The organism is Legionella worsleiensis (genome assembly GCF_001467535.1).
GTDB lineage: Bacteria > Pseudomonadota > Gammaproteobacteria > Legionellales > Legionellaceae > Legionella > Legionella worsleiensis.
Window position 1 is genome coordinate 1 of record NZ_LNZC01000001.1, and the last position, 57,671, is coordinate 57,671.

The following is a 57,671-nucleotide window of genomic DNA, read 5'->3' on the forward strand; positions in this document are numbered from 1 at the left end:
AGAATGAAGTCCTGGTTGCAAGCAACCAGGCTACATGCTAAAGGGATTAATCTTCAAAGAATTCGTCACAGGGTGTTGCGGTGGCAGCAGAACAACAACAGGAAGTACAACAGCTGCAACAGCAGGAACTCAGTGATGAGTCAACCACTATTCCTGTATCAAATAAAATTTCAAAACCCAGATTTTGGCTGCTTGTAATTTCACTAGACATATTATCTCCTTATAATTTTTAACAGTTAAAATATAACCCTTTTTTAATTGTGTTCTATCCGATACACCACTAGCATTATTTAGCCTTAGTACACCGTGATTTGCAAGCAAGCGACATGGAATTGGGCTAAAAAATCTGTTTATCGATGCGCTGATGAAAAACTCATCTTAGGTACAAAACCCTGTTAACTCGTCCTTTACAGGGATATACAAATCCTTGTTACGAACAATCATGCGTCCTTTTTTAAAAAATAGTACTGATAATAATCTGTCATATAGGTACTTCTAACCTCTATCCCTCCTTGTCGTGATTAAAAAATGTGTTTTATGTATCAAAAGTGATTGAAAAAAACATTTTTTTGTATATGATCACATGCTTTTAATGGATGTGTTACAAAAAATCAGCATAAATTTTTCTTATTAAACCACATGGTGAATACGTTATCATGTGATGTGCCGCCCTGTATTTAAAGGAAATCAGACCATGGATAACAGCAAGTCCAATACACCTAAAATAATCAGTAAAATATATGAGCAACAAAGAACAATAATAATTGCTGCGATTACCAATTATCTTGCCTGGCGCAACAATAAAAGCGCTCCAGATAATAGGGGGTATATTGTGACCTTCTTTACTTATCTCAGACATTTTACCCCTTTTGGCGAAAATAGAGCCACTCAGTTGCACTCCTTCCTTTCTGACAATCCATTGATTAATCCTATGAGCGTATTGCGCACTCATTTAATGCAAAACTCAAGATTGATGAATCATTCTTTAGATACTTATATTCTGGAAGCTCTAATAGAGCATAGAGAATTGTTCCTTATAAACGAAGAGATAACTGAATTACGTTCTTATGCAGCACGAGCCGATTTAAGACAACTCATCCTGTTACACAAAACAAGAGTTCCTCATGCAGAATATGCGTTTAATATTGGCTTACAATACGAGCGTAGTGGATCCGATGACGCACTGCAAAAAGCGTGTTATTTTTACGCTTTGGCCATGCAATTAAATCACCCACGAGCCACAAAGGCATTAAAGCAATTAGCTGACCATGGCAACAGTGATGCCCAATACTCTCTGGGCTGCAAATTTTATCACCCCAGAGGAGCCTTTTCACAGGCAATTCATTATTGCCTGCGGGCAGCGGAACAACACCATTTAAAAGCAACTGCATATTTAAATAATGCCAATTTTGATGAACAGCATTACCTTCATCTTGCTCATCATTACGAGCAAAAAAATAACATTCCTTGTGCTATTTCTTTTTATGAAAAGGCCTTGGCTCTTGAAAGTCAGAATGCGGCTTTACGTCTTGGCGAATTGCATGATCCCTTTTATGGCTGTACATTAAGTGCCAGTTCCAGTCAGGTTATTGCTCATGAGCGAAACGCATTAAAGGCATTTCATTATTTTAAAGCCGCAGCCGAACAACTGAATGAAAGGGGATTATCTTCTATGGTTTCGCTTGCTAAACAATTAAACGATGATGATTTGTACTGGCAAACCGGTTTAATTTATTTTCATCCATTCGGCAGCCTTCGTGATGCCTGTTTGATTTTTAAATACCTCATAGATAAAAATGCAGAATCGACAATTGAACAGATTAATACCCTGTTAGCTCATCATGCTGATTTGGCGTATACAATGGGTAAGTTATATGAGCGCAATATTGATGTGAGTCATCATTTAGAAAAAGCTTTGGAGTATTATGTTGTTGCGATGAAATCAGGGCATGCCAAAGCACAAATAATCGTGGAGTATTGTGCAACAAAAGGGGTGAGTCATGCGCAATATTTGCTGGGTGTTGCCTATCATCATCCGCTAAGACAATTTTCGGAAGCAATAGAGTATTGTCTTGCTGCTGCCGAACAACACCACGTCCAGGCAATCGCCTATTTAAATAACACGTCGTTTGACGAACAACACTACCTGACACTGGCACAACACTTTGAACGCAAACAGGATATGCGCTCTGCCTTGTCTTTTTATGAAAAAGCACTGCTCACTTATAATGCAGATGCCGCTTTTAGATTGGGGGAATTGTACGACCCATTTATGGTGTCCGGGTCTTTGGAAAAAGATGCGAGTAAATCATTTAACTACTACAGGATTGCTGCAAAAAAGAAACATGAAAAGGCATTTTTCAACTTACAAAGACTGGCAAACGAATTGGATGATGATCTTTTTCATTACAGCATCGCCCAGTTATACCTTGATGAATATGAAGATTTGAATCAGGCTTTGGCGTGTTTTATTCGCCTTGCTGAAAAAAATGTGGGTATTGCCATTGATAAATTAAGAGAACTGACCCTTGGCAGCCCATTATACGCCCATAGAGTTGGTCGTTTATATGAGGATAATACGGTCATTGAACATCACATGCAAAAAGCCGGATTTTATTATTTATTAGCGAGCCAACAGAATAATGAACTCTATAACCATTTCTTTTACTCCTTTATTGATACGGACAAAGTAAGTTCAGAGGAGTTAAATAATCTGGCATTACTGTGTGTGAATGGCTCTGAGCATATTCAACCTGACCCAAACCTGGCGTATCAATGTTTTGAAAAAATAATTCAAAGACAACAGTCAAATGATTCACAGAGCAAAGCTTTAGCTCATTACCATCTGGGACTGCTTCTGCTTGGTCATTCTGGGGCGCCAGCTGATTTGGTCCATGCTGCAAAACACTTTATTCTTGCTGAGGCTCAAGGGGCGCAGGAGGCTACAGTGCAACTAGAGACGCTCATAAGTTCCACTCGGTTAAATGCGCAGCACTTTATGGACATAGCCAATCTGTATTTTGGTGAATTGCACGAGATGAAAACCAACTGGCCAAGGGTTGTTCGTTGCTATAAACATGCCAGTGCAAAGGGTGATCACAGTGCCAAGCGGTGGTTGGCGCAAGCGTATCAGGTCGATCATGTTGACGTTCCCAGGAACGATAGAAAATCATTTAAATTCTATTTTCAACTCGCATCATCAGGGGATAGAGATGCTTTTCCACCTTTAGAGCGTTTAGGAGGGGAGCTTGACTCCCGGGAACAAAAATTATTGAGCCAGTTATTTAAAAATGTATCCAATAACGAAAAAGCAGTTTATTGGCAGGAACGAGCGGAAGAAGCAGAAGGAATAACGCTTATCCTATCAACAGGGTTGTAAGGAGTTAAATGAGATGAGCGATTATTACAAAATACTGGGTATATCCCGTAATGTGACCACCAGAGAAATAAAAACAGCCTACAGGCAAAAGGCTGTTTCTTTACATCCTGATAAAGGCGGAGATGAACAGCAATTCAAGCAACTTGCTGAAGCATACGCCGTATTAAGCGACCCAATAAAACGGCAGCACTATGACATGACTTACGAAGTGCTGCAGGACGTTGATTGTGCTCAAAGCAGTTCGATCAGAGATGATGGACTGTTGATGCCTGGAAAGATGAAACCGTATTCATTTACTTACCGACAAGAGCACCTTGCCTTGGTCAATCAATATAAAAGTGCACCAGTGTTTTTTAATACGCCTTATTTACATCGTGAACATTTTAAATCAGAACTGTATGTTTTGCGTTATGGCGAGAGAGAAGAACGGTATCACGATATTTATTCTTTTATTAACCGAAAACAGCAACTTTGGCAGTGCCTATCCCTGCCTTCTTTGGAAGCATTGCAATTATCGGCACGTAATGCTCTTAAAATACTGCGGAATTTTTTAAATGGAGACTACTTTGGTGAGACTTTGAGCCATTTAATCCATTGCTTTGGCAATTCGCTGCGCTCCAATAAATCATCTCCTGAAGCGCTTCTTTATGAGGCTGTTTATGAGATTTTAGTGATGTCAGAACGTTCAGAAAGCGCTCATTATTTGCTGATCAATGCTCTTATTAAAATCACTGATTATGCTAAAAATAGTGATGATGAGTCTTTAAAATTTATTGCGCCACTGTTTTACAACAAACAGTTCCGAAATTTATATGCCTATGCTCTTCATCTGGATTGGGATAATCGTAACGATCTTTTTAATCCTCAATATTTATCGTTGTTTGATGGTATAGAACCTATACAAAATCAGATTCATCAATTGCAAGCTCATTTGTATTCCAGCCAGAATAATCACGATGTCATCAAAGTCATTCGCTATTTAAAATTGCTGTACTCCTTTGATAAAGAGATGAAAAGAGAATTATTCTTTGCGTCCAGCGCAGAACAACTTCGAGAAAAAGCCTTTCGTTTACTCGATTGGCTTCCTTTTCTTATGGAGACCAGCAGCGAAGAACTATTAATCAATACGTTATTACAAATTGGTCTGAGTTTTCAGCGAGCCGGCTTGCAAGAGCCTAATCCCATCATCCAAATGGCTGATGAAACAACCGCACTAAAAATTTATACTCAAGCCATGAGTTTAGCGCACCACGCCACCCCGTTCACTGAACTGTATGCAAACACCAAAATTATCAAATTCATTTCAGCATTTGGTTTTGAGATTCCTAAGGCAAATGAAATAATGCTCGCTTTTAAAAAGAGTTGCCTAACGGTTGCTGATGTGTTTCCGTTTTTAGATATTCAGCAATCCAACTTTGATTTTTTCGAGCAAAAGAATAAAACACGTGCATTGATGCGCCGTTATCTTAATCTGTTAATGGCTGTTTATGAGTACAATAAAAATCATGAAGACACTATTGTCGTACCTCATGCCAACTCCACCATTCTTTATCATGCTTATGAAGCCTGTTTGAAAAACTGGTATCAGGAACAACATGATCCTGATTTAGAACAAAAAATCCGGCTGGATTTAATGGATGAATTATTATTTGCAAAAGGATGGACTTTTTTTGATGTAGAACAGCGAGTCAGTTCCGAATGGATTATGGCAAATCGAGATGCATCGGGTTGGTTGAATCCTTCACGCTCCTTGCCATTTCCCGAGTCACCGCAATTAATGACTTATCGCAGGATCAATGGCGTTGAAGTGAATAAAAAAACAGGTGAACTCTCTTTTTTCATGGCGCCATGGTCGCCTGATTATCCTCCATCAGAGCAACTGTTTACCTTTTTCGATCTGGAGCAATTGCTGCGGAAAAAAATTACGCACGGTATTTTTAGTCTTGATCCCATTGATTCGGATAAACCCTATCACCCATTTAACTTGATGCGCTTTGCTCCTGGAAAACTGGGTAATAGCGAATTGTTAAATACCATGTTAATGACTGATTATTTATTAAAATTTTTAACAACAAATCAGGAAGTCCAGGGGCAATACCCCTTTGAGCAGCGTTCAGTGGATCAGATGATAGAGCATCTTCCCGATTATTTGAAAAAAATAATTTATGATTATCACAAAAAACAGCATTCCGGGGCGCTACACCGATTTTGGATAGAAGCCGAAGAACAACAAATCGTGACGGATGAACAGAGTGATGCAGACAGCATCCGCATCGAAGTAGGCTCTCTAAAAATGGTGTTAAAAAAACATCGTATGGAACGAGATATTCATGGTGAACTTAAAGATGTGGGTAATGAAGATGAGGGATGGCCTGTTTATGTCCTGACTCAGTCAGAATACAGCGATTTGTTAAGTGGGCGCAGAGTGATAAGCGGCCATGCCATGATATTTATTTACCCCGAAACAAAAGTAATGTACTGGGAATATAACGAGATTGTTCATGGTCATCTTATTGCGGGATGCAATGAAAAACTGATTCGTTTGTATCGTCAGCCCAAAAACAGCGCTGGTCAGATTGTTCCCAAAACACAAAACATGCACCTTTTGTATCAGTTAACGAATGAATTATCCCGTCAGACGGGTATTTCCACTCGCTATTCGCCAGAGTTCGTTTTTGCTCATGAATTTACCGTGCATTATGATGAGTTTGCTCAGTATTTCCCTGAGTTTGGGCGTTTGAGGGAGCTTTGTAAAATAACCTCATTAGTGAATTTTTTAAGTGGGATGCATAATAAGAATACTATGGAGTTAAGTGCCATACGAGGATTATTAAATCGTGACGCCTCGTCATCCGCTGCTACTGAACCATCGGTAGACCCTTTAATCAATTTATATTATAAAAATGCCTTTGAACAAATGCGTCAAAACATTATTAATCAATTTGATGCTTTAGTAACTGAATTAGCTACCTCGGTATTAAATAAAAAATGGTCGGAACAGCTAACGAATATTACCCGACAAATTGGCAGTCTGGAAATAAGTCCTTATTCTAAAGAAGTGAATGAACTGTGCAGACAGTACTCGCAACAACTGGCTAAAGATAATCCAGGAGCCCCTTCATCGCTTATCCATGCTGAAGTCGAGCGTCAACGCAATGATCTTGCCAGGACTATGTCGCAAAGAAAGCAATCGTCAATAAAACAAGAACTAAAGACTCTTTTTTCTGCAAGTTTGTCAGGAGTTAGTTCGTCGCAACTGGAGCATGTGATTCATTTATTCATGCGAGGCACTCCTCAACCTCTTAGAGATCTTTTAGTTGCAACTGAACGTTCAAAGGTATTGGCTGTGATTAAGCCACGATTCGCTCATTGCAGCGCAACGCTTGTTGCCAAAGCCCTCGATGATTACGGTCGAGATGCGGCTGCAGAAATTGGCCTATTTGAGGCACGTCGTCAGTTGAACGAAATCATGTTGATTAAAGAACGATTAAAATCCGGGTTTGAGGAAATTCATCTTGGAGAAGAAGAGAGCTCTGATGATGACCTTGATGAGCAATGTTATTGGGTACCTGCAAGTGTCCGGCACGATGTGGATAAAAGAAGCAATCGCTATTCCTTTTTTGTGTACGGTGGAGTCAGCTTGTTGCCACAAACCAGAGTCACATCCGGTATCACGGCATTAAGTGGTTCCATGATCAGTGGCCAAAGCTTTAGGCACATCATTACCCAGGGGTTTCAAAGCCATCACATTATAAGCCCAACAAACCATGCTACTAAGGATCATGAATTATTAAGTTTAGCTGGATTTAATAACAAACGAGATATTAATTCACAGGTTAATCGAATTTATTTACCTGATGGAAAGCGGTCATTTCACCCAACTCGTTCAGTTCATTCAGGCCGACATACCCAGTTTGCGATGGATGATATTGGTAAACGGATGGATGTTGTTGTTGAAAAAGGAAAAAGTAATAACTGGAGTCAAAGCCAATACCGTACTTCGCTAAGAGAATTAATCTCGGAGATGAGGCAAGAGCTTCGGGGAGGGAGGATGGATTTATATGCTAAAATGAAACCATCATCCTTTTAATTAAAGATAAAGACAGGAAATTCAGATGATTTATTTATGGGAAAAACCAAGAAATTGTCCAAACAAACTGATTGCTGAATACGATAGAGCACTGTCTCCAGATAGATTTTTATTTCGCAGAGGTACCTTCATTGCTCAGGATCAACTGGCGCAAAAGGCTATTTTTCATCATGATATGTCTGTGGTTAAACTTGAAGGCTTTGATTGCATTCCGAATAATTCAGCATCTCCTTTGGTGAATGAACGAATTGTAGACATTCTTAAAGAGTTATGCCCCAAGGATATTCAGTTGATTGATGCTGAGGTTCACTGTAAAGACGGTATATTAACCAACTACAAACTTTTAAATATCACAACAACTGTAGTTGGGTTGGATCATGATAAATCCGTATATAAAACAGATGGTACTGCTATTAGCTCTATTTCGTATGGAACTTATAAAATGGGTTGTATGGATGAGCACCATATTGCTCGAGATGAAGAATGGAAAGGCAATATATTAGTAACGGAATCAATAAAGTCAGCTTTTGAACAAAAAAAAATAAAGGGTCATGAATTTGTGACCCCTGAGGATTATTATACTTCTATTTATGGACATCCGTAGTTTTTTACTTAACATCTCAGGTGCTTAATTAAGCGTATTGTTTTTCTTCTTCTCTCTGCTCACAGCGTAGGAGAAGAGGGAGAATTAAATAATCGATCTCATTAAGAATGATTTGAGGTTAATCAGTTTTGCCTTGATTTATCCCCTTCTCCCCTAGGGGAGAAGGGAGTGATTTTCGTGCAAATTGATTTTTTTTGATTATTACTCTGTTTTCTCACCATTCATTAGGGCGTGATGGATAGTGTGCTAAATGAACTTGAGATTGTTCTGGAAGTCTCCCCCTCATCCCCTAGGGGAGCAGGGAGAATTTGAGTACAAATTTTTTTATGATCATTACCTTGCTTTATCACTATCCATCAGTTTTCCTGTAAAATACTCCCTTCTCCCTTGAGGGAGAAGGGTTGGGGATGAGGGTGTGGTACGCACGTGAATCACGAGATTGACAAAGGATAAACAATAAGATTATCTGCGTGTTTTTATTAGTTAATCGAATGGATACAGAAGAATTGAACACAGGATGTAACCTGTTCATTTGAGTTTTAAGTGATCTATCTGTAGCGCTATTTAAATTGTATCCACTATTTTATTGCATCAAAATTTTTAGACAGAGCATGAACAATCGAGCAAAAGCATTAAGGCAAACTATGACGGATGCGGAAAACCGCATGTGGTATTATTTGCGTAACAGGCGATTAAGTGGGTATAAATTTATTCGACAGCACGTTATTGGCAATTATATTGTTGATTTTGTGTGTCGTGAAAAAAAACTGATCGTTGAAATTGATGGCAGTCAACATATGGATGCAGTTGATTATGATTTACGGCGTTCTCAATATTTGGAACGCCGTGGCTACAGAGTGGTGCGCATATGGAACCATGATGTATTTAAAAATATTCAAGGCGTGATGGATAGTGTGCTGAATGAACTTGAGACCGTACCGCAAGCCTCCCCTCATCCCCAACCCTTCTCCCCAGAGGGAGAAGGGAGTGAGTTAAGTGCAAATTGATTTTTTTTGATCATTACTCCGCTTTCTCACCATCAATCAGTTTTCCTATAAAATACTCTCTTCTCCCCCAAGGGAGAAGGGAGTGAGTTGAGTACATACAACCATGATACCAATCCTGCAACCTCATAATGCTCATGAAGCTTAGGGATTTATCTATTCTTTGCAAAGAAATGTGCTGATTCGTTAATTTTGCATTCAAAGGTAATTTTGTCTGATAAGGGAGTGTAATTGGTTGCATTTAAGGGGGTGAAACTCACCGCAACAGTGCCATTACTTGCAATAGTATATCGGTTAAATTCATACACTGCCTGACCAGGAAATTGAGGGTGATTCAGCGTAAAATGCAGCATGGAGGCAGCAATATATCCCGCATCATTATTTACAGCGATTTCATTAGGCGTATAGGCTGAATTGTAGTGAGCCATTTTGTAGTTTTTATTAGTCCCTGTACATTTGGCATAATCGACAACAATACGAACTAATCGTCCCTTTGTAATGGCGTTGTTGATTTTTTCATAAGAATCCAATTGATTTGCATAAGTATTTAATGCAGAACACATCAGGGTCAAGGTAATGAGTTTTTTCATGGAACATCCTTTTTTTGAGAGTTATTAAATCCATAAGCGAGCAGAAAAGTGCTGGCTCAATGACGATTAATGTACAAGACAAGTAATTTATTATCAACAGAACAAAACAGAATTTATCTTTGCGGCTTTTTCATCAAAGATAGTGACGTGATCTATACTCAATGGGTGCTCAGTAGCAAAACCATGAGTAACTGCCTCGCTTAATGTGTTGCATCAACCGATTCTGATTACTGGAGCATCAATAGGGAATCTGGAGTGACAATATGGATACGTATGCTGATAGAAGAGACGCAGGAAAAGTTTTGGTTCCTTACCTTCAATCTTATGCCCATCAACCAAATGTGATTATTTTGGCGTTGCCTCGAGGGGGTGTTCCTGTCGCTATTGAGTTAGCAGACTCTCTTGGTTTACCGCTCGAGGTATTTGTTGTGAGAAAATTAGGTGTTCCGGGCCAGGAAGAGCTGGCTATGGGCGCAATAGCGTCGGGAGGCATCATTCTTTTTAATGAATCCTTAATAGCACAGTTGGATTTGGATGCATCTTTAATTCAAACCGTTATTGAGCGAGAAAAAAAGGAGTTAGAACGCAGGGAGTTTTTATATCGCAGAAATCGTCTACCTCTTCAACTCAATGGAAAAACCGTCATTTTGGTTGATGATGGAATAGCCACTGGATTTACCATGCGTGCGGCTGTTTTGGCAATTCGTAAGCAAACCCCCAAGCATCTGGTTATTGCCGTACCGGTTGCGGAACCGGCGATATGCAAGAACATGGAAGCAATCGTTGATCACATAGTATGTCCTTTAAAACCTGCTCATTTTAATGCAGTTGGACAATGGTATGACCATTTTTCGCAAGTGTCTGATGACGAAGTGATTCAGATGTTAAGTCATAGGCAAGATAAAATTTAAAATTACTCCATAAGTCCCTTTGAGCCAGTTATGACAAAAATAATGTTGTATCGTTTATTAAGACGGGGAGTGATATTGCCCCCCGGGGAAGCCAGGGGAGCATGAATACATCCCTGCTGATTTAGTTCTGTGTTGGATAAATAGTACGGGTTATATCGTGTTCCGCATCTTCCACAACCTGAACTGTTTGGGGCTTTTTCAGAGTAAAAAACGAATTAGAGCCATAAACAGGTATAATGGAAAAAAGGATATTGGCTATAGTTTTTAAAAAATTTGCCAATTTATCTTGCCAGTCTAAATTGTTTAACAGCCCCAATTTTGCTTCATTAATCGCTTCTGAGCATGATTCATAAAAGATTTTCTTTGATTCTTGCCATGAAGATTTAGAGCAATTCAGTGTTTTGTAGGCAGTATTGAGTTTATGAATCAAGTAGAGTGCTACGTTATCATTTGCTTCGAGTTTCGGTCGATTCGCTTGAGCAAGATCTGATACAAGGCAATCCAGTTTGGTTCTTAATACCATCATTAAGACAGGATCAAAGCTATTAAACTCAGTATTATCTTTGATTACTCGCTTTTTACAAAGATGAAGCACGGTTTCTGAGCCTAGCTGGATGTTTGCATCTCTGGCGTTGCCATTTTGGGCTGCAAGGCGCATGTGTTCTTTAAACGTTAATTGGTCTTGCCACTCCAGGCCACAAAAAATAATTCCAATAGTCGCTCGGTCTATGCGGTGTTGCGCTTCAATTAACTGTTTTAATTCGCTGCAGGTGGTATTGGCGTTTTCTACGTCAATTATCAGTTCTTTTCCTTCAACAGGCAGGATACGGATTTGCATAGATGCTCTACAATATATTGGTGTTTATATATTATAATACTTGCGCTCTTATCAATCAATTGTTTTCTTGTAACTCACCTTGATTTCAGGATTAAAGCTCAGTGTTTTTGCTCTTTGCATACAAATCTACAGTTTTGCGTTGACGGGTTACTGTTTCTATGTCAACTTGAACATGAAGGCCGCTTTTTCAATTCATAAAAAATCTAAGGAAGGATATTATGTCTCATAAGAAAAACCGCAGTCTTAAATTTGCCCAGGGAACAGGTTATGCTGTTTTATCAGGAGTTGCCGCAGTAGGTACGGTAGTTCTTGCAACTGCAACAGTGGGTTTGGCCATGTCCGTTGTGGGTATTCCTCTTGCTTTTGTCACTGGTGTGGGTACCGCAGGATGTGCTGCTGGTACGGTGTATTGTGGTTATAAAGCCGGCCATAAATTCTCCCATGCTTTTGAATCTTCTCACCACGAGAATCACCATCATCATTATCTTGACAAGGCTGATACACGAGATGGAGATGAAGGCGGGGCGCAAACTTTAGCTCAAGTGAGTGAGCCTGATTTATCTCATCAGGTGAATTTTGTTGGATCATCAAAGCCATTCTTTGCTTCACCATCCAGACAAAAGGGTTTAAAAAATTCTGTGATGGATAGCGTTGTAAGCAGCGTTGTCGAAGATGCTCCGGAAGTTGCAAAAGCCGCATTGTGATGGATTCTTGGACCGGGAGCTTCGTCAGGAGCTCCTTCTTGAAATAAGTCTTATACAAAATTTTAATAATCTGTATTCACATTTTAAATGAACAATTAATGATCAGTTAATCCATTCAATTATATGATGACTAATCCGACTACCAAGGAGTATATCATCATGCCAGACAACCCAAGCAGCAGCAGTTCTGAAACCGCACCGGATTTTTCTCAGGATATTGAGCTTGCTGACCACTATGCTGAGCCAGAATACTCTTCTGTGTTGTCGGCAATGCAACAACTAGGCGTTCAGGGTGCGCAGCGGTATCTGAAGCCTTTTGGTTCAGGATTTCTTGCGGCTAATGCCATGTATGGACTGTTAACTACTGTACTGGAAGGTTATCCAAATCTGGTGCCACAAATGCGGCGCATTTTGGCAGAGTATCAAATCCCGGCAATAGCAGCTACGTATGTCACTCTCGGTGCTTTAAACGCAGTAGAAGTAAAAGAAGTTAAAGAAGCAAACAGAGTTGCTTTGTCTTTGATGGATGGTTTGGGTGCTACAGCATTTAGCCTTCCCATGACCATGGAAATAGTGACACGATTTGTGCAGTTAATTGAAGCGGAACCCCGCAGTTCTGATGTACAAATTCCCAATTGGGCTGCGGGTATTATTGTTACTTTTTGTGGCGTATTGGGGGTTATTCAATCCTTACAGACGGATTATCTGAAAACAAATGCAGCAGATCCTGAACGTGAACAATCAATCATTAACCGAATAGTAACCCATCCTTCGATGTTAACCGCTGCGGCTGTGATGAAGTCAGCGGCAAGCATTCATGGCGTCACCATGGCGTTTATGGATATTGCGCAGGTAAATACTCAGGCAAATTTAGAATACTACCTGCGCTGGGGCATTACTTTGGCCGCTGGTGTGATTGGCGGTTATGTGCTGGGTAGACCCAATCCAGAAGAGCGTTATGATGCGATTATCATGAATCGCACATTAACCGCAGCTCAGTTGTTTACTCTTTGTCTGGCTTTTGTTGGAACCTTTTATTTATCTCCAGATGCTGAAAAAGTCTATGGCGATGTCATTCAGGAGCAAACCGTTTTGTGGGCTGCTATTATTCCTGTACTGGTTACTGCGATTAATTTATTTCACTATCTGTGGGTAGCCAGTCCAGATTTGATCGCCAAATTCTCTGTTATTTTACCTGATTCACCATCGTCAATCGATGAAGAGCGTGCGCTCAATGTACAGAGCGACATCTGCTATGGAACCACCACTTTTGTCAGTGACTCCAGCGATTCTGAACCCTACTCATCGTTGTCCGATATCGAGTTTAGTTTAAGCAGTGCCAGTGATTCTGATGGTTCAACCAGAGAGAGTTCTTGCGAACAAAACGAAAGTTCATCAGATGATGTATCCTCTCAATTCGGCGAAGAAGAGTCTAGCTATAACTATGAGCAAGCGGGTAGTGCGCTTAAAGATGATGAAAAGTGTGCTAGCATAAGTTATGCACGACTGATTGACGCATCCAGCCCAATCTTTAGGGCAACTGCTTCTATGGCTCCACTTGAAGAGGTCATTTATCGAAACAGATTTTATACACAATAAGTCACAGGAGAATTCCAATGAATAAAGTCGCAATTGCCTTTTTTGCTCTGTTTACCGTGCTTTTATCTTCCTTGGCTCAAGCCAAGTCCCCTATGACACAGGCTCATAAGACTAAACTCAATTATATGTTTGTTCAGGTAGGTCAATCCGGTTCTTTAACGCCAATTAAAGGTAAAGAAGGTTTTTATCAGTTAAAATTGAAGCATACAGGTGAATACGTTCATTATTTTTCTGATCGCCCTAATCGAATAACAGGAGTCTATCCTACCGCAAAATTCGTCACGCAGTGGCTGGCAAATAATACCCCTGATGGCTTTAAAAAAATGGCGCCCAATGCTGCATTAAGTGCGCTGAATGTGCATTTATTGAAAAAAAATCAGGTCAATTTTATAGTGCAGCTCTCTGAACCTGCTTATAACGCAAAAACTCAAACCATGACATATGTTGCCCAGGTCTTACCTGGTGAACAGAATGTAATGCCCATGAAACATCTTAAACAGGTTGCTTTATTTATTGATAGTTATTGCGCCAGTTGTGTTGGTCAAGGGTTTTAATTAATACTGACGATTATTTGATTACCCATAAGCAAACTGCGCTGTTTGTTTATGGGTTGCCAAGCCAAATTGTTATTGATTAGGTTAGATTTTAATCAGTGACACAAATTGGTTTAACTCACATTCCATGCTGTCACATCCTGGAATAAACACCGGTTCATTATTGTAAGTGACCTTTACTGTGTAATAGTTGGTGCCTTTTTCATAAAGTGAAAAATTGAGATTGGCTGCGTAAGGTGGTGGAGTGTTCAAAGGGGCGCCCAAAAAGCTTAATGCTCCAGCAACAGTAGTGTCATGGGCAGACAACAAGACGTATTTCAATCGGGTATTTTGTTTACTGCCTTTTTCAAGAAAGTTGGCTATGTTGGTCATCATTTTAGTGCTGTACGCATTAGCTATCTCTTTGGGCTTTAATTGAGCCGTAAATACCCAGTTACTGGTTGCAATAATCGTTTGAATGTCTGTTGCACTTAATCCTGCAGGCATGGGTGCTTGATGAATTTGATGGATGTATAAGGTATCTCCAAGCGGTTGTAAATCTTCCAGAGCATGAATGGTGACACCAGTTAGTTGGCTCCAGAGTGGGTATTTATTTTTTAGCGCATTGTTCTTTTCCTGCCACTCCTGAGTTGAATAGACATGGTTTTGCATTAAAGTTTCGTATTCCTCTTTACTTAAATGCGGCAGAATCATTTCATCATATTGGGATGGCGCACTGAAAATGGGCAGGGGTTGGAATGCATGAGGTAATGCAGGAGATGTAGACCCTGATGTTCTGGGTCCTGTTCCTTGAGGGTACAGACCTAGCAGGAACGATTGGGCGCTCATCAGGGTGCGCTCATAATCGGTAGAACGAACGAACAAGGTTCCGTACTCATAATGTTCTGGTAACAAGTGTGTTTGTTCAATATATTTTTTTCTCAATGCTTCCCCAAGATTGTATTCCTGTTTCATTCCTTCTGCGGTGAGTTGGCCTGGGCCTTCTGGCCAGGAATAAGTAACGGCAGGTAGTGAGTAAATTGGTGTTCTGTCACCGTGGCGAATGATGTCTATTGCAAAAACAAGCCTGTCTGCTGCAAATAAAACGGATGGTGCGCTAAATAATACGCTGCATAAAAATCGGATGATGTTGTCCATAGAATAGGTATTCCTTAATCTAAAAAAAAGCGGTATTTTGAGTTATTGGTAGCCATGGTCTTATTGATTCTGTCCAGGCCACTGGCACTATGACGAGAATTGAACCGAAAATCAAGAACTGTAGTTGGTCAAATAAATGTCAGGGCTTTACCAATAAATACAATGTTATTATTCTGTGTAATAGGAATACTTACAAGGAGTTATTATGAGCTACGATGATGCTATGGATAATCACGCTACTGTGGAAAAGGAATGTATTGGTAAAGGAGCGCATGCGGTGGTTCGTTTGAGCCATGCAACCCTGTCAAGACCTGTTCCCCCTCACCGACCTCCAAGCCGTTCTGGAAGCCAATTTTTTATGAATCAATCCAAAATTGAGACCAGTGACGAGTATTTAGATTTCAGTCAAAGTGGTATAGATCTCATTAAAAAAACTTTGGAAAAAGCAATACAACATTATGATGCCCACATTACCAATGGGGAATATCCTCGCCATAAATCAGGTTGGTTTACTGGCTGGCGGCATGATTCAGAAGGAGTAGAAAAAGCTAAAAATTTGATTGAACAAATAAAACCACTTGATTCTTATGAACTAATTTTTGTTTATTTGTCTCATTTTTTTTTGGATGAAAAAACCCGTTACAACAATCACTCTTTTTCCTGTTATTTACTGGATGAACTGAATCGTCTCCTGAAACATAAGCCTGCAGGTACTGCTTCTTATGATAAATTTTCCTGGGGCAATATTGCTGGAGAATTGAAAAAATTATGTTTTGACACGCCAAGACCAAGCAGTTCCGTTTCTGCGTTATCACCTGCTGAATTGATTTAGGTTACGAATTGCAGAAAGTGGTGTTAAATCGACTTTAACGCTTATTCTCCTGCCTCGATGCATTGATTGTCAGCATTTTGCTGACAGGCATCCGAGCAGGCAATATCATTGGATTTTTCGCACTGGTTCATACAGGCTTGCATTGTTTGTTGCACGCAAAGCTCCTGATCTTCCAGTTGCGAAGCAACAGCAGCCTGGGTCGTTATAAAACTTAACAGCACAAGTATCCCAATACAGTGTTTTGCCATGATCAAATTTTCCTTGCGAAGTATACTTTAAATTTAGCACATAAAATAAACAACAGAATTAGTTGCGGCTTTGTTACTTTGCTAAAGTGTTATTTTAAGTCTAATATTAAGTCATATTGGTGGATTTATAGCATGGAGGTTGGTGATGCGATTCTTTTTTTGTGGCATTGTGTCACTGTTTTTAGTATTTGTTTCCCCAACTTACGCAATACTCTTGTCACATCCATCCTCTCCAGTGCCTGAGTGTAATCAAAGTTACGAAAATGCTCATGAACCTAAAGTGTTATCTCAGATCTTTTCTGAACTGTATGATATTTGTGTAAGAAAAGGAGGGATTCGAGTAAATACCCAATACATTCGTTCGGGAAACTCCAGTGAACCTTATGATGTCATTTTAAATTGCATAGGCGAGAAGCCCTCTGACTACGTGCTGTTTACTTGTACCTACGGTACATTTAAAGATTGATGGAGATAGGGTAATGGGCGTCATCTTACAGATTGTGTTCAGTTTAATTTTATTCCTGGGTAGTCTTTCTGCTTTTGCTCTTTCCCCTGTTCATGCCCATAAAATAGAGGTTACAGGTTATCCCATACACTTGGAAAACCCCCGATCTACTTATCTTGTTCCGAATTATTTTGAGACCGGTAATGGCGCTAATTTTGTTACTTTAGATAATCAAAAACATGTGTGTTATCTTAAACCACAACCAGAATTGAGCGCTTTAGATAATAAAATTATTGCTGTTGAGGTTAAAGGGTCACTGCTCTACTGGACTTGTTATGAATTTGATACCAATTATTTTATCATTAAACCATAATCCCCTAATGCAATAACATCATCAATGTGACTCTCCTGGAGCAAAGATTAGCATTAATGCGCTAAGCCTCTTGGAGGGATTTGCCAGCAATACTTTTAATCTGATTGTAGATTGCAGGTAATACAAAGAGAGTAAAAATGGTGCCAAGACACAAACCACCGATCAACACAGTACCTATAGCATGACGTGATTCAGCTCCGGCATCGTGGGACAATACCAGAGGTATTGCTCCAAAAACCATGGCTCCTGTGGTCATTAAAATAGGTCTTAATCGTAATACCGCTGCTGTTTGAATGGCCTTCGCAAATGACAGTCCCTCTTGTTGTAGGGTATTGGCAAATTCCACCATTAAAATTCCGTGTTTGCTGATTAAGCCGATAAGGGTAATCAAGCCTACCTGGGTATAGATATTTAATGATTGACCAGATAAATAGGTGCAAAGCAATGCGCCTGAACAGGCCAAAGGCACGGTAACCAAGATAATCAAAGGATCGGTAAAATTTTGAAATTGCGTTGCTAATATGGCGTAAATAAATGCCAAGGATAAACATAACAAAAACAACATGGCATGAGAGGACTCAGAAAAGGCTTTAGCTGCCTCAGTCCAGGTGAGTTTGTAATGTTGTGGCAGTTGATTTTTTACTATGTCCCATAACTGATGCATGTTTTTTTCCATTGAATCTTTTTTAGTTAATCCTACCCTTAAGGTTGTTGAACGCATTTGTTGATAATGTTCCAGTGATGCGGGTTGCGCTTTGGCGTTCATTTGCGTAATTGCCCCAAGAGAAATACGTTTACCTTCAGGGTTTGTGACATAAAGTTCATTAAGCGTCCATGGAGACCTACTGCCTTGAATGGTCAGATTATAGAGCACCCCGTTTTTCTCAAAATTGAGTGATTTGTCGCCACTAAAAAAGATTTCAATTGTTTTGGCAATCTGACTCGGCGTCAGCCCCAGCTTGGCGATTTGATTGTGATTCAGTTCAATAGAATAACCTAAGGTGTCCAAACGCAGATTATAACTGGTGTTCTCAAAAAGTTGGCTAGCGTCTAAAGTTGCTTTAAGCTTTTCCATGTGTTCAAAAAGTTCTTTGTAGCTGTCTGTACTGGAAATGACCAAGCTCAATTGTGTGCCTTTTCCTGCATTATCAATACCGGGCAACCCCGTATCCCAGCTCCATACGTGTGGATCTGTGGAGGGGAAACGATTAAAAGAAGGCTTAAGTGCCTCTACAATTTGAGCATCGGAGCGTTTTCTTTGCGCATGAGGTTTTAAAGGAAGAATAACCGTAGCTCCCCAGCTTCCCATAAAAGTCAGTTTGTTATCTGATTCGGGAAGTTCATTGATGGTTTGTTCAATTTTAGTTATTTTTTCATCCAGTTGATCAATGTTTTCACCAGGAACAAAAGGCGTATAAACACCAATCAAGCCACGATCTTCTTTAGGTGCTGTTTCATGACCAATAAGCTGATACATGATGACACTGGTCAATAAGGATAATAAAGCAAATAAAAGAGTCAGTTTTTGATGTTTGAAAACACAGTTCAAGCTTTGGGCGTAATAGTGTGTCAGGCGTTCCAGCGCATGATCTACCTGCGGAAACCAGTTACTGGAATCACTCTTTAAAAAATGAGCGCACATTAAAGGGGAGAGGGTCAACGCAACGATTCCTGAAATGAACACGCTGCCTGCTAATGCAACTGCAAATTCAATAAAGAGTTGCCCTAACATACCTTCCATAAACGCAACAGGCAGATACACACTTGCAAGAGTAAAGGTCATTGCAACTATTGCAAATCCTATCTCTTTTGCGCCTTTTAAAGCAGCGGCACCGGGCGATAATCCCTGCTCAATATGCCGCCAGATATTTTCCAGTACGATAATGGCATCATCCACGACTAATCCAATAGCCAGTACCATGGCCAGCAGGGTCATTAAATTTAAAGAAAAGCCAAATAATTTGAGGAATAATAAAGAACCAAGGAGTGAAATAGGGATAGTTACTAAAGGAATAATCGTTGCCCTGATGTTTCTTAAAAATAAAAAAACTATGACTAAAACCAAAAAAACGGCTTCTGTGATGGACGAATGGATGTTTTTTATTGATGCATTAATGAAATCGGATTGATCAATAATCACTTGTGCTTTGATGTCATCAGGTAATGTCTTCTGTAATGCAGCAAGGGATAAACGAACGTGTTTGGAAACTTCAACCGGGTTTGCATCATTTGCTCTGTCAATGGCCAATATCAAACCAGCATGTCCATTCACTCTAACACGTGTCTGCGTTTTATCCGTTTCCAGTGCAACCCGAGCAATAGATTTTAAAAAAACGGGATGATGATTTGTTGTTTTGATGAGCAGATTTTCATAGTCTTCTTTGCTTTTGAGCTCTGACTCTAGGGTGCTGGGTATTTTATTTTGATAATTTCCTGCAGGCAGTGAAATGCGGCTTTTGGCCAAGGCATTAACGACTTCGTCGGCATTAACACCAAAGGAGAAAAGCTTATCGGGTTCAAGGCTTATGGTGTAGGTGTAGGGTTGACCATAAACATCTACCGATGCTACTCCTGGCACGCTACGAAAGGCATTTTTCAGATTAAGATTGGCATAATGGGTCAACTCCCCAAAATCACGAAAAGAAGATTCCAGAGCTACGCCTATAAAAGGAAGTCCTGAGGATTTTATTTTGCGTTCTACATATGGAGATTTTACTTCTACGGGTAAAAATGATTTGACCTGATTGACGACATCTTGGGTGGCGCTCAAGGCTTTATCCATTGCCGTTCCTGCACGAAACAGCAACGTAATCTGGGCGTTGCCCGCTGAAGATTGTGATGTGATGGCGTCCAGGCCCTCAATGCCAGCCAGTTTGTCTTCAAGGATATTGGTTACCGAAGTTTCTATTAAATCGGGGCTAGCATTAGGATATGACGCATAAACGTTAATGGTTGGAACGCTAATATCAGGGTATTCGCGCACGGATAAAGTATACAAACACAGAATACCCAAAACAACAATCAAGCTATTTAGGATGATGGCCGAGACGGGATGTTTGATGAAATAGTCGGTTAGTTTCATAGATGATCAGCCCAGCTGGTTTTTAGTGGGTGGCGTGTAGATGTCTACAGTCATATCAGGATAAAGACGGTCTTGTCCTTTAATAACCAACTGCTGACCTTTTTCTAATCCTTCGGTTACTTCAATGCTATTTTCTTGTTCCAGACCGGTTTTTATGGGCACAAGAACAACTTTATTATTTTTTACGATGTAAACAAAAGGTTGGCTGTTTCTTAGAAACAAAGCGTTTTTGGGGACGACTAAGGTATTGTGTTTTTGTGCGATGATCAATTCAACCTCAACGGTTGCACCCAAGAGGCATTTATCACAACGAATATCTACGTCGGCAGGGCACATATGAGTTGTTTCATCAATCATTTTCTGGATGTGGGATAAAGGATATTTTTTGCCAAGAATGCGGACTGTCTGCCCTTCGTTAATATCGCTGAGATTAGTGCAAGGAATATCAAAATCTACAACCAAAGAGCCTGGATCGTAAATGGATACCACTGCTTCTCCAGTGGTGACCTCAGCGCCTTCTCGTTTTTTATAGGCGCCAATGACGCCATCAAAAGGAGCATAGAACCGCAGATTATCCCTTTCGATTTTTGCCCTGGATAACTCTTTTTGCGCATTTAGCCAGGCTTGTTTTTTTTCTTCAACTTCTCTGGGGCTGACAATGCCTTTTGGGATGAGAGGAGCGTATCGTTCCAATTGTGTTTTGGCCAAGGTTGCCGCACTGACAGAAAGATGTAGATTTTTTTCCAGATCGGGGTTGTCTATTTTGGCGATTAACGCCCCTTTTTTTATTCTCTGACCGGTGGGCACGACTTCATCGAGCATTCCACTTCCTTTGGCAAACAAGGTGGTTGTGTGTTTGGGATGAACGGTTCCTAAAAGACGAATGGTCTGGTTTAGCGTTTGTGTTGTTACCGTTTCTACTTCAACCACTTTATTAGGCGGCAGTTGTGGGAGCTTATTGGCGTTAAAAAGCCATTTTCCTATAAAAAATAAAAGACTGGTAATAACGAGGGCAAGCAATGTTATGTTCCGATGATGTTTTGATTGCCATAGGTTTTTAATCAATGAGACGTTCAACATTTTATTTCCGTTATTTTAGATGAACTTGATTTGAGGCCGGCACAATACCATAGTTTGGCGTGTAATTTAATCATTATTTGATTTTTCCTAACCTTCCCAAGGGATATAGTTAGAGTTACTGTTTATTCTTTAGTTTATCGTTTTCTGATATGGGCAAGTACATGATAGTATGAAATGATATACAGACGAATGCATGGTTGATTGCATCGAGTGATGGATTCATGGCGAAGGACAGGGAATGCGTATTTTTTTTTATATCACACTGAGTGTATTGAGTCTTGTGTCTCAGAGTATTGGTGCAAATACTGCTCTCACTTTTCAACGTGCTCTTGCTTTAGCCTATCAAAATAATCCTGAATTACAAGCCGAGCTGGATAAAGCGAATGCAATGAAAGGGATGTTTATGCAAAGTAAACTGTACCCCAATCCACAATTGGCGTTTACAGCGGAAAATATAGGCGGGTCAGGGCAATATTCCGGTTATGAGTCCGCCGAAACTACCATAGCCCTTACTCAGCCCATTCCATTGGGACACCGATTACAGTATTTACAAAAAATGACCTATGCCGATTATCAGACTTCTTTGGCACGAATTAAACTGAATAAATTCCAGCTGTTTAATGCGGTGGGCACGGCTTATATTGATGCTTTGTATGCTGACCAATGGCATAGAGTGACTAAAAAACTGGTGAAGGTTAATGTGGATATTGTTTCTGCCATTCAGCGGCGTGTCGATGCCGGTGCGGGCGGTGTGCTTGATTTGCGCCTGGCGCAGGTGCGCCTGGGTGAAGCACGAATTCAAAAAATGAAGGCAGAACGTGATGCGTTGATGTTGCGGGCCAGATTAGCCCGCTTTTTAGGGGGCAAATTACGAGTAGATAATCAGCTTACGGATGAGGGATTGAAACACACACGATGGACTTGGCCAAAACTTCTTAAAAAAATCGCCAACAGCCCATTATTAATCGAAAAACATCGTGTCGTGCAGGCGAAACGTGCTGCAATTGTGTCAGCCAAAAAAGACGTGTGGCCCGATTTGAACATCCAGTTGGGGGGACGTCATTTTTCAGATGATGGCAGTAATGCGGCAGTTGTCTCAGCCTATTCACAAGTACCTGTTTATAATCGGAATCAGGGCACTATTTATGCTGCACAAGCCCAATATACTCAAGCATTGCACGAGCTGAAGGGGGCGCAACTTGAGGTAAGGCAAAATCTTTACGCTGCTTATTTACAGGCAGAACAGGGTCTTTTTGAGACTAATCTGGTTACGGAGTCGTTGTTGCCCTTGGCTCGTCAATCACTGCAGGTTGCCAGAGATGGATACCAAATGGGGCGCTATACTTACATTGAATTAAGCACGGCGTTGAGTACATTGTTTGATGAAGAGCGTCATTATCAGCAGGCACATGCAGAATATCATAAGGCGTTATTGACTGTAGCTGGACTTTTAGGGATTAACGTGTATTAAGGAAAAATAATTGAACAGATTATCAAGGCCGATTTATTGGATTAAAGGGATTCTTCTGCTGATGATGCTGGGTTCTGCATGGGCAGGCGGTGTGGAGGCGGGCAAGGGCAAGCATGGCGGCCGTTTATTGGTAAAGGATAATGTTGTTTTAGAGTTATCCATTTTTGAGCAAGGAATGCCGCCTCATTTTCGTGCCTATATTGTTCGGGATGGCGTTCCTGTCCCCCCGCAACAATGTCAATTAAACATACAATTGACCCGATTTAATAAAGCGATTGACGTGTTTACCTTTGAACCTATAGACGATTTTTTAGAAAGCGAACAAATCGTTAAAGAGCCACATTCTTTTGATGTGCAGGTTGTTTTAACCTGTCAGGACAAAAAGTATCATTGGAATTATGAGAGTTATGAGGGACGAGTTAAAATTGTGCCGGCACTGCTTAAAGCCGCTAATATTAACAGTGTTCAAGCAACAGGCGCAACCATTGAAAAACAATTGAAGGTCGTGGGTAAAATTGTGCTGAACAGGGATACCATGGCGCCTGTATACCCTCGCTATTCAGGTATTATTAAATCGCTCACTAAAAATCTGGGTGATGAAGTCGCTAAAGGTGAATTATTAGTCATTATTGAAAGTAATGAAAGTTTACAAAATTACTCCATTCCCGCCCCTATATCGGGTACCGTCGTGCAAAAATATGCCACTACTGGTGAGTTGGCCAAGGGAGATAAACCCATTTACGATATTGCAGATTTGGCTCATGTTTGGGCAGATTTAACGCTCTATCGCAAAGATGCTCCTTTGGTGAGGCAAGGAATGAAGGTTGTTGTAACCGGGGATGAAGGGAAACCACAATCACAAAGTACCATCAGTTATATTTCCCCTTTAGGGATTGAAGACAGTCAAACCATATTGGCCAGGGCGGTATTATCCAACACAGAACGTCTTTGGCTTCCGGGAATGTATGTCAATGCAACGATTATCATTAGCAAAAAAACAGTTCCAGTTGCCGTACCTCATTCGGCCTTACAGCGTATGCAGGGCAGAGATGTAGTGTTTGTGCAACAGGGCGATTTTTTTGAAGCAACACCGGTTGTTCGTGGCGAGGAAGATGAGTTTTGGGTAGAAATAAAATCAGGTCTTGAATCCGGACAGTATTATGTTCGTGATAACAGTTTCTATCTCAAGGCAGAAATTGGTAAGGAAGGTGCAGTTCATGATCATTAAGGAGTCATAATGCTGGAACGCATTGTTCATCTTTCCCTGAAACATCGTTGGCTGGTTATGTTATTCACCTTAGCCATAGCCATGTTGGGAGTTTATCTCTTTCAACGTCTTCCTATTGATGCAGTTCCAGATATTACCAATGTTCAGGTGCAAATTAATACTGAGGCTAAAGGTTATACCCCTCTTGAAGTGGAGCAACGCATTACTTTTCCTGTTGAAGTGGCCATGAGCGGGCTTCCCAATCTGGATTATACTCGTTCTTTATCCCGTTACGGACTGTCGCAAGTGACGGTAGTTTTTAAAGACGGTACGGATATTTACTTTGCCCGACAGCTCATTAACGAGCGATTACAAGAAGTAAAAGGCAAATTGCCTCTCGAGGCAGAAACCAAACTAGGCCCCATCTCTACCGGATTGGGTGAAATTTTCATGTATACCGTAAATAACAAGCCTGGCTTGCCACTAAACCTGCAACACAGTTCTACAGAATTGCGAACCATACAGGACTGGATCATTAGACCCCAATTACGAAATGTTCCAGGTGTTGCTGAGGTGAACACGGTCGGTGGTTTTACAAAACAGATTCACATTACACCAGATCCTGAAAAGCTGGCACGTTATCACTTGGGTTTTAAGGAGTTGATTTCAGCACTGGATAGAAATAATGCCAATATTGGCGCAGGGTACATAGAGCGAAATGGGGAACAATACCTCATTCGGGTACCTGGACAGGTACATAATCTGGACGATATTAACACTATAGTCATCGCCAGTTTTGAAGGCACGCCCGTTCGTGTAGGTGATGTTGCCGAAGTGCAGGTTGGCAAGGAGTTACGAACTGGCGCAGCAACGCAGGATGCTAAAGAGGTCGTTCTGGGCACGGTGTTTATGTTGATGGGAGAAAACAGCAGGACGGTGGCGCAGCGTGTAGCAAAACAGTTGGCCTATATTAATACTTCGCTGCCTGATGGAGTAGAAGCTCTTCCGGTTTATGATCGAACGACTCTGGTGAATGCAACAATAAATACAGTAAAAAATAATTTGCTCGAAGGTGCATTGCTGGTTTGTGTCGTTTTATTTTTATTCCTGGGCAACATAAGAGCTGCACTGATTACGGCTATGGTGATTCCCTTATCGATGTTATTAACCATTAGCGGTATGGTCAGTAATAAAATCAGCGCCAATTTAATGAGTCTTGGCGCTCTTGATTTTGGCTTAATTGTTGATGGAGCAGTGATCATCGTGGAAAATTGTTTAAAACACTTGGGGCATGCTCAGCAACAACGTCAACGAGTGCTTGATATGGATGAACGTCTGCAAGTGATTGCTGAGGCCACTACGGAAGTCATCAGGCCGAGTATTTTTGGTGTGTTTATTATCACTGTCGTTTATTTACCCATCCTTACCTTGACTGGCGTTGAAGGTAAAATGTTTTTACCTATGGCAGAAACGGTGATTATCGCATTGTTGGCTTCTATGGTCTTTGCGCTAACTTTTATTCCCGCAGCTATAGCTATTTTTCTCAGCGGCAGGGTAAGAGAAAAAGACAATATTTTGGTGCGTTATCTTACCATGGGCTATGAAAAAATTTTGGTGATTTGTATTCGTGAGCGAGTGAGGGTGCTGATATCTGCTTTAATTTTGGTGGTCTTGAGTCTATTGGTCTCTTTTCATTTGGGTGGCGAATTTATTCCAAGTCTCGATGAGGGGGATATTGCCATGCACGCCATGCGTATCCCTGGCACAGGCCTTGAGCAAGCCATCACCATGCAGCATCTTGTTGAAGAACGAATTAACCAGATTCCTGAGGTAAAACGGGTGTTTTCCAAGATAGGAACAGCTGAAATCGCCAACGACCCCATGCCCCCAAATGTTGCGGATACTTTTATTATCATGAAATCACGTAATCTTTGGCCCAACCCAAAGAAAACCAAGCAACAACTGGTTCAGGAAATTGAACACGCTGTGCAGCAAATTCCGGGTAACAATTACGAGTTTACCCAACCCATTCAAATGCGTTTCAATGAACTGATTTCCGGGGTGCGCAGTGATGTCGCAGTGAAAATTTTTGGTGATGATATGAATACCTTGACCGGAATTGCTGAATCCATTAGCAAACAGTTAAAAGACATACCCGGTGCTGCAGATATTAAAATAGAGCAAGTGGATGGTTTGCCTCTTTTTACTATCGCAATTAATCGCAACGCTCTATCACGTTATGGATTACAGATTGCAGACGTGCAAGATGCGATTGCTATTGCTATTGGGGGTAAAAAAGGAGGAGAGCTGTTTGAAGGCGACAAACGATTTGATTTGATTGTTCGCCTCCCGGAACCATTAAGAACCGACCCACAGGTATTGCGTTGGATACTTATTCCTTTACCTCTCGCCAAAGATGGTGAGCGTCATTTTATTCCACTGAGTGAAGTGGCTGCATTGATTCGCAGTGAAAGTCCTAATCAAATCAGCCGTGAAAATGGTAAACGTCGAGTAGTAGTGAGTATGAATGTTAGGGATAGAGATTTAAGTTCATTTGTTAATGAAGCTAAATTACGAGTAGCACAAAGGATTAAAATACCCAGTGGTTACTGGATTTCTTGGGGAGGCCAATTTGAGCAGATGGAATCAGCATCCCAAAGATTGGCTGTAGTAATCCCTATCACTTTGTTGATCATCTATTTTCTTTTGTTCATGAGTTTTGGCAACTCCAGAGATGCGTTACTCGTTTATTCCGGTATTCCATTGGCGCTAACAGGGGGAGTATTTGCTTTATTATTACGAGGAATACCCTTATCTATTTCTGCCGGGGTAGGTTTTATTGCGCTATCCGGCGTGGCGGTATTAAATGGCCAGGTCATGATTACATTTATCAATAAGTTACGTGAACAAAGTCATCTTGGTTTGCAGACCGCAATCATCCAGGGATCCATTGCTCGATTGCGTCCTGTATTGATGACCGCCATGGTTGCGTCACTTGGATTTGTACCTATGGCTTTAGCGACAGGAACGGGAGCCGAAGTGCAAAGACCTCTGGCTACTGTCGTAATCGGTGGAATTATTTCTTCAACCTGCCTGACCCTGTTGGTCTTGCCTGGATTGTATTATTTATTTCATCAAAATAAAAATAATGACTGATGTACTGCCATTCACTCAGATAATTCTTCGCTAGTTTTATCGAGTTGATCGCTTGGGCGGCTGAGAAAGGATTGGTTCTTAAATTGCCAATATGATCGCTGGGGGCGGAAGGGCATGAGTAGTAAATTAACGAGGGTATTGTCAGAGGGATTCAGGTATGCTGGAACTCCTATGGTAATGGAATTTTGATAAACATTACCTTTTAGGGTGTTGTGAATTTTGTCCCAAAAAGAAAATACTACGCCATAATTTCTATTGGTTTCGTCCATATAACTCGAATGATGAATGCCGTGCATGCGTGGCGTCACTATAATTTTATTAAGTATACGCTCCAGTTTCAGGGAAAGGTGAGTATTGCTGTGTTGGAAATAGGTGCTGGCTTGAAAAATAAATTCATAAGTAATGAAGATTAGGGGATCTATGCCAATAATGGCTATCTGAATTAACCTGAATACGCTGGAGTACGCAATTTCAATGACATGAAATCGCATGGAGGTGGTCACATCCAAATCAGGATCGGCATGATGCACGTTATGAAATCGCCATAATAAGGGGATTTCATGATTAAGTCTGTGCCAGTAATAAAAGGTGAGATCCATGAGCATAAACCCCACTAACCATTGAAACAGGCTGTGAGCAGGAAGCAAGGACAGTAATCCATAGCCGTGTAGTTGGTTGAAGTTGATTGTGAATTGCGCCACCGGAACAACAACTGTTTTTGCAGTAAAATAAACCATAATCGAGAGGGTAAAATTAATAATCCAGCGATTCATTAATCGTCTGACAGGTTTTCTCAACGGATTTTTGTATTCAATCAACAGCAAAAAAACGTAAATTATGGCCAGCGACAACGCACTGAACAATTGAAATTTAGGGATATCACTTAAAGAAATCATATCCATGTCCCTTGGTAATGTATTAAGTGCTGGCAGATTAGCACGGTACCAATAGGTATATAAACCGGTTTTTATATTTTAATAAGTGCCAACCGGAATGACCGTTCATGCGACAACGCACAATAGTGAGTTGTTCCCTTTTTTAAGGTTATTATCCGATAAGCGCATTCAGTGCTTTGCATCTTTATTCGTAACAAGTTATTGAATCAGATTTTTTATAAGGATAAGTTCTGCTGATGTGGATAGGGACATGTATTGCAAAAAGTTTTTTCTCATACTTAATGTAAAGAATTGTTGCGCATATGCACTTTTTTTGTTCATAAAGTTATTTTTTATGCGTTTTAGGGTATTATGTGTAATAAGTTGATTACATGTGATGCTGGTCCACCTCAAGGCTTGATAGGTATGGAGTTGACGAGTTACAAGTAAATCATTTAAGGTGACGGGCCAATCAGGAGTTGATTTATAAGTGAGCAAAATAGTGCAGCAACGTCGTAATATTCTGGCCTGTATCATAGGTAATATTCTTGAGTGGTACGAATTCAGTTTGTTTGCTTATTTGTCGCCTGTCATTGCGGATTTGTTTTTCCCCAGTGAAAACGCTATGGTTAGTTTATTATCTACCTTACTGGTGTTTGCAGCAGGGTTTGTAGTGCGTCCTCTGGGTTCTATTATTTTAGGACATTTGGGTGATCGGTTTGGTCGGGCAAAAACTCTAAAAACCACAATATTTTTGATGTCCATTTCCTCGGTACTAACAGGATTAATTCCAACATACCAGCATATAGGCGTTATGGCGCCGGTGTTGCTGATTCTATGCCGTTTACTGCAGGGATTTTGTATCGGGGGAGAGTTTGCCGGTTCAATGATTTATCTGTCTGAATCCGCACATGGAACTCACCGTGCGTTAGTGAGTAGTATGGCTAATAATGGTTCCAATATTGGTGTTCTAATTGCCGTTTTGTCATGTGCTTTGATGAGTACGGTATTAAACAGCACGGATGTTGCGCTCTATGGTTGGCGTTTGTTGTTCATTTCTGGAGGGATTATAGGAATTGTGGGGTTGTGGCTGCGTCGGGATCTGGCGGAATCCGAGACTTTTATTGCGTTACAAAAAAACATCAAGAATCCCTATTTTCCTCTTAAATACGTGTTTCAGCATCAACGAGCTCGAATGACGCAGGTTATTCTGCTGTTGTTTATCAGTGCTTGTGGCAGTTATACCCTCATGGGTTACTTATCCACTTATTTGCATGAGTTTTTGGGGGTGCCATTGAATCAAGCCTACAGAATGCAAACATTATTTATCGGTTTGTCCTTGTTAATGCTGCCTTTTTTTGCTCACTTATCCGATAAAATTGGCAGAAGAAAAGTACTGCTATTTGCAACAGCAGGTTATTTAGTCAGCTCTATTCCTGTTTTCTGGGTTTTGCAATCCATTCAGGCTTGGTGGGTTTTACTGCCTCTGGTCATTTTTTATAGTGCTGAACAGGCGGTAACTCCAGCGGTTATTGTTGAAATGTTTCCCGGTAAGGGGCGCTATACCGGAATTTCAATGGGGTACAATGTGTGTATGGCTTTGGTGGGGGGATTTTCACCGGCAATAAATACCTGGTGTATTCATTTATTCGATAACAACCTGATGGTCGCTTATTACGTTTTGCTGTGTGCGGCTGTTTCGTTTTATGTTGTGGTAAAAAACGTTCCTCACGAATATGGGGTACAGAACAGCTTAACCGCTGCTTGAGCGGTAAGACATTATCTGCGTACTTGATGATTCTTTTAGTGCTGCTTCAGGCCTGCATTCCGCCATCAGAGGATTAGGAATGCGGTTCAATTTGGTTTAAGTGGCGTAAAAATTCAGGAGCTGAACTTTCCCCCACCAGTTTGGAATGGTCAAGCTCTTTGCCTTGTGCGTTAAAAAACACGAAGGTTGGTGGTGCTATGACACGGTACTCATTCATTATTGCTTTGTTTTCAGCGTCATTTGCGGTGACATCTACTTTGATGATTTTAAACTGGTTTAGTGCCGCAAGAACTTCAGGATCACGAAAAGTTGTTGCTTCCATAACTTTACATGAAGCACACCAGTCCGCATAAAAATCTAACATCACCGGAGTGCCTTTAGCTTGTTCTATGGTTTGTTTAATTTCTGCTAATGTTTGGGGTTGTGCCTTTGTCTGTTGGGAGGGCATTATGGACGCCGCTTGCAGATTGGCTAAAGGCTGTAATGGGTTGGTTGATCCCATACTGGCGCCAATCAAAATGAGCAAACCATAGCCCAGCATAATGATCCCGGCTCCTTGACAAAATTTTTCTTTAGCTGAGACTGAATGGGTTAACGCTCCGGTGTAAATGCCAGAAAAAATCAGCAGGCTTCCCCAAAGCCCCATAGCCAACCCTGCTGGGAGAATACGTTCCATAAGGTATATGGCTACAGCAATAAGTAAAACGCCAAAAAAGGCTTTGACACCATTCATCCAGCTGCCTGCTTTGGGCAGCCATCTTCCAGCGGATGTGCCAATTAAGAGCAGGGGAGTGCCCATGCCCAGGCTCAAAAAAAACAGGGTAAGCATGCCAGATAAAACATTTCCTGATTGCGCTATATAGGTTAACACACCGATCAATGGTGCAGTCACGCAAGGTGAGAGGATTAGTGTGGAAAGACAGCCCATAATCGCTGCCCCAAAATAGTGCCCACCTCGTTGATTTCGGCTGGATCCGGCGATTTTGGCTTGCCATGAGTCGGGGAGTTTAAATTCGTAAAATCCAAACATGGACAGAGCCAACAAAACAAAAATCGCACTAAATAAACTGATTGCCCAAGGTGATTGCATCGCAATTTGCAGATTGGCTCCCAATGTGGCTACCACTCCGCCAATCACTGCATAAGTAAGTGACATACTCAGAACATAACTTAAGGAAAGAAAAAATGCCTTACGAGTCGTGACGTCTTTACCATGACCTACGATGATTCCCGATAGCACAGGCACCATGGGTAAAATACAGGGAGTAAACGATAACAATAGACCAAAGCCAAAAAAAATAAACAGGATGCTTATCCACCCATTTGTTTCAAAAACCTGTGCTATTTCGTTTTGTGGTGCTTGGGTTTGTGTCACCGAAACTTTATTAGTCGATTGCTCCAGCGTTACTTGAGAGAGTGCGAGCGCATCATCAATCGCTACCTTGATTTTTTTTACCTCAGGAGGATAGCAAAAGCCATCGTCAGAACAGCCCTGATAATGCAGGTCGAGAATGGTTTCCCCGGGTTGTTCGCCTAAAATTGCTACAGGTAAGGACAGTTGCTTTCTGTACACGTCAAAGGTATGTCCCTGTTTGTCGGTTTTTTTCAGGGTTGGGGGAAAACGCAAGCTTCCCAGATGGATGTTGCTGTCTGCCTGTTCGGTGATTTTGATTCTGTCGCCATATAAAAAATAATCCGGTTTTATCGTCCAGTTGATAACAAAAGTATTGGGATCAATTACATTTACCTGTACTTGAAATACTTCCGATGCTGGCAGCGGTTCGGCGTTGCTTGGCGAAATAAAAAGGTAAAGTATTGATAATAATAGCCATTTTTTCATGAGATGCCTTGATGCAATAAACCCTTAGCTCCAATTGTAGTGCCTGTTGAATTAAAACAAAAATTTTTTTTGTTTTAACCCTTGAAAGTCATAATCTTGCCCCCATATGACTGTCATCAGGATTGTTTGTCCCAGGGCAAGCAAAACAGTAAATCATCGTTAAATTATAACAGGAGATATAAGTATGAAAATTCGTCCTTTACACGATCGAGTAGTTGTTCGTCGTATGGAAGAAGAGCGTACCACAGCTGGTGGTATCGTGATTCCAGATAGCGCTACAGAAAAACCCATGCGTGGTGAGATTATTGCTGTTGGTGCTGGTAAAGTACTGGATAACGGCGATGTTCGTGCTTTGGCGGTTAAAGTTGGTGATGTCGTCCTGTTTGGAAAATATTCTGGAACTGAAGTAAAAGTTGATGGCAAAGAATTAGTTGTGATGCGTGAAGACGACATCATGGGTGTTATTGAGAAGTAATCTAAATCAAATTGTTTAAGGAGATTGAGTAATGGCTAAAGAATTACGTTTTGGCGACGACGCTCGCTTACAAATGCTGGCTGGTGTTAATGCATTGGCTGATGCGGTACAAGTAACAATGGGTCCACGTGGCCGTAATGTGGTACTGGAAAAATCGTACGGTGCGCCTACTGTTACTAAAGATGGTGTATCAGTTGCTAAAGAAATTGAATTTGAACAACGCTTCATGAACATGGGCGCTCAAATGGTTAAAGAAGTTGCTTCCAAAACTTCTGATACTGCTGGTGATGGTACAACGACTGCGACTGTACTGGCTCGTTCCATTCTTGTTGAAGGAAACAAGGCAGTTGCTGCTGGTATGAATCCTATGGATTTAAAACGCGGTATAGACAAAGCGGTACTGGCTGTAACTAAAAAATTACAAGAAATGTCCAAGCCATGCAAAGACACTAAAGCAATTGCACAAGTTGGTACGATTTCAGCCAACTCTGACGAAGCAATTGGTTCTATTATTGCTGAAGCAATGGAAAAAGTAGGTAAAGAAGGCGTTATTACCGTTGAAGACGGCAATGGTCTTGAAAATGAACTGTCTGTTGTTGAAGGAATGCAATTTGATCGTGGATACATTTCTCCATACTTCATCAACAACCAGCAAAACATGACCTGTGAACTGGAACATCCATTCATCCTGTTAGTTGACAAGAAAATTTCCAGTATCCGTGACATGCTGTCTGTTCTGGAAGGTGTTGCCAAATCCGGTCGTCCTTTGTTGATTATCGCTGAAGATGTTGAAGGAGAGGCGTTAGCTACTCTGGTTGTTAACAACATGCGTGGTATTGTCAAAGTATGTGCGGTTAAAGCACCTGGCTTTGGTGATCGCCGTAAAGCAATGTTACAAGACATCGCTATTTTAACCAGTGGTCAAGTTATTTCTGAAGAAATCGGCAAGAGCCTTGAAGCAGCAACTCTCGAAGATTTAGGTACTGCGAAACGTGTAGTAGTTACCAAAGAAAATACAACCATTATTGACGGCGAAGGTAAAGCAACTGAAATTAACTCTCGCATCGCACAAATTCGTGCTCAAATGGAAGAAACTACTTCTGATTACGATCGTGAAAAATTGCAAGAGCGTGTTGCCAAACTGGCTGGCGGTGTTGCAGTGATCAAAGTAGGTGCTGCTACTGAAGTTGAAATGAAAGAGAAAAAAGCTCGTGTAGAAGACGCGCTGCATGCTACTCGTGCTGCGGTTGAAGAAGGTATTGTTGCCGGTGGTGGTGTTGCTCTGATTCGTGCGCAAAAAGCGCTGGATTCATTGAAAGGCGATAATGACGATCAAACTATGGGTATCAATATCCTGCGTCGTGCTATTGAGTCTCCAATGCGTCAGATCGTAACTAACGCTGGATATGAATCTTCTGTTGTTGTTAACAAAGTGTCTGAGCACAAAGACAACTATGGATTCAACGCAGCAACTGGCGAATACGGTGATATGGTTGAGATGGGTATTCTGGATCCAACTAAAGTAACTCGTATGGCGCTACAAAATGCAGCTTCTGTTGCCAGCTTGATGTTGACTACTGAGTGCATGGTTGCTGATTTACCAAAGAAAGATGAAGGTGCTGGTGCTGGCGATATGGGCGGCATGGGCGGTATGGGTGGCATGGGCGGCATGATGTAAGCCTTTCTCACCTCCCTTTAAACCCGCCTCATGGCGGGTTTTTTTTTAAGACTTTAAAATGGTTTAGATTGGGGAAGAAGATGATGGGGTTGCAGGCTCATCCTCGAGAACAGGACTGTTTTGATTGCCATCACTATTTTCTCTGAATAAAGTGTGGCTGCCCCGAAAAACGCTGTCTCTTATATTTGATGCAGCAGAAGCAGTGCGTGCATCAGGGGAAGATGTGGGGGGAGGCGTATCAGGTTGATGTGTTTGGCATTCGCTTGTTCTTTGCAGTATTGTTTGCATAATATTTAGGTGCATGGAATAACGTTGTGCGTAGTGGATTATGTTACGGCCGTTATCGTCTTTTGATTGCAATACTTCAGTCTTAGCGCTATCCGCCAGGCTATCGAGAACCTGTTCAAGAAATTCAGGAGGATGGGTCAAGAGCGGGTAAAGGATGGATGGACTTCCATCTGCGGTCATCATTAGTACCTGAGCTCGGACATCTATGGGCAGATAATACAGCAAATCTTTAAGTAAATGAGGGTGAAAAACGGCCATTTTATGCAAAATATTCTCTTTAAAGTCGTTTTTTTTAGTTATTACCTTGATTTTTTCTTGTCCGGGAAGGAGCTTTAAAAGTTCCATTAGGAGTTCGGGTCTATGCGCTAGTTGATCGAATAGATTCTTGTTGTGCGAGTCCGTTTTGGTTAATGCGTTTACCTGTTCGTCACCGGGCAGCAATTTGATGAGTTGAATTACAGTGCCGGGAGCTGTTGTAGCTAAAGTTCTTAGTATGTTGGTATTCAAATAGCTAAGGGTCGTTAATGCCTCAACTTTTTCTTTATCCGGCAGTACCTCTATTAATTGCAGCAGAATTTCAGGGCACTTTATGGACACCACTCTGATCAGGTTATACTCGTTACCTGTATTTGCCATCAACAGTTTAACTTTTGTGCCTTTCGGAAGCCAATTGATAACCTGGATTAGCGTTTGGGGTGATTTTATCGCCAAGAGTATAAGTGGCGAATCTTGAGGGTTGTCATATTCTAGCAATGCCCTGATTTTAAATTCTACCGGAAGCCAATCTAACAGTTGCAGCAGGATGTCCGGGCAGTATTTCGCTGCTCGTCTTATTGGCGAATCTTTTGTACCAAACGAGTTTAACAATATTTGCGTTCGTTCATCCTTAGTAATGGTTTGTAAAAACCAAAGTATGAACGCTGTTTGTTGGTATTTGAACGCACAATAAAGCGGATGAACTCCATCATATTGACTGGTATCCATGTAGTTTAAGCCCTTTTCAATGAGCGCAGCGGCTAAATTGATGTTTCCGAATCCTATGGCGTATAGAAAAGGAGTACCCTCCTTGTTGCATAGGGCATTGGGGGCAAAACGAGGATCTTGTACTATCTTGCGGATAATCGTTTGGGACATGTTGGTTGCTGCTGCCAGGTATCCGGCGATTTCCGTACTGGAAGCAGAGGTAATGTTCCCTGGCGTAAACAGTACTGACACAGGCTCTGGCGTCAGATCGGGGGCAGTGCGGTGTTCAATCTGAATGAGTAAGGATTCTGGCCAGGAATCCTGAGATATCGCTTCGCCTGCACTATTTTGTCCCTGATTGCAGCGATTACGGATAAAGAGGAGTACTTGAGTAAGGCAATAACGAAACAGAGGTGTCCAGGTATCTGCATCGTAGCATAAGGCATGCAGCAGGGTGCGGTTTATTTGATAAGGCGTTATCTCTAAAATACCATCCTCTTTTAATCTGCTTATCCATTCAAGCAGTAGCTCATCGTGCAAGCGGATAACTGGGATAGCGTTTAGTTCTTGGGTATTTTCCTGAAAGAAGAGTTCACTCAGGAGTGCAAAAAGATTGGCTCTGATGGTTAATCCTCGTTTACCTTTTGCAGCAAACCATTGTGCTGTATAATTACTGATGAAATCGTGATATGCGTTGTTTCGCCAAAAGGTAAAACCTTGCTCAAAAGCCCGCAGCCGAGTATGAAGTAATTCCATGTTCTGGAGCAGGTTCGCCAAAGAAGGATTAGGGGAGTCAAAACACTGTTGCATCGTTTCTAAAGCATCCATCCAGCTGGCTTTGCGTTCCTCGGGTATATCGCTGACACCCAGCAAATTTCTATAGCTCTTGTAATGATACAGTGCATCATGCAACTTGATAACCAGGTATATCCTGGAGAATGGATCGGTGACTTCTGCGTCATCCTCAAGAGCACTCGGTGTGAATTGTGGGCTTTTCAGCCAGGCAAGCGTTTCATCCGCCAGTGCTACCAGACCGGTTGCTCTAATGCTGCCTGAATTGGTAGCCAGAGTGTGGCGGTCTATAAAATCTTTAAGAGAAGCAAGAATAGGAATAAAATCACAAGGCATACTTTTTAGTCCCTTCATACTGCAATAACCGTTGATTTTTTTCATCATTTTTTTATCTGGTAATGATCCTTCAGCAAGAAAGCACTGGATGATGAATTGTTTGGCGCTGTCTGGCCCACCGGCCTTGATGATGCCATCGTAAATCTCTTTAGGCATGTTGCCGCAAACCCAGGGTAAAAATAGAGGCTGGAAGTATTTATAAAAAACCTGACGTTCCTCTCCCACAGGATCTCGACCCTCAGGAAGTTGAATATTGAGCTGTTTAAGCAACACCTCATGTACCATGAAGTCAAACAGTCCCCGCATGAGAAGATCTGAGGCATTCAAGGGAAGGCGTTTGCCTTCATAGCCATCCAAAGACATAAGCCAGGCATGACGAATACCTGTATTGCACACATTGGATCCAGCAGCCAGTAGGTTGTTAATTTGATCAAAATTTACCAGTCGTCGGTAACGCTCTTTTTCAGGGGTACTGCCCGGAGGCACGGGCCAAACCTGTTCATTTTTATCGATTAGAGCTGAGACCACTATGGCGTAAATTACAGGCAGAGGCAGGTACCATTGACTATTTTCCAGATGGCCATCGTTGTCTTTTACCAAGGTTACTTTATCAAATCTGCTGCTCAATTGTGTTGAATTCAGAATATTTTTAAGCCAGATTTTTGTTGACGCTTCCAGTTGAGACAGTTTTTTGCGGCCCTCATAACGTGCTACATTGCGTTGCATTCGCTTCTGCGCTTCGAGATTATCGTCCATACTGAGCGTATATACAGGAGATGAGGTTTGAGAAGATGAAGACGAAGCCACAGAGGAAGATGCTTCTGCATGTTCAGGAGTATTGCTGGTTATTGTAGGCATCAGGTAACGTGAAGCTAGCCTGATGGCAAGCATAGCTGCTGCATTGGACGTTATGACGTTATGAGTACTTTGAGCATACTGAGTGTCTTTGAGCATTGTTTGATTGTGGTCGTTTGGCATGAGAGGCCTCCCGTATCGCATAAAAAGGCACACATAATACCATTAAGTTTAAAAAAAAGACACATCGGTTCATGGTTATATTATTTTTAGGCGGGAGAATACGGTAAAAAATACAGTCCATTTAAATTTAAATAGACTGTATCTGATGTATTGTTGTGATGAATACAGGTTGTTTTTTAGTCATTTTAATCTATTATTAAAATCATCACTTAATAGAAAAAGGTGCATCATGACTGACGTGATTAAAACAATGGAAGTGGTTTTGGCAGATACTTATGCACTGTATCTTAAAACGCAAAACTATCATTGGCATGTTAAAGGCCCGCAATTTAAAAGTTTGCATGAACTTTTTGAAATGCAGTACAAAGAACTGGCTGAGGCAGTAGATGAAGTTGCAGAGCGAATATTAATCTTAGGTCACAAGGCACCTGCGACTTTCACTCAGTTTAATCAGTTGAAAACCATTAAAGACGGAGATTCCAGCTTGAATGCAAATCAAATGGTTAGTGAGCTTGCCAGAGATAACAGTACTTTAGTCAACGATTTGAATCAGGCAATTAAAATAGCTCAGGAAAATAATGATGAGGGAACAGTGACGTTGTTAAGCGATCGTATTGCCGCTCATCAGAAAGCCCATTGGATGTTGACTGCCTCTTTAGATTCTAAAAAATAAATAATTGGCTTAATGAACTGAAGTTTCAAGCCAGTGCGAATTAAAAAACTGTTCGGCTGGCTTGTCGGTTATATCCATCCTCTACGAGACTTTCCCTTTAAATTGGTAGAGCTTATTAAGCGGATAAAACCTCATATCATGGTATTGGAGAAGACATGCGCTTTTCATCTTCGTTATCGTGCTGGTCAACTTGAGGTTCCAGCATGAAGAGCAATTTTGTAAGCATTGAATCTCTTCTGACATAATTATTATGAAAATTGCGTATTCTTGGTCTTGCCATGATGGAATCATCAAGGACAAGTGATGAGCGAATTGTAGCGGAGTACTGCAATGCTAAAATATCTATATCTCCTACTTCCTCAAAGCCATTAGAGCTTAAATCAACGGATTCGAGATGCTTTGGCAGGTTTTTCATAATGTGGATGAGAGCAGGCAGTGATTTTTGGCGGAACTGGTTTCTACCTAAATCAAGCGATTGCAAGCATTTGGGAAGGGTATTTATGATGGCATACAGGCTTTTAGAGGATTTGAGGTAAAGAAGGTTTCCACTTAGATCAAGAACATGTAAGCCCTGGGGAAGTTGTAGGATAATCGCCTGAAGGCTTTCGCCTGATTTTTTGTAGAGTGCATTTCCGCTCAAAGAAAGTGAGCGCAAATCTCTTGGCAGGGCACTTATGATAATCACAAGATTTTCAACAGAATGATTAAAAAACAGGTTGTTATTGCCCAGATTAAGCGTATGCAAATGTGCAGGTAATGCCCTGAGAATAGAAACAAACTCCAGTGCTGATTTGAGGTAGAGACGATTTCCGCTTAACTCAAGTGATTTCAGATGAGCTGGCAAGGCTTTAATGAGTCGACATAATATATTGCCGTCTTGCATACCAAGAGCATTTTCACGTAAATCCAGTGAACTCAGATGCTCGGGCAGTGCCTGAAAAAGATCTCTGAGTTCCACGTAGGATTTACTGCCAAGATCATTGCCATACAAATCCAGCTCCTGCAGCGTTTCAGGTAAACTGTTTATGACGGCGGCCAGATTAAGGCTGGATTTTGGGGCGGGTGAATTCCAGCCCAAACCAAGGGATTTCAGGTTTGGTGATAGAGCACCCATAACCTGTTCCAGATAGGTGGTGGGTTTGGTAAACAGTTTGTTCCAACCCAGATCGAGAGATTCAAGGCCAACGGGTAACGCCTTAATTAGGGCTACAAATTCTGAAACGGGTTTAAGAAAGAGGCCATTGGAGCGTAAATTAAGTGAGCGGGTGCGCTTCGGAAGGGCTTTCATAATGGTTACAACATCGTCACAGGTTAGTTTACCAAGATTATTTCTGCTGAAATCTATATCGGTTACAAGCCTGGGAAGTCGCCCCAGTTCAAGAACAATCTGTGGTACTGTTTTTCCATAAAAACAAACTTTCATATGTTATCCTTAAGAATTCAGCCCCTTAAGCAGTGAGCGTTTCCGATCTTTTGCCGATGATGAATAATCATCTTAGCATAATGAATTTTTATTTTCATAGACTCAAATTTAAACGAGTTGCTATAGACTGAGACGAGTATGGATAGGTTTACGTAGTGATTTTTACAGTTATTCCAAGTCCTTGTTAGAGACAGCCCTAAAGCATTAATCAGAATCTATTGAAACCCTGCACTACATTCCTTATCATTATTTAGGTTATTATGAGCATGTGACTGGGTATAGATGGTTGAATATACCCGGATTGCATTAGATTGAAGTGTTAGCTAGGGACAGCCTCGTGTTGCGTTTTCTTTTTCCTGTCAGTTTGTTTTTTAGTGCCGTGCTTTTGTTCAGCATCCAGCCCATGGTTGCCAAAGCCATTTTGCCCGTCTACGGCGGAACGCCTGCCGTGTGGACTGTTTGCATGCTTTTTTTTCAGGGTATATTGCTCGTCTCTTATGGGTATGTATGGCTGTTGAGCGTTTTGAATCGTTCATTTCTTTGGCGTTTAGTTCATACTGCTTTGTTGGCATCAAGCCTGGTTGCAATTCCTCTTTTATTCCATCCTTCGGAAATGAATGGACATCCTGAATGGAATATCTTGAGTGATTTATTAGCCCAATTGGGTTTGCCTTTGTTAGTTGTTGGGGCATCAGCACCTTTATTGCAGTTTGCTTATAGTCAGACTACCAGTAAAGGCGCATCTGATCCTTATTATCTGTATGCAGCAAGCAATCTGGGTAGTTTAATCACTCTGTTGATGTATCCCTGGCTTATTGAAAAAGCATGGGGTATGACGCTGCAATTTCACCTTTGGAGTGTAGGGTACTTAGCATATCTGCTGTTGTTATTATTCGTATTATATACCGTGCGTTACAAGCCTTTGGAACAGCAACGTGTCGCTTTAGGCCCTTTACCTTGGCGCTCTATGGCGTATTGGGTCTTTTTAGGTTTTATTCCTTGCAGCTTGATGTTGGGTGTCACTTTGTATATTTCTACGGATGTTGCAGCAACACCGTTATTTTGGGTAGTGCCCTTAGCCCTGTATTTACTGACTTTTGTTTTAACTTTTACTCATAAACCCTGGCTATCTGACGAGTGGATTAAACGAAACTGTATTTTTTTTCTGATCTTTACGCTATTGGGTTATATTTTAAAACCCAATCAGGTTCAAGTTTGGCAGGTGATTCTTGCCAATCTGGCCAGTTTTTTTATTTTGGCTATGCTGTGTCACAGGCAATTGTTTCTACGAAGACCCCAACCGCATTTGTTGACTTTATTTTATTTTTGTCTGGCTCTTGGCGGGGTGCTTGCCGGTGTGTTTAATGGGATAGTTGCCACGCATTTGTTCAATCAAATTTATGAATACCCGCTTGCTATTTTATTGAGTTTATTTGTTTTACCTTTGGCTCATTTTGCCAAGGATTGGTGGATTCCACTTGTTGTGACGTGTTTGCTGATGCTGCATTGTTTCATTCCGCACATCTATGGCTATGCCGGATTTTCAACCTTTCAGATTTGTGCTTTTATGGCATTGATGGTGATTGTTGTTTTTCATCAGAGTAGATTCGGACTTATTGCATCATTGGTTATTGTATTTGCTTTTCTCTATTCCCCCTTTTTTTTAGATAGCTCTATCCTGTTACAGCAACGGAATTTTTTTGGCGTGAAACAAGTTTTGATGAAGGAAAATACTCATGTTTTGATCAGTCAGTCTACGGTGCATGGTTTTCAGTTGCTTGGAGAAAAAAAACCAATCAGTGGATTCAGAGCTTATTACGGAGCAATAAAATCGGTTGTTGAGGCGATGCAACGTGAACGACCTGCCATGTCTGTTACAGTATTAGGCTTGGGGGCTGGAACAATGGCATGTCAGTTTAGGGAAACAGATCAGTTAAAGATTATTGAAATTGATCAACAAATGATTGATTTGGCTCGAAATCCAAAATTATTTACTTATCTGCGTGATTGTTTGCCTTCTGTTGAGGTAATTAAAGACGATGGTCGTTTGGCTTTGCATAAAATACCGGACGGATCACAAGATCTTATTTTGCTGGATGCCTTTAATTCGGATGCCATTCCTGTGCATTTGATGACTCGTGAAGCATTTACTTTGTACCAGCAAAAATTAAGCAAAAATGGCGTGATTTTAGTGAACTTAAGCAACCGCCATCTTAAATTATTGCCAGTACTTAATTCCATCAGTCGCTCGTTGGATATGGTATTACTCAATCTGGTTCACAAAGGAATTCCCAGGCTCGGGCAATTTGATTCAGAATGGGCTTTGCTCACCACGAATGAGCCTTTGGTGATGCAGGTAATGAAAGGAACAGCATGGCGTTTTGTTAGTGACAATACCCAATTCTCATGGACTGATGACTATTCTAACCTAATCCCGTTGTTGAAATGGTAAATCCTTTGATGAGATGCGCTTCGTTAGCCCTGTTTGAAACCTGATTCCAAACAGGGCGTAAGAGGGAGCATAAGTTATACCTCAGCAAGATTTCCTTTGGTTTCTAACCAGATTTTTCTGTCTCCAGCCCGTTTTTTATTCAGCATCATATCCATTACGGCTTCCGTGGACTCTTCGTCATCCAAAGTGAGCTGTACCAAACGACGCGTATTGGGATCCATGGTTGTTTCTCTTAATTGAATGGGATTCATTTCGCCCAATCCCTTGAAACGCTGTACGTTAATTTTAGCCTTTGATGTTTGGTTGAGATGATGAATGATTCGTGTTTTTTCCTCATCATCGAGGGCGTAGTGGACAATTTTACCTGCATCGATGCGATACAATGGCGGCATGGCGACAAAAACGTGGCCGGCTTTAACCAGTGGTTTAAAATGGCGCAGGAATAGGGCACATATCAAGGTGGCAATATGCGCACCATCGGAGTCGGCATCAGCAAGAATGCATAATTTACCATAACGAAGACCGCTAAGATCATCTGAACCTGGATCTACGCCAATAGCTACAGAAATGTCATGAATTTCCTGTGAAGCCAATACCTGAGAGGAATCAACTTCCCAAGAGTTCAGAATTTTACCACGCAGGGGTAAAATGGCCTGAAAATCCTTGTTGCGTGCCTGTTTGGCTGAACCACCTGCTGAATCTCCTTCTACTAAAAAAAGTTCAGCCTGGCTCAAGTCACTTTGCAAACAATCGGCCAGTTTTCCAGGTAAGGCCGGCCCCTGACTCACTCGTTTTCTTGCTACTTGTTTGGCTTGTTTCAAGCGTTTTTGCGCCCGTTCTATTGCTAAAGCGGCTATTGCTTCGCCTTGATTGCGATGCTGATTAAGCCAGAGTGAAAAAGCATCTTTGATGACGTTACTCACAAAGGCTGCAGTTTGGCGGGAGCTTAATCGTTCTTTGGTTTGTCCTGCAAATTGGGGTTCTTTCATTTTGACAGATAAAACGTATTGGCAAGGTTCCCAAAGATCATCAGCCGTCAGTTTGACACCTCGGGGCAAAAGATTGCGTAATTCGCAAAATTCAGCCATAGCATCAAATAAGCCGGAGCGTAATCCATTGACGTGAGTTCCGCCCTGAGCGGTTGGAATCAAATTCACATAACTTTCGTTTAAAGAACTGTTTGCCGCATCAGACCAAACCAATGCCCAATCAACTGTTGCTTCATCGCTTTTGAATTCACCAGAAAAAGGGGTTTCCGGTAAATAATCAACCGGTAAGGTCTGGCTTAAGTAATCGGTCAAACCGTGTTCATAACACCAATGCGTTTCTTCATTGGTTGTTTTGTTGATAAAAGTCATGGATAGACCAGTACATAAAACAGCCTTTGCTCTTAAAACATGAGTGAGGTGCTTTAGCGAAATTTTGGTAGTGTCAAAATATTTGGCATTAGGCCAAAAACGAATAATAGTGCCTGTATCTCTTTTTTTGGTTATACCCGCTTCATTCAGTTCGCAGAGTTTATCGCCATTCGCAAAAGACATTTGATAGACAGTGCCATTGCGTTTGATGGTGACATCAAGCCGTTCAGATAAGGCGTTGACTACCGATACTCCCACGCCATGAAGTCCGCCGGAAAAACTGTAATTTTTATCTGAAAATTTACCGCCTGCATGTAAACGAGTCATGATGACCTCAACGCCGCTAAGCCCTAATTGGGGATGCAGATCGACGGGCATGCCCCGCCCGTTATCTTCGACTTCAACTGAGCCGTCTTCATGAAGTGTGACTTTAATATGGCTTGCAAATCCTGCGAGTACCTCATCCACGCTATTGTCAATTACTTCCTGAGCCAAATGGTTTGGCCGGGTGGTATCGGTATACATGCCCGGACGTCTTTGCACAGGCTCAAGTCCATTGAGTACTTCAATCGCTTCTGCTGTATAATTTTCGCTCATAGGAATTCACTTTAATTGAAACTTAATCTGTATAGGATACATCAATTGTTGCAAGGGTGGGATAGCCAGCATTTGAAAATCGATTACTTGGGTTGATTTTTTTTCATTTACTGGTTGTTAGGTATTATATCATATTCAAGACTGTGAGTGCACCAGTTGCCACTGAAGACCTTCTCTTGTTAGAGTGTACGATTATGGCTTTGTGGCTTGTCTCATGCAAAATAGTGCTGAAATTAATAATTTATCGGTTGCTTTTCAAAGTCCAGCAACACTGATAACGGCTTTGAATAACGTTCAGTTTACTCTATATCCGGGGGAAACCCTGGTTTTATTGGGGGAATCAGGATGTGGGAAATCGCTCACCTCTTTAGCACTCATGCGGTTGTTACCAAAATCAGGGGTTTATGGTGCTAAAAGCCAAATCAGTATTCACGGTGAAGACATATTAAATCTTCCTGAATACTTGATGAGGCAATTAAGAGGCCGACGTCTGGCGATGATTTTTCAAGAACCAATGACTGCTTTAAATCCGGTCATGACCATTGGCGATCAGATTGCCGAAGTTCTTATGAGGCATCATTCCCTGAAAACTGATGCGGTGCAAGATGCGTTAATTTCTCTATTGACCGAGGTGGAAATGCCTCAGCCGAAGGAACGAATCCATCAGTATCCGCATCAATTATCAGGAGGACAAAAACAGCGTGTGGTTATCGCCATGGCCTTAGCGTGTAACCCCGAGATTTTAATTGCAGATGAACCAACAACAGCTCTGGATGTAACCATTCAGGCTCAGATTTTGGCTTTATTAAAAAAATTACAAAAAAAGCATCAAATGAGTCTCTTATTGATCACGCATGATTTGGGTGTAGCCAGAGCAATGGCCGATAGAGTGTGTGTGATGTATGCTGGTCAGGTCGTTGAGCAGGCAAAAGTTGGTGATTTCTTTACGCAAGTTAGCCATCCTTATGTGCAACAATTGCTGGCTTCTCTTCCTTCTTTTGCAAAACGCGATGAAAAATTATCTATTATTCCCGGCAATGTGCCAAGCCTGGATGCCTTACCTTCTGGTTGCCGATTTCATCCTCGCTGCGTTTATGCCTTTGATCGATGCAAACATGAGGAGCCGCAGTTACAAGAGGTCAATCAACGCCTGCTGCGCTGTCATTTGTATCCTGAGGCCAATGATTTACCTCCCTTAAAAAAAGAACCTGTTGCCTGGGGCTGTGCACAACAGGAAACGGAGACTGTATTCACAGTTAGGGATTTATCCGTTCAGTATGTTCATAAAAAAGCATTATTTAGCCGAAATAAGACAATATTCAAGGCAGTTGATGGTTTAAGTTTTAGCTTGCAGCAGGGTAAGACATTAGCTCTGGTTGGCGAATCAGGATGTGGAAAAACAACCGCCAGCCGTGCTTTACTGCGTTTGATACCCGTTGCTGGAGGTGCTATTGAATTCAAAGGAATGGATGTTCTTGCCTTGCGACGAGGTGGATTAAGAGAGTATAGAAAAAAAGTGCAAATAATATTTCAAGATCCCTTTTCTTCTATGAACCCACGAATGACAGTGGGCGAAATTATTGCTGAGGGCATGCACGCTCAGGGGATGAGTTCTGTAGTGATTTCCCGCAGACAAAAACAATTAATCGAACAGGTTAATTTGCCCAGCAGCAGTTTGCATCGATATCCTCATCAATTTTCTGGAGGGCAAAGACAGCGTATTTGTATTGCCCGAGCGTTGGCCACTGAGCCTGAGGTATTGATTTGCGATGAGCCTACCAGTGCTCTTGATGTATCAGTGCAAGCGCAAATTTTAAATTTATTAAAAGAATTACAGCAGGAGACAGGGATATCCTATCTGTTTATCACGCATAATATGGCGGTTGTATCTTATATTGCGGATCATGTTTTGGTAATGAAAGACGGTCTGTCTGTAGAATATGGCCCATGTTCCCGGATTTTAAAACACCCTGAGCATCCCTACACTCGCCAATTACTGGCTGCGGTTTTAGATACCGAATAATTTTCTTCAGGATTTCTTAAGTATTAATATGTTATATTTTGTGCATTGAATTATACTCAACCAGATTACAATATGGCTAGTCTGGATATAAGGGAGACTTTCCTGCATGAAGAGCGCATTAGACATATTAATAGCCGGGAATGTTACTGAATTTGTTAAACAGTTGGAAACTTTTAGTCAACAGGATAAAACGCTTTCAGATGATTTAAAATCCACCATTAAAATATTAACTTTTTTTGGCAAAGAAGCTTCTGAAAGCCAGTTTGAACTATTACTGGAACTTAAAGAGCATCTAAAAAACCATCATGTTTTACTAAATGACATTGCTGGTTTGTTCGATTATCCACCTTATCCTAATCTTATTGATTTCTCCAAGCAAATTAAGAAAAATTCATTGGAATTAAGAGCTTATATCGACTTCTTTGATAAAGATCCTAAAGCGGGGCGTAATCCCAAGGTAACAAAAGGTCTAGTTGCGCAATTAACTGAGGACATTTTGGAAGAACATTTTGATACTTCCAGATTAGGTCATGTCGTTGCCAACATTCAAAACCTTGAAGACGGTTCAAATTTGCCATCATCCAGGCAGATGGATTTGGTTCAGCAAGTTGTCTACATCAATGCCGTTGGCCGAGAATGCCCCTTAAGTGTTAAAAACAGAACCTATACCGATTTAACCAATCAAAGCAGAGTACAGCTGCGCTATTTGTCTGATCTTTTTATCGAGCGTGTCAATGATCCTCTATCGGACATAGCTGACAGGATTAAAGCACAGCTTAATTTGATTGCGGTGATGAGGGAGCAATATTTTCGTTGTACAGGCGTTTTTCTTAATATAACCCAGATTGTTGCCGTACTTTTGACTTTAAATGAATTAAACCACAATGGATCTGTTGAATTACCTCCGGATGCGAATCAGTACCATACCAAAGCATTTCTTGCTGCATTGCAATGGGCTTTTACCCAAGGCAATAAGGAATCATCAGCTCAGTCCCAATTGCCTTTAAACACCTTCAGCTCAACAGACGTGAAGAATTTTTTTACTTTTATTGGGGTACATGGTAGTGAATTGTCTGATGCTGAACCTGAAGAGCACTACACGGAAGAGTACTGCAAAGCAGAAATTGTCGGCTTAAGCAAAAACACGGATATGAAACAGGCATTTCGTGTTCCATCACATCACGGAGTTACTTATCAGGATGTTAACGCAGATGATTTAAACTACAGCCTGGAGTACCTGCAAAGTATTCATTTAGCCCTGAATACTGCAAAGCCAGGACAGCCTATAGTTTTAATTGCCAGGACTATTGAACATGCTCAGGCTTTAAATAACCAGTTATCTGATTATTGCAAAATACAGGGTAAATCAGTTGAGCTTAAGACGTTTTCTGGTATGGAGTCTGTTGAGACACGCAGGCGTTGGTTTCGCTCTGGGGCGAATGTTCCCAGAATAGCAATTACGCTGCCTGATTGTGCATTATATGGCGAATTTAACTCCATTCGCTCTAATGGCTGCCTGGCTATTCAAACTTATGTTAATAAACCAGCCCAAACAAAAAGAATAATTAACAACCTCGTCAAATTTGGAAAACCAACCCGGTTTTATGTGATTGATGAAGAACAAGGTGCGGTATCTTCATTGCATGGTTCATTGGAAACAGAACAGGATAAAATCCAATTACTCAAAGCCATTCAAGACTATCGCAGCAATAAAGATAGAGAAAAAGCCGTTGAGCGATACTATGTGCAATCAGTTAATACTATTCAACGAGTGATACTGGAGCAGTTTGATGACTGGAAGGAATTATTGCATCAAATTTACCCTCAATCTGAATGGAAACAACTGGATTCAGATCTGTTAATGATGCAACAGGATTTAATCAAAAATCTCGAGTTTCAATGGCAACATTGCTTAAAAGAAAACAACACTCAGGGCGATAATCCTTACCGAAGACGTATATCCAACAAGAGGATGGATACCAGTACTCTGGATAAGGCTTTGAGTGATTACGAGCGTGAAGTTGAAGACCTTTGGGTCAAAACCAGACAGTTATTAAAAGAAAAAACGACATTAAAATTAATTCCTGATTCAGTTAATGCGTTACGTGCCTTATACCTGGAGGAAGTCAGTCTTGGCGAGCAACTCAAACGTAATAAACTGGTGACCCGAGATAACATAAAGCTTGCCGGACATGAAAAAAGAAAAGCCAAAAGAATCGTGGCTTCAGCTCTCGATGTTAACGGCGCCATGCTGAAATATTCGGATGGTAATCTCAAACACTACAGACAGCCTTACATTCACCATCAAATCAAGTTAATGGCCAAAGACATCACCAAAGAAATCAATCAATCATCTCTGGATTCCAATATTAAAAAAGAGTTGATTGAACGAGTCAATAAAGCGGACTCTCTGATTGCTCTTGAGTTGATTTTGATTGATTATGAGACGCAAGGCTTAAGACCGCAACATAAATCCCAGAAATACCGAATGCAGCCTGTAATTCATGAATTAATTCGAGTGCATATGCAATCTGGAGCAGAGACAAACCCTGAAATTCAACAGATAAAAAACATTTATTTAGACAATGTGGTAGATGATATTATTCAACAACTGGAAGAATCTTTATCTTGGGCAAAAGAAGAAAACAGGGGTTTTTTGTATTTTCTGGAACGGACTGCAGCAAAAAATGCAGCGCATGAATTGCTCGGGGTAGTTGAGGTATTGAAAAAAGCTCAAAATCCTGACGATCAAAAACACGCATTGAAAAATTTGTTTAAAAAACTGAGTCAACATCAAGCACAACTTAATGGTGTATGGTTATTTTCTTTTGGACATAAAAACATTCGTGATTCCATAAACCATACCCTGAATACATTTAACGATTTAACAGTGATTGGCAGTGATGAACATGCACTCAGTACTGATTTTATTAACGAATGTAGAGAAGAAGCACAAACCGAAGCAATAACCCAAAAAATACTAGCCGTGCTAAAATCTCTCGAAAAACGGCATAGCCCATGGTTAGGAGCGGATGAGGATTGGCTGGATGTGATCGGAGCTCTGGCTGTTATTCATAGCGATAATCCCTCGCTCTATGGGCTTGCTGAAATGTATCATTGGATTAGTTTGAAATGTGATGAGCTAATACAAACCCAAAGACCAATCACCGACCCCATGATCCATTTGAGAGGTACACTGAGAAGCCTTTGGAATCAGGTATCCGACAAGCATCAAGACTTGCTGGATACATCACGATATTTTTCGCTTAAAGCGGCACAGGTTAAAAGCGATCTTGAACGAGTTCCTGGTTTCAAAATGAATGATGTTCAGCTTATCCAGGGAAGTAATGGCAATGAACCATTTTATGATTTGATAGTCAAAGGCGTTGGTAGTTTACCGTTATTGGATGATTTTTCCCGCTATAATTCGCAATTAGCGCAAATGCAAAAAGATTTGGACAGGTGTATAGAGCAACTTGAATTTCCATTAACGCGGCACATGATTCTGGAGCGATTACGTGATAAACAACTGCAACAAATCAAAGAAGGCAAAACGGATAAAATACAAATCAGCTGGTTCCCTGTAACGCAGCAGAGTAATGTAACTGCGATAATTGAGCTTAAGAAATGTGAATTGGGCGAATTTCCTATGCGATTAGCTGATTTTCCTGAAAAAATTCAACATAATTTTTTTGATAGGCAGTTAATTAACTCATTGGATTTAAAGGAATTTATGGATAAAAAAGAAATTCAGCCCGCCGAAATACAACGAGTTCTTGAGCAGCTTGGCCGTTTGAAGGATGTGGCATTGAGATCCGAACTGATCGCATTTATCCAGAAACTGCACCCAGTTCACACTGAGGTTCCAGCCGTATCCATGTGGTCACCAAAAACCTGGATTTCCGGCTTTATTTCATTATGGAGTAATCCTTTTAAAATTACAGAAAACGAAGAGGATTTGCGTTATCAATTGACCGAACTGTTAAGCAGACCTGGGCGTCTTTTGCATGAATATTTAACCACTAGTGCACAACAACGGATAGGAGCTCTGGCTGCAGATTTAGACCGGCAAATTGCGGATGAAGCAAACAAGATAGATGTTTTTCGTCAAAAAATCCGGTTCATAGAAGAACGCATTGCTGTTGAGCAAGAGAAAGGGGGAGTATTTATTCGCCGCTTTGCCAACGTAGGCGAACTTTATGATTTTGAGCAAGAATTGAGACAGTATCAGGCAGAATATGCTGAGGTTACCGCTGTTGCAGAGCATATAGGTGATGAGGACAACGACGTCTTGGACGCAGATACTGACGAATTGACCGCTCAACAGAGTCTCACTATGTACTAAGGATAAATGCAAAGCAACAAAGCCTAAAACCCATCTGCGCAAGTATGCTTAGATAAAGTAGATCAAGGATTTACAGATTGGTATCTTCCAGCGATTTGTGAGTTGGGGCGCAGTTGTTTACTTTTGGTGATCAGTTTTTTTCAAGGTAAGAATATAGGTAGTAATATCAGGTGTATTAGGACTTTTACACCTTAGTTCATTTAATTTGTTAAGGTAAACATGGAATGATTTGCTTTTAGGCTAAATCGAATCTAAAGTTAGCAATGCAATATGATGGAATTTATTTCTGTCTCTGACTTGAGTTGTTTTGACTCCGGTCAGGGTGTTTTCAGGAAAATAAAGCGCACCTCATCGATGGATAGTATTTCGTTGTGGTGGCAAGGGTTAGGTTGTCTTTTAGACGTAAACAAGGATGGCCTTCAGAGTTACTTGATATGGCATAAGGATTTTGACCATGCAAAGAAAGTCACGACATTATTTTCAGTACGCTCTCTTCATCACATTATTCACCTCTTTAGCATTATCAACAGCTCAGGCAGCCAAGGCTTTGTGGACATTTGCGCCGCAAACGCCCACGCAATTTTCGATAATGAAAGGAGAAACAGCTCAAGTTGTTTATCTTGTGACCAATAATACATCCACTAGTAAAAATCTGGTCATGAAACCGATTACCGGCATCACGCAAACCGAACCGTGTAAAGCCCCGGCGCAAAAAACCTGTACCTTGAAGCTTAGTGTAGATGGTTCCGCTTTGACTGGAAACGTGCAAGGGGGGCCTGTGTTATGTAAGTTGGCTAATCAAATAAAGTGTCAAGGACCTTCTCCGGCTAATTCCTTAAATATCACTTTGCTAGACCAACCTACTGTGCAGCGATTTACAATTACGCCTTCAGCTGACGTGAACGGCACAATTACACCACAAGATCCTCAAGTGGTTGATGCAGGCACCAATTTGTCTTTTGCTGCAAACCCTAAAGCCAGTTTTGGTGTAAATGAATGGCTTCTGGATGGTGCAGTTGTTCAGTCTGGCGGCACCAGCTTTCAGTTGAATAATATTCAGGCTAATCATACTGTTGAGGTTACTTTTAATCAGGCTACGCTCTCTCCCTTGACTCAAAATCTCACTTTATCAATTAAAAGCTCCGTTTCCGATCTGCCTTTGGCAGGTAATCCTCGCATTATTCGAATTGAAAATACCGGTACGGTACCTGCTGTTAATCTTCAGGTCAGTCCAACCACATTCCCAGTTGGGACTTCAATAACCAATAATACCTGTACTGGAACGCTTAATGCTGGAGCTACTTGTGATATCACTATTACACCCGGTAGTACCGCAAGTGCGAATGCAAGTGCTGTTGCTTGTACAACAGCACCTGGAAGCCTTCCTGTACCTACTGTTGTCACAGTTAGCGCTGATAATGCCTCACCAACAGACATTAATGTGTTGTTACTGGGGCAAGGGTGTATTTATCAAGGCGGATATGTTTTTGCGGTAGATGACACAACGCCTAATACCGGCAGTATTGGTGGAAAAGTTGCGGCCCTGACTGATGAGCCTTATTCACTTTACCAGTGGGCTGTACTGTATGATGACACGACAGCAAATAATCTTCTTGATGGGCTAGCCAATACCAATGCTCTTGCAACTCCTGTAGGACAATATCCTGCGGCGCAAAGCTGTCTCAACAAGGTAGATCAAGGATTTGCAGACTGGTACTTACCAGCAATTTGCGAACTGGGACGCTTTGTGGGCATCAATACTAATGCGGGCTGTGGATTGTCCAGGGCTAACTTGTATACCTCCTTGCATTTAAAATCTTTGGGAGGTTTTGCTGGCGTTACTTATTGGAGTTCTACCGAGTATTCCGGCAATATGTTTTATAGTGCCTGGGCGCAATTCTTTGGTTATGGCGATCAATATTATGATGGCAAGAATCTGGGTAGACAAGTCAGGTGTATTCGGGCGATTAACCCTTAAAAGATTCTATTCCTTGATGAGGCAGCAAAGCTGCCTCTTTTTTTAATAATGAATATTTCAGGCACTTAAATTAGAGCTTAAGCAAACAGACTCAAGATAAAATCAAGTATTTGTTCCTTGGCTACCTGTTGTGATTCAGACGCACAGCGTGGTTTGTATTCCACGCATCCTTGTTCCAGATTTCGTTCACTAACCACCAGACGATGCGGAATACCGATTAAGTCGTTGTCAGCGAAGAGAACACCGGGTCTTTCATTACGATCATCCAATAAAACGTCTAATCCATGTTGGCAACAGTGTTGGTATAAATATTCAGCATATTCAGATACTTGTTGCGATCGTTGACCATTGATTGGAATAATGACCAGTTGAAAAGGAGCTATAGCCTGAGGCCAGATGATGCCTTGCTCATCATGATGTTGTTCTATTGCGGCAGCAACCACTCGACTGATTCCAAGACCATAACATCCCATCAACATGGTTTGTAATTGTCCTTGTTCATTGAGCACTGCTGCATTCATGGCTTTGGCGTATTTATCTCCTAACTGAAACACATGCCCAACTTCTATGCCTCGACAGGAACGTAGTGTACCTTTTCCATCCGGACTTATGTCGCCTTCTTTAACATTTCTTAAATCAAATGCATCGCTGTAGTGAGCATCTCTACCCCAGGCAGCATTCAGATAATGCTTATCGGCCTGATTGGCACCGCAAACAAAGGAGGGCATGGCTAAAGCATGGTGATCAACAATTATCGGAATCGTCATATTAACAGGACCCAGAGAGCCTACCGGGGCTTTGAGCGTCTTTAGAATCGTTTCTTCATCTATAAAGACCAACGGCGAGTGCACCAAGGGATGTTTTGTTGCTTTGATTTCATTCAACTCGTCATCGCCTCTCAGAATCAAGGCAACCATAGGATGCTCTTTACCTTGGACAATCAATGTTTTAATTGTCTCTTTACTGCCTACCTGTAAAAATTCTGCGACTTCGGTGATCGTTTTCTTATTGGGTGTGTCAACCAGCTCCATGGGTTTGTTGGTTATTTCATTTGATGGGGTTGGTCTAAGGCTGGTGGCTTGTTCGATATTTGCAGCATAATCACTGGTGTCGCTGTAAAATATCAAGTCTTCGCCTGAGTCAGCCAATACTTGAAACTCGTGAGATGCTGACCCGCCTATTGCCCCGGTATCAGCTTCTACGGCTCGGAATTTTAATCCCATACGGTTAAATATCCGACAGTAGGCTTGATACATTTGTTCGTAGGTGGCTTGCAAACTTTCTATGGTTAAATGAAAGGAGTAAGCATCTTTCATAATGAACTCTCTGGCACGCATTACGCCAAATCTTGGTCTGATTTCATCGCGGAATTTAGTCTGAATCTGGTAAAAATTTGCAGGAAGTTGTTTGTATGATCGCAGTTCGGTACGCATGATATCGGTAATGACTTCTTCATGGGTTGGGCCGAAACAGTACTCTCGCTGATTGCTGTCTCGCATGGTGAGCAACTGCCCTCCAAATGTTTCCCAACGACCGGTCTCTTGCCACAATTCGGCAGGCTGCACTGCGGGCATTAATACTTCCATAGCATGAGTATTGTTCATTTCTTCACGAACAATCTGCTCTATTTTGCGCAGTACTTTAAGGCCTAGAGGCATCCAGGTATAAAGGCCGGAGCCCAGTTTACGGATCATACCTGCTCTTAGCATTAATCGATGTGACGTGATTTCAGCATCACTTGGTGTTTCTTTTTGGGTTGCTAAAAACCATTGGGATGCGCGCATTTCAACTCCTGGGATAGTCTAAGTTCTTTATGGTGGGCTATTATATACCCATCATAGGATAATTGGCGATATGTAGGGTGCATACTGCCAAGGTTGAGTCATTAAAATAGTCCTCTGAGTATTGCTTTGTTAATGGGTTAAGAACGGTTGTTCTGCTTTATTTTCCAGGAATTGGGTACAAGCCTGCAGAAGAAAGGCAGCTCACTCCATCTTTTGGATTGACTGCCGATTTCTGTGTATGGCGATTAAGCATCTATTCGAGCTTGTTTCAGGACGCTCTCGCATTGATCAATCAGTATTTTTTCGTTGGTACCTTTCAGTTCATGAAGTTCATGGGCATAGTTTTTAAATTTAACAACTCCACTATTTACATCGTATACAGCACCAACCATACCTATTTCAGCATTTTTTATCATAGTTTTTAAAATGTCGCTCTGTGAATAAACTTGATGCATGGTATTGGCAATATTCAGCTCAGTAATGCGGCTTACAAAAGCTGTATTCTGCCCTGAGCGATTTTCCTTGATTTGGGTTTCTGCTTGAATTGCGGGCTTTATCTTGGACAGTAACTGGGTAATATGTCCTTTTTCAATATTATCGCATGCGGATTGAATCGCACCGCAACGAGTATGCCCAAGGATGACTACTAACTTGGCTCCCACCACATTACAGGCATATTCAATACTGGCAAGAATATCATCATTAATGACATTGCCTGCAATACGAATACAAAATATGTCACCAAAACTCATATCGAAAATGGTTTCAACCGGAACACGGGAGTCAATGCAGCCAAGAACAACTGCAATAGGATGCTGCATTTTAGCGGTATGCTTGATATCGACTCGATTCGAACGATGGATGCGAGTATCCTGCAAGAACCTTTGGTTTCCTTCATGCAATATATTGAGAACCTGGGCAGGAGACAGATGGGATTGGACATCGTAAGTCGTTACGTTGATAAAATCTATGACATTGTGAACTTTATAATCATCTTTAAAACCAGTCAGGTTTAATGAAATGTATTTGCTCGGCGCCTGTTCTTCTTTATATTCTTTTAAGTATTCCAGAATTTCTTTATCAATGTATTGAGTGTATCGGGCATCGATAATTAATTGTGCATGCTTGGGTATGGAATTAAGCTCGGCCACTAAAGCAGCTTTATTAAGAAAGGTCATTTGTTGGGGCAAGATGATGCGGCTGGTAATGCCATTAGGGTATATTTCTTTGATAATATCAATTCGAGCCTGACTGTTAGATTTTAAAATATTAAACAAGGAGATGGCCAGACCTATTAAAATTCCCGCAAGCAAGTTAAAGGCAATAATGCTGATGATAGTGACTATGAAGGGTATAAATCTGTCGCTGCCCTGGGCATAAATATTTTTATATATAGACGGTTTATTGAGTTTATAGCCGGTGAAAATCAATATTGATGCCAGCGATGAAAGTGGAATCTTGTTTAGGGCTCCCGGTACCAGCATCACAGCAAACAGAATAAACGCTCCATGTAAAATGGTGGACATTTTGGTTTTAGAACCCGCCTGAATATTGATAGACGTTCTGACGATGACCGAAGTAATGGGAATCCCCCCCACGAGTCCGGCAGAAATATTGCCAACTCCTTGCGCAATTAACTCTCTGTTGGTTGAGGCATGCCATCTTCTTTTATCTATACGCTCTCCTGCTTTTAAATTAAGCAAAGTCTCAAGTGATGCGACTATGCCAATGATTGCAGCGTACAAATAGACTTTGGGATTAGTCCATGATGCCCATTGAGGGTATTGCAGCTGGCTAAAAAATTCATAAAGTCCCGTTGTTTGCGGAATGTTTACCAATTGGGGAGAGTTTTGTACCAAGGATGAGTTAGTCCATTGAAAAAGTTCATTGAGGATGATGCCTGCAATGACTACGATTATTGGTGCCGGGATTTCTTTGAGCGCTTTAATTTTGGTACGCTCAAAGTAGATTAACAGAAACATGGAGACAGTCGTAATGAATATGGCTCCCGCGTTAATATGATTCGATAAGGCAAGTATAGGGCCAAGTGTAATGACATCTGCTGTTTCTAATAAATGAGTTTTAAGTTCGTTGAAGTCTGAGGATAGAGTAAATGCAAGCGGCAATTGCTTGATGATGAGCAAAACTCCTACGGCACATAAAAGTCCTTGAACGATATTGGTAGGCACGTAATCGGCTACAAACCCCGCTTTTAAAGCCCCTATGATCACTTGCAGAACACCTGTGAGTACCAAAGCCAGTAAAAAGGAATTAAAGTCACCGATTTGGGTGATTGCGGTAACGACAACTGCAGCCATTCCTGCAGCCGGCCCGCTGACACTGATATGGGAACCACTGATGGCTCCAACAACTACCCCTCCGATGATACCACTTAGTATTCCAGAAAAGAGGGGAGCGCCTGAGGCTAAGGCAATACCCAGACAAAGAGGTATAGCGACCAGGAATACGACTATGGCTGCAACAAAATCAAATTTGAAATACCGTTTAGCATAAACCCGAAGTGCACGAGAATGGATAATATTTCTTTTGATCATCGATAAGTTCCTGTATCAGTGAAAAGCTAAAAAGTGGGCTAACCAGTCCATTTTCTAGTTGGTGATTGACAATTCATCAGGGTTAGCTTGTTCAAAGCAAACACTATACATTATGTAATATAATTGTAAAGAATGTTACAAAAAAATTTTTTGACGGGAAAATAATTGATTCAGGGTAGCCTGGGATTAGGCCTAAAAGGCCATCTCCCAGGAAGATCTTTATATTTATAAAATACGCAAAACTGTTTTACATTCTCTCAGTACTGCAAGTTAGCAAGCAAAAGGGTTGCTAAAAAGGTGACGAGACGCTTGAGCTACCGTCCAATAGGTCTATAAACTCAGTATTACCAGAGGTCATTTCCGGGGATGGATGCGGTAAAGTCCCTTGGCATATACTAGGCAGAGTGCGCCCAAAGAAGGCATACTCACTGGGCGATTCTGAGTGTAACGATATGACCCTTTCAATCGTGTTATGGCCATTTGATTTAGAGGTCCAAACCATAATCTGTTCCTTATTATACCCTAAGTCTATGAGTGTTTTGTAATGCTTGGCTAGGGCATATATATTCTTGGATCCGCCCGTTATCCTCGCCAGAAGGTAGATTTCTTCTTCTGAGAATTTCAATGCAAGAAGCTTAATGTGATTTTCTGCAGTAGCCTTCAAATTCAAAGAACCGCCATTTCGCGAGACTATCTTGGTAATTTGCTCAAGGGTATAATCTAATTGTCTTAAGCAATAATGATGGGCGATGACGCTGAGCAGATTCTTGGCTCCTCCATGATGGGCTGCGATATTAACAATATCTTCTTTGGAGTAGCCTTTGGCTCTTAAAGTATCGTAGCAATACTTAAATGCCTCAAGTGTTTCATTACCGCCATTCCTGGCCGAAATTCTTACTAAATCTTCATGATTTAAACCGTCTTCTCTGCAGCTTTCTATCAGATTAGTATGTTCCATAATGAGCTTATCGAGAGTGGGGCGTCTGCATCGGTTTAAGATTAACCTATCTATATCATCTGGTTGATAGCCTAAATTTTGTAATTTATCAAAATAAGCCAAGTAATCTTCTGCGGATATGTTGAATTTTTTTAATTTTTCCATGGGCAGTACGGGTTGTTTGCCGGAGAGGGTGCGTTGGCTTTTCTTACCGTACATCAGTTCATGTAAAGAATAAGTGGGTGTGCT

General features: G+C 41.2%; 37 protein-coding genes (1 of these 37 running past the window's edge). 22 read left to right on the forward strand and 15 right to left on the reverse strand.

Annotation, left to right across the window (positions count from 1 at the left end; genetic code table 11):
* Positions 1-46 precede the first annotated feature (46 nt).
* The gene (locus tag Lwor_RS13615) at positions 47-211 is read right to left on the reverse strand and encodes a hypothetical protein (protein ID WP_157063112.1); all 165 of its coding nucleotides are present in this window, start codon (positions 209-211) and stop codon (positions 47-49) included.
* Positions 212-694: 483 nt separating this feature from the next.
* Between Lwor_RS13615 and Lwor_RS00005 the strand changes: the two genes are divergently transcribed.
* The 4 genes from Lwor_RS00005 (at position 695) to Lwor_RS00020 (ending at position 9,080) form a co-directional block, all read left to right on the forward strand.
* Positions 695-3,379, forward strand: a complete 2,685-nt coding sequence (locus tag Lwor_RS00005) for a tetratricopeptide repeat protein (protein ID WP_058491555.1) — start codon at positions 695-697, stop codon at positions 3,377-3,379.
* 13 nt (positions 3,380-3,392) lie between these two features.
* Complete coding sequence (locus tag Lwor_RS14190) at positions 3,393-7,469, forward strand: DnaJ domain-containing protein (protein WP_058491557.1); 4,077 nt, start codon at positions 3,393-3,395, stop codon at positions 7,467-7,469.
* A 25-nt stretch (positions 7,470-7,494) separates the two neighbouring features.
* Positions 7,495-8,073 carry an imm11 family protein gene (locus tag Lwor_RS00015; protein WP_058491559.1) on the forward strand — a complete coding sequence of 193 codons (579 nt, stop codon included), beginning with the start codon at positions 7,495-7,497 and terminating at the stop codon, positions 8,071-8,073.
* A gap of 611 nt (positions 8,074-8,684) precedes the next feature.
* A complete protein-coding gene (locus Lwor_RS00020) occupies positions 8,685-9,080 on the forward strand; it encodes an endonuclease domain-containing protein (RefSeq protein WP_202967147.1) in 396 nt (131 codons plus the stop codon).
* 149 nt (positions 9,081-9,229) lie between these two features.
* Here the strand turns inward: Lwor_RS00020 and Lwor_RS00025 are convergent, their stop codons facing one another.
* A complete protein-coding gene (locus Lwor_RS00025) occupies positions 9,230-9,667 on the reverse strand; it encodes a VirK family protein (RefSeq protein ID WP_058491561.1) in 438 nt (145 codons plus the stop codon).
* Positions 9,668-9,930: 263 nt separating this feature from the next.
* Between Lwor_RS00025 and Lwor_RS00030 the strand changes: the two genes are divergently transcribed.
* A complete protein-coding gene (locus Lwor_RS00030) occupies positions 9,931-10,578 on the forward strand; it encodes a phosphoribosyltransferase (protein ID WP_058491563.1) in 648 nt (215 codons plus the stop codon).
* Positions 10,579-10,699: 121 nt separating this feature from the next.
* On the opposite strand, the gene Lwor_RS00035 is transcribed toward Lwor_RS00030, so the two are convergent.
* The gene (locus Lwor_RS00035; protein WP_058491564.1) at positions 10,700-11,416 is read right to left on the reverse strand and encodes a ubiquitin family protein; all 717 of its coding nucleotides are present in this window, start codon (positions 11,414-11,416) and stop codon (positions 10,700-10,702) included.
* A gap of 218 nt (positions 11,417-11,634) precedes the next feature.
* Here Lwor_RS00035 and Lwor_RS00040 point away from each other — a divergent pair, with 218 nt between their 5' ends.
* The 3 genes from Lwor_RS00040 (at position 11,635) to Lwor_RS00050 (ending at position 14,273) form a co-directional block, all read left to right on the forward strand.
* Positions 11,635-12,120, forward strand: a complete 486-nt coding sequence (locus Lwor_RS00040; RefSeq protein ID WP_058491566.1) for a hypothetical protein — start codon at positions 11,635-11,637, stop codon at positions 12,118-12,120.
* A 159-nt stretch (positions 12,121-12,279) separates the two neighbouring features.
* Entirely contained in the window at positions 12,280-13,719 is a 1,440-nt protein-coding gene (locus Lwor_RS00045; RefSeq protein ID WP_058491568.1) for a hypothetical protein, read from the forward strand.
* A 17-nt stretch (positions 13,720-13,736) separates the two neighbouring features.
* A complete protein-coding gene (locus Lwor_RS00050) occupies positions 13,737-14,273 on the forward strand; it encodes a hypothetical protein (RefSeq protein ID WP_058491570.1) in 537 nt (178 codons plus the stop codon).
* Positions 14,274-14,357: 84 nt separating this feature from the next.
* Here the strand turns inward: Lwor_RS00050 and Lwor_RS00055 are convergent, their stop codons facing one another.
* Positions 14,358-15,410 carry a histidine phosphatase family protein gene (locus tag Lwor_RS00055; RefSeq protein ID WP_058491575.1) on the reverse strand — a complete coding sequence of 351 codons (1,053 nt, stop codon included), beginning with the start codon at positions 15,408-15,410 and terminating at the stop codon, positions 14,358-14,360.
* A gap of 205 nt (positions 15,411-15,615) precedes the next feature.
* Between Lwor_RS00055 and Lwor_RS00060 the strand changes: the two genes are divergently transcribed.
* Positions 15,616-16,242 carry a hypothetical protein gene (locus Lwor_RS00060; RefSeq protein ID WP_058491577.1) on the forward strand — a complete coding sequence of 209 codons (627 nt, stop codon included), beginning with the start codon at positions 15,616-15,618 and terminating at the stop codon, positions 16,240-16,242.
* A gap of 41 nt (positions 16,243-16,283) precedes the next feature.
* Here the strand turns inward: Lwor_RS00060 and Lwor_RS00065 are convergent, their stop codons facing one another.
* Positions 16,284-16,490 (reverse strand): hypothetical protein, encoded by a 207-nt coding sequence (locus Lwor_RS00065; RefSeq protein WP_058491579.1) that lies wholly within the window; start codon positions 16,488-16,490, stop codon positions 16,284-16,286.
* Between the two features lie 145 nt (positions 16,491-16,635).
* On the opposite strand from Lwor_RS00065, the gene Lwor_RS00070 reads away from it, so the two are divergent.
* Both Lwor_RS00070 and Lwor_RS00075 read left to right on the forward strand, forming a co-directional pair.
* Positions 16,636-16,956, forward strand: a complete 321-nt coding sequence (locus tag Lwor_RS00070; protein WP_058491581.1) for a hypothetical protein — start codon at positions 16,636-16,638, stop codon at positions 16,954-16,956.
* Positions 16,957-16,969: 13 nt separating this feature from the next.
* A complete protein-coding gene (locus tag Lwor_RS00075) occupies positions 16,970-17,308 on the forward strand; it encodes a hypothetical protein (protein WP_058491583.1) in 339 nt (112 codons plus the stop codon).
* A gap of 61 nt (positions 17,309-17,369) precedes the next feature.
* Here Lwor_RS00075 and lpeB read toward each other — a convergent pair whose 3' ends face one another.
* Together lpeB and Lwor_RS00085 are read right to left on the reverse strand one after the other, a co-directional pair.
* A complete protein-coding gene (lpeB, locus tag Lwor_RS00080; RefSeq protein WP_058491585.1) occupies positions 17,370-20,390 on the reverse strand; it encodes a multidrug efflux RND transporter permease subunit LpeB in 3,021 nt (1,006 codons plus the stop codon).
* Positions 20,391-20,396: 6 nt separating this feature from the next.
* A complete protein-coding gene (locus tag Lwor_RS00085) occupies positions 20,397-21,470 on the reverse strand; it encodes an efflux RND transporter periplasmic adaptor subunit (protein WP_058491587.1) in 1,074 nt (357 codons plus the stop codon).
* A gap of 238 nt (positions 21,471-21,708) precedes the next feature.
* On the opposite strand from Lwor_RS00085, the gene Lwor_RS00090 reads away from it, so the two are divergent.
* From Lwor_RS00090 to Lwor_RS00100, 3 genes are all read left to right on the forward strand, one after another.
* Entirely contained in the window at positions 21,709-22,941 is a 1,233-nt protein-coding gene (locus Lwor_RS00090; RefSeq protein ID WP_058491589.1) for a TolC family protein, read from the forward strand.
* A 61-nt stretch (positions 22,942-23,002) separates the two neighbouring features.
* The gene (locus Lwor_RS00095; protein WP_058491689.1) at positions 23,003-24,169 is read left to right on the forward strand and encodes an efflux RND transporter periplasmic adaptor subunit; all 1,167 of its coding nucleotides are present in this window, start codon (positions 23,003-23,005) and stop codon (positions 24,167-24,169) included.
* Between the two features lie 9 nt (positions 24,170-24,178).
* Complete coding sequence (locus Lwor_RS00100) at positions 24,179-27,304, forward strand: efflux RND transporter permease subunit (protein WP_058491591.1); 3,126 nt, start codon at positions 24,179-24,181, stop codon at positions 27,302-27,304.
* An 11-nt stretch (positions 27,305-27,315) separates the two neighbouring features.
* Here the strand turns inward: Lwor_RS00100 and Lwor_RS00105 are convergent, their stop codons facing one another.
* Complete coding sequence (locus tag Lwor_RS00105) at positions 27,316-28,200, reverse strand: sterol desaturase family protein (RefSeq protein ID WP_058491593.1); 885 nt, start codon at positions 28,198-28,200, stop codon at positions 27,316-27,318.
* A 469-nt stretch (positions 28,201-28,669) separates the two neighbouring features.
* Here Lwor_RS00105 and Lwor_RS00110 point away from each other — a divergent pair, with 469 nt between their 5' ends.
* On the forward strand, positions 28,670-29,947 hold the full coding sequence (locus Lwor_RS00110) for an MFS transporter (RefSeq protein WP_058491595.1): 1,278 nt from the start codon (positions 28,670-28,672) through the stop codon (positions 29,945-29,947).
* Between the two features lie 73 nt (positions 29,948-30,020).
* Here the strand turns inward: Lwor_RS00110 and dsbD are convergent, their stop codons facing one another.
* Positions 30,021-31,787 carry a protein-disulfide reductase DsbD gene (dsbD, locus tag Lwor_RS00115; protein ID WP_058491597.1) on the reverse strand — a complete coding sequence of 589 codons (1,767 nt, stop codon included), beginning with the start codon at positions 31,785-31,787 and terminating at the stop codon, positions 30,021-30,023.
* A gap of 184 nt (positions 31,788-31,971) precedes the next feature.
* On the opposite strand from dsbD, the gene groES reads away from it, so the two are divergent.
* Together groES and groL are read left to right on the forward strand one after the other, a co-directional pair.
* Complete coding sequence (gene groES / locus Lwor_RS00120; RefSeq protein WP_018578031.1) at positions 31,972-32,262, forward strand: co-chaperone GroES; 291 nt, start codon at positions 31,972-31,974, stop codon at positions 32,260-32,262.
* 31 nt (positions 32,263-32,293) lie between these two features.
* A complete protein-coding gene (gene groL, locus Lwor_RS00125) occupies positions 32,294-33,940 on the forward strand; it encodes a chaperonin GroEL (RefSeq protein ID WP_058491599.1) in 1,647 nt (548 codons plus the stop codon).
* Between the two features lie 63 nt (positions 33,941-34,003).
* On the opposite strand, the gene Lwor_RS00130 is transcribed toward groL, so the two are convergent.
* Positions 34,004-37,297, reverse strand: a complete 3,294-nt coding sequence (locus Lwor_RS00130) for an ankyrin repeat domain-containing protein (protein WP_058491601.1) — start codon at positions 37,295-37,297, stop codon at positions 34,004-34,006.
* Between the two features lie 229 nt (positions 37,298-37,526).
* Here Lwor_RS00130 and Lwor_RS00135 point away from each other — a divergent pair, with 229 nt between their 5' ends.
* Positions 37,527-37,970 (forward strand): Dps family protein, encoded by a 444-nt coding sequence (locus tag Lwor_RS00135; RefSeq protein ID WP_058491603.1) that lies wholly within the window; start codon positions 37,527-37,529, stop codon positions 37,968-37,970.
* 136 nt (positions 37,971-38,106) lie between these two features.
* Here the strand turns inward: Lwor_RS00135 and Lwor_RS00140 are convergent, their stop codons facing one another.
* The gene (locus Lwor_RS00140) at positions 38,107-39,393 is read right to left on the reverse strand and encodes a leucine-rich repeat domain-containing protein (RefSeq protein WP_058491605.1); all 1,287 of its coding nucleotides are present in this window, start codon (positions 39,391-39,393) and stop codon (positions 38,107-38,109) included.
* Between the two features lie 337 nt (positions 39,394-39,730).
* On the opposite strand from Lwor_RS00140, the gene Lwor_RS00145 reads away from it, so the two are divergent.
* On the forward strand, positions 39,731-41,845 hold the full coding sequence (locus Lwor_RS00145) for a spermidine synthase (RefSeq protein ID WP_058491607.1): 2,115 nt from the start codon (positions 39,731-39,733) through the stop codon (positions 41,843-41,845).
* A gap of 74 nt (positions 41,846-41,919) precedes the next feature.
* Here the strand turns inward: Lwor_RS00145 and parE are convergent, their stop codons facing one another.
* Entirely contained in the window at positions 41,920-43,800 is a 1,881-nt protein-coding gene (gene parE, locus Lwor_RS00150; RefSeq protein ID WP_058491609.1) for a DNA topoisomerase IV subunit B, read from the reverse strand.
* A gap of 214 nt (positions 43,801-44,014) precedes the next feature.
* Here parE and Lwor_RS00155 point away from each other — a divergent pair, with 214 nt between their 5' ends.
* The 3 genes from Lwor_RS00155 (at position 44,015) to Lwor_RS00165 (ending at position 52,146) form a co-directional block, all read left to right on the forward strand.
* On the forward strand, positions 44,015-45,823 hold the full coding sequence (locus Lwor_RS00155) for an ABC transporter ATP-binding protein (protein WP_058491610.1): 1,809 nt from the start codon (positions 44,015-44,017) through the stop codon (positions 45,821-45,823).
* 106 nt (positions 45,824-45,929) lie between these two features.
* The gene (locus tag Lwor_RS00160; RefSeq protein WP_058491611.1) at positions 45,930-50,168 is read left to right on the forward strand and encodes a hypothetical protein; all 4,239 of its coding nucleotides are present in this window, start codon (positions 45,930-45,932) and stop codon (positions 50,166-50,168) included.
* 454 nt (positions 50,169-50,622) lie between these two features.
* Positions 50,623-52,146: an InlB B-repeat-containing protein gene (locus Lwor_RS00165; protein WP_058491613.1), complete on the forward strand. Its 1,524-nt coding sequence runs from the start codon at positions 50,623-50,625 to the stop codon at positions 52,144-52,146.
* Between the two features lie 77 nt (positions 52,147-52,223).
* Here the strand turns inward: Lwor_RS00165 and Lwor_RS00170 are convergent, their stop codons facing one another.
* The 3 genes from Lwor_RS00170 to Lwor_RS00180 all read right to left on the reverse strand — a co-directional run.
* Positions 52,224-53,930 carry a proline--tRNA ligase gene (locus tag Lwor_RS00170; protein ID WP_058491615.1) on the reverse strand — a complete coding sequence of 569 codons (1,707 nt, stop codon included), beginning with the start codon at positions 53,928-53,930 and terminating at the stop codon, positions 52,224-52,226.
* A gap of 245 nt (positions 53,931-54,175) precedes the next feature.
* Positions 54,176-56,485 carry a bifunctional SulP family inorganic anion transporter/carbonic anhydrase gene (locus Lwor_RS00175; protein WP_058491617.1) on the reverse strand — a complete coding sequence of 770 codons (2,310 nt, stop codon included), beginning with the start codon at positions 56,483-56,485 and terminating at the stop codon, positions 54,176-54,178.
* Between the two features lie 289 nt (positions 56,486-56,774).
* Positions 56,775-57,671 carry the 3' portion of a TAL effector repeat-containing protein gene (locus Lwor_RS00180; RefSeq protein ID WP_058491619.1) on the reverse strand. It continues 258 nt past the right edge of the window, so the window shows 897 of its 1,155 coding nt (coding positions 259-1,155); the start codon falls outside the window, past its right edge; the stop codon is at positions 56,775-56,777.

Bases quoted from the DNA above. Each gene is read 5' to 3' on its own strand.
- Lwor_RS00165 (WP_058491613.1), top strand. From the start codon at position 50,623: ATGCAAAGAAAGTCACGACATTATTTTCAGTACGCTCTCTTCATCACA.
- dsbD (WP_058491597.1), bottom strand. From the start codon at position 31,787: ATGAAAAAATGGCTATTATTATCAATACTTTACCTTTTTATTTCGCCA.
- parE (WP_058491609.1), bottom strand. From the start codon at position 43,800: ATGAGCGAAAATTATACAGCAGAAGCGATTGAAGTACTCAATGGACTT.
- Lwor_RS00155 (WP_058491610.1), top strand. From the start codon at position 44,015: ATGCAAAATAGTGCTGAAATTAATAATTTATCGGTTGCTTTTCAAAGT.
- Lwor_RS00075 (WP_058491583.1), top strand. From the start codon at position 16,970: ATGGGCGTCATCTTACAGATTGTGTTCAGTTTAATTTTATTCCTGGGT.
- Lwor_RS00005 (WP_058491555.1), top strand. From the start codon at position 695: ATGGATAACAGCAAGTCCAATACACCTAAAATAATCAGTAAAATATAT.
- Lwor_RS00140 (WP_058491605.1), bottom strand. From the start codon at position 39,393: ATGAAAGTTTGTTTTTATGGAAAAACAGTACCACAGATTGTTCTTGAA.
- groES (WP_018578031.1), top strand. From the start codon at position 31,972: ATGAAAATTCGTCCTTTACACGATCGAGTAGTTGTTCGTCGTATGGAA.
- lpeB (WP_058491585.1), bottom strand. From the start codon at position 20,390: ATGAAACTAACCGACTATTTCATCAAACATCCCGTCTCGGCCATCATC.
- Lwor_RS00070 (WP_058491581.1), top strand. From the start codon at position 16,636: ATGCGATTCTTTTTTTGTGGCATTGTGTCACTGTTTTTAGTATTTGTT.
- Lwor_RS00135 (WP_058491603.1), top strand. From the start codon at position 37,527: ATGACTGACGTGATTAAAACAATGGAAGTGGTTTTGGCAGATACTTAT.
- Lwor_RS00170 (WP_058491615.1), bottom strand. From the start codon at position 53,930: ATGCGCGCATCCCAATGGTTTTTAGCAACCCAAAAAGAAACACCAAGT.
- Lwor_RS00015 (WP_058491559.1), top strand. From the start codon at position 7,495: ATGATTTATTTATGGGAAAAACCAAGAAATTGTCCAAACAAACTGATT.
- Lwor_RS00105 (WP_058491593.1), bottom strand. From the start codon at position 28,200: ATGATTTCTTTAAGTGATATCCCTAAATTTCAATTGTTCAGTGCGTTG.
- Lwor_RS13615 (WP_157063112.1), bottom strand. From the start codon at position 211: ATGTCTAGTGAAATTACAAGCAGCCAAAATCTGGGTTTTGAAATTTTA.
- Lwor_RS00090 (WP_058491589.1), top strand. From the start codon at position 21,709: ATGCGTATTTTTTTTTATATCACACTGAGTGTATTGAGTCTTGTGTCT.
- groL (WP_058491599.1), top strand. From the start codon at position 32,294: ATGGCTAAAGAATTACGTTTTGGCGACGACGCTCGCTTACAAATGCTG.
- Lwor_RS00025 (WP_058491561.1), bottom strand. From the start codon at position 9,667: ATGAAAAAACTCATTACCTTGACCCTGATGTGTTCTGCATTAAATACT.
- Lwor_RS00160 (WP_058491611.1), top strand. From the start codon at position 45,930: ATGAAGAGCGCATTAGACATATTAATAGCCGGGAATGTTACTGAATTT.
- Lwor_RS14190 (WP_058491557.1), top strand. From the start codon at position 3,393: ATGAGCGATTATTACAAAATACTGGGTATATCCCGTAATGTGACCACC.
- Lwor_RS00130 (WP_058491601.1), bottom strand. From the start codon at position 37,297: ATGCCAAACGACCACAATCAAACAATGCTCAAAGACACTCAGTATGCT.
- Lwor_RS00065 (WP_058491579.1), bottom strand. From the start codon at position 16,490: ATGGCAAAACACTGTATTGGGATACTTGTGCTGTTAAGTTTTATAACG.
- Lwor_RS00030 (WP_058491563.1), top strand. From the start codon at position 9,931: ATGGATACGTATGCTGATAGAAGAGACGCAGGAAAAGTTTTGGTTCCT.
- Lwor_RS00095 (WP_058491689.1), top strand. From the start codon at position 23,003: ATGATGCTGGGTTCTGCATGGGCAGGCGGTGTGGAGGCGGGCAAGGGC.
- Lwor_RS00060 (WP_058491577.1), top strand. From the start codon at position 15,616: ATGAGCTACGATGATGCTATGGATAATCACGCTACTGTGGAAAAGGAA.
- Lwor_RS00085 (WP_058491587.1), bottom strand. From the start codon at position 21,470: ATGTTGAACGTCTCATTGATTAAAAACCTATGGCAATCAAAACATCAT.
- Lwor_RS00100 (WP_058491591.1), top strand. From the start codon at position 24,179: ATGCTGGAACGCATTGTTCATCTTTCCCTGAAACATCGTTGGCTGGTT.
- Lwor_RS00045 (WP_058491568.1), top strand. From the start codon at position 12,280: ATGCCAGACAACCCAAGCAGCAGCAGTTCTGAAACCGCACCGGATTTT.
- Lwor_RS00035 (WP_058491564.1), bottom strand. From the start codon at position 11,416: ATGCAAATCCGTATCCTGCCTGTTGAAGGAAAAGAACTGATAATTGAC.
- Lwor_RS00050 (WP_058491570.1), top strand. From the start codon at position 13,737: ATGAATAAAGTCGCAATTGCCTTTTTTGCTCTGTTTACCGTGCTTTTA.
- Lwor_RS00040 (WP_058491566.1), top strand. From the start codon at position 11,635: ATGTCTCATAAGAAAAACCGCAGTCTTAAATTTGCCCAGGGAACAGGT.
- Lwor_RS00020 (WP_202967147.1), top strand. From the start codon at position 8,685: ATGAACAATCGAGCAAAAGCATTAAGGCAAACTATGACGGATGCGGAA.
- Lwor_RS00055 (WP_058491575.1), bottom strand. From the start codon at position 15,410: ATGGACAACATCATCCGATTTTTATGCAGCGTATTATTTAGCGCACCA.
- Lwor_RS00175 (WP_058491617.1), bottom strand. From the start codon at position 56,485: ATGATCAAAAGAAATATTATCCATTCTCGTGCACTTCGGGTTTATGCT.